Source organism: Microcoleus sp. B13-B6, assembly GCF_036705405.1.
In the GTDB taxonomy this organism is placed as follows: Bacteria; Cyanobacteriota; Cyanobacteriia; order Cyanobacteriales; family Microcoleaceae; genus Microcoleus.
This window is the reverse complement of record NZ_JAUBUJ010000045.1, coordinates 1-57,671: the sequence shown is the minus strand read 5'-3', so window position 1 is coordinate 57,671 and position 57,671 is coordinate 1. Positions and strand designations below refer to the sequence as shown.

The following is a 57,671-nucleotide window of genomic DNA, read 5'->3' as shown; positions in this document are numbered from 1 at the left end:
AAGGAGTTTTGGGAACTCATAGACGATGATTCGAGGGAAAGAGAAGCTCTGAACAGAGATCCTTTATCTGCCTCTCCCATGTACGAGAGAGATACTGAGTCACTAATCAGCCAGGTACTCAAGGGCAAAGACTCCAAATTTCGCTCTCATGTCATTCAGACAGCTTACCGATACGGTCTCAATAAAAATGACCCGCTTTTTATCGTATTGCTGGCTACAGGTCAACTCGAACTGCTGTTAGAAAAAAAACCACAAGAGATTGACCAGTTTTTCAAGAATTGGCAATCTCAATGGCAAGGTGATTTGAAAGATTCTCAAGCTGTTATTTCTCAAGAACTGGAACAAGTTCGGCAGCTTACTGAAAATTGGGAAAAAGAAAGCAGGGAGTTTTTAGAACGGCAGGGAAAAGCGGCTGTTAAGGTGCAACATCGCCACATTTCTAACTCAGTTTACACCCTAGTGCGACAAGCAGCTTTAGAGAAAGTTGCTCACGATATTTGGTCGGTGATTTTTGGGAGCGGGGTGGTGTTAGGGGCAATGGCGATCGGCGCTTTTATCGGGTTAGCTGTGCCCCGGTTCATTCCACCGCCTGAACTCGACCCAAAAGGGCCGCGCCAGCTCACTTTAGAACAAGCTGTAGCTCTCGAATGGGGGCTGAGCAAAGAGGGTCAGTTTGCTCGCAAGAACGCGGATACAATTCAGTGGGCAACAAGCAATGAAGGGAAATATGCTCGCCAACTTATGAGCTGGAATCAAGCTTTGTTGAGCGAGAAAGGTGGCAAAAAATTGTGTGAAACTGAGATAAATCGATTGGGGGTGACGCTGACAGTAGAGGGTAAACCTGCACAAAAAGGATTTTGTACTTTGTGGATTCGCTCCCCTCAAGAACGAGAGTTTGTTCCTTGATGGCAAATACTAAAGTCTTGAATGGGATGTAAATAAGTTAGCTTAACAGGAGAAATCTATGATTGCCAATTTGAACAATCAGCCGTTACCTGACCAAAATCAGAAGCAAGTGCAGTCGCAAATATCGGGTGTTTTAGTTGCACTAGACGACCCATTCGATAACATGGTTTGGGATTACTGTTTGAGTCAAACATACCCAATATCGGAACAGATTAAGATTGTACTGAGTGCTTTCTGGGGGCCGTTTGCTGCTAAAAATGCTAGCAAGTCTCCTGAGCGAGTGCGAGCGATCGCTTGTTATTCACTGCGACAATTAGCAGCTCAACAAAAATTGATTGGCTCAGTGTTTGAACTGTCAAGTGAATCAAATAAAATTTCCGAAGTTATTGCTGTTCTCAAAAGGGAAAATAGTTGTGAGGCACTCAATCAAGCTTGTGTGTGTTCTCAATATGTTCTAAATACTGCAATTCGGTGGGAGTAAGAACCGTTGCTCTTTCTAACAAGTTGAGGATTTCTATCTCAAAAGGATCTAGATTTCCTAATTGGTGAAGTCGGCCAGTGCGATCGCAAATTTCTTGAAGTCCGGGTTGATTTTCGAGCGGTACAGCAGTAAGAGCCGAGTGTTTGAAGGTATGCAAATTCATGGCAAGAGTAGGGATGTGCCGCATCCACACGGTAGCCGTTTTCTCGCCCACTGACTGAATGCGCCCCAACCGACCGTTAACGTCCTGGCGATCGGGCGCGTACACTTCCACCAAGGAACCAATTTTGAGCGTCAGGTGGTGGGCGATCTTAGGTTCGCCTTCAGGTTTTACTTTTTTGTCGCGCCCCTGTAAAGTTTTGGCAACCTGAGCCGGATTGCTGCGAGTGTCGTTTGCCAAAGCGATGACCTGCTTCTTGGTCAGCCCAGCAGAGCGATTCAGTATTTTCCACTTCACTTCGTCCCCTCCAATAAAACTGAGAGCATCCACAGCTCGAGTAAATTGGGCATCCCGGTAAATCGTTCTGGGGGAAGCTTTGAACCGTTCTCCTAACTCTCGTGCTGTTTTGTCTGTCAAGCTGCCATTTTGACAGCTTGCTCCTTCTGGCATTGTTTTGTCTGTCAAGTGGTCATTTTGACAGCTTGCCTCATCTGGCATTGTTTTGTCTGTCAAGCTGCCATTTTGACAGCTTGCTCTATCTGGCGATACTTTGTCTGTCAAACTGTCAAAATGACAGTTTGCCGAACGCTTGCCCCCGTGAGATTCCTTGGTCAGCTCGTACCAGGTGCCGCGCAGGTAGCTAACGGATTCTGGCGTCAAGCTGCGCCGTCCCAGTTGGTTGGCGATCGTCCAGACCTTGACTGCATTCCGACTGTCAAAAGACATCTCTACAATTTTGTATGGTATGCCGTGCGCGGTACAGATGGCGAACCTGTTGTGGCCGTCGATGAGAAGCTTTTCCTCGGCCCAGACTACTAACGGATCGCGGCATCCTTCCTCCAGAATGCTCGCTTGCAGGGCGGCTTTTTCGTCTTTACTCAGGGGAGGAATGAGAGATTGAAATTCGGGGTCGATTCGCAGTTGTTTCGCAGCACAAGAGGTACACCCTCCAATACCCCCCGGCAAAACAATTAACGCTTGCGGCTCCCGATCGTCTGCTTCTGATTGCATTTGACGCATTCCTGGCGAGTTTGTTGAATGCAAGGCTCGCCCGCGCTCGACCGCAACCGGAGTAGGGGAGTCAGCGCGGGCAGGAATTTTCTTGAACTATTCAACACTAACATAGTTATCGTCGAGAAGCCTCCAGAAAATGCGAAAATAGTAAAAAAAAGGAAATGCTATCCACGCTATGTCACCTAGGAAAGGAATTCACCCCCATCCCAACTCACTAGCCAACCTCAACCGCTCTGGGGGACAACCCCGCTATGAAGAACCCAAGAAGCAAAGAAATATTCAGGTAACATCGGTAGGATGGGAAGGAATTCGCGCGATCGCCATTGAACGCGGATTGAGTCTCAACGAGTTGATAGAACAGATTGGCCGGGGTCTGATTCCCCTTGGCAATGGTGAAAAAAGTAACTAATTGCCAGATATGGAAAGAGAGGTTAGAGCAAAAAAACTTTCTATCAACTAGTTACGAGAAGTTTTATTAATAGTAACAACGGTGTTTTTATCGGTTAAAAAATGTTCTAACTTACGGTATTGTGCCCTGCCAATATATCAGGAAAAAATATAATGGTTCAATCACATCCAAAACTTATAACTGTTGATGAATTTATTACAAGCTACGGCGACAGCGATTGCTACGAACTGATTGATGGTGAATTAACCGAAATGGAACCAACAGGGCCGCACGAACAAATATCCGGTTTTCTGGGACGAAAACTGAATGTAGAAATTGACCGCCTGGATCTACCCTACCTTATCCCCCCTCGCTGTCTCATCAAACTATTAGGAACAGCAACAGCATTTCGCCCCGATGTGCTTGTATTAAACCAAACTCGACTAATTAATGAACCTTTGTGGCAACAAGAACCTGTAATTACATCAGGTTCCTCAATTAAACTGATTGCTGAAGTCGTTAGCACCAACTGGCAGAACGATTACGCCCGCAAAGTTGAAGATTACGCCATACTAGGAGTGCCTGAGTATTGGATTGTTGACTATCTGGGCATTGGCGGCAGAGAATATATTGGCAAACCCAAACAGCCGACAGTTACAATTTGTACGCTGCGAGAAGACGAGTATCAAAAACAGTTGTTTCAAAATGACGATCTGCTTATTTCCTCAATCTTTCCCGGCTTGCAATTAACAGCGCAACAAATCTTCGCGGCAGGCAGATATGCTGCTATCTAGCTTATATCCAGGTAACGTCGGTAGGATGGAGAGAATTCGTGCGGTCGCAATGGAACGGGGATTGAGTCTCAACGAGTTGAGCAAACAAATGGGCAAGGGTCTGATTCCCCTTGGCGCTGAAGAAAGTAACTAATAGCTTGGTCAGGAAAAGGAGGGTGCCTTCAAAAAAACTTTCTATCAAATCGTTCCCATAAGTTGTTTTGAAATAAAAGACTAATTGGCTTGTTGATTCCCCGAGCGTGCTAACTAACTTTCAAAATTTGCTCAATTAGGGAGACAAATTGCTGCGGTCGATGCTTAAAATGCTTCTTGATTTGAAATTTTAACGAATCTGCTGGCACATCTTTTTTGTTGAGTTTCAGGCGAATATGCTCACTTCGTGGGAGAGTGGCATTGAGCGCTCGAATAACGGTGCGGCATTGTCGAAGAGTCAGGCTATCGACTTGAATGAAAGGTAGATTTAATGTGTCGGTATCGAGTTGAATATTAGAAGCAAATTCGGCTTTAAATTGTAGCGAAGAGGTGAGGCGCTGTTCTTCTGTGGGTTCTGGAGTTGCTGCACATTCGGTAACAGCAGGAAAGGAAGCAATTTCATTGAGAAGAGGCACAAAATCTGGGGCAAGTTCTGCTGAGAGTTTTTCAGAAGGATTCATTCGCTTCGATGCTAACAGCGTAGCGATATAGTGAACAATTAAGCCACCGTAACCAAAAATTACCACAGTTTCAATTGTGAGGGTGAGAAAATGCTGAATATGTTCGTACATGATTATAATTTATTTGCAAGTGGAACATCTCTCAAACGCGCTCGCGTTTAATATCAAAACCTTACTAAATCCTTCTGAGAATGCGATCACAAATATCGCAAAGGGAACTGGTGTGGTGGGTGGGCGGGCAAAACAAATCCTGCTCCAAGCAGGATTTTACCCCCTTTATTGGGGGTCGTCATTGATTACTTGATAAAATCATCAATCTCTTCATTATCGTCAGTTGCCTTTTTCTTATGAGAAGCTTTGACTGCCGAGTCGATATAACGGAAGTGCAAGTCAATCACTGCTTGCTCAGATGAAAGCCAGTAAACGTTGCTCAAGATTTCTTCAAGCATCTCGTCAGCCGAGTAGCCTTCATATTGCTTGTTAAACCAAGTATTGAACGCTTCCCAGTCAAGAGCTTTACCTTTCTGCAACTGTCGTTGTTTGGCACGTCCAGTTAACTCGCGGGCAACGTGCAAAAACATCTCGAAGCGCTGTTCTTCAAGAGTTTCTGCAAATTGCTTTTGCATCGGAGTTGGAGCGGATTTGCGATTAGCCATGATTAACCCTCAAGCGTGTTTTTTTTCACAACTAAAGCGACGGCAGTCTGCTAATTACAATTAATTCAAAAAAATTAGTGGTGGGTGGGTGGGTAAATTAAATTCACAACCAAGGTCAAAATTTCCTTGATTGTGAATTTGTTGGGTCTGCTTCCCAGAGCGTCCTGATTCGGACGGTGGCGACAATCATTACCCTGAAATGAAGGAGAAGGGGAAGGGGAAGGGGAAGGATAATTTTTTTAGTAATAACGGGATTTTACTAAAGTTTTTCTACCCTTGTCCCAAGTTTTTCTACCCTTTCCGTTCCTTCCCCTTCCCCTTCCCCCTCCCCTTATTAAATGAATCGCGATTCGTGGAAAAGGCCTCGATAGAGGCAAAAAAATGCTCTGCTTTTTCAGCAGAGCTTTCTAATCAAACTTTAGCAATTATTCGTCGTCTTCCTCAAATTCTTCGTCTTCGTCTAAACTAAAATCATCCTCCTCATCGTCATCATCCTCATCCTCGTCCTCATCGCTTTCCTCGTCTTCGTCATCCTCATCAATTTCATCGAGTATGTCATCAATTTCATCATCTTCATCATCGAGTTCGTCGTCCTCATCGAGTTCTTCAGTATCTTCTTCTGAGGATTTAGCTAACTCGTTGCGACGCTTTAAGCTTTGAGCATTGAACTCCATTAAATCGGCAATGGCAGCTTGCGGGTTGTCAGCAATTGTATCGTAAAGTTGGCTCATCGCTAAGGCAACAACTTCGACACCATACTTGAGTTCCTCGGGTCGGCCAACTAGCTTGGGAAACACAGTATTGTTCCACTCTTGCCAGTCGAACTTTTTACCATTGCCATTACCGTTGCGCTTATTCAACTGAGCTTGAATATCCAATCCCAGTTTTTCGCGAATTGCGTGGCCCACCTTTGTCGAAATACGGCTATCGCGACGCTGAATTGTCACGCCGTACTTCTTATGAATTGTATTGCGAATCTGTTTGACTAGCTCGCCAGCAAGTTGCTCGGAGCTGAGGTTAGGTTGAGGTTTTGATTTGGCTCCATTGTTACTGCCGACAGTTTGACTGTTCTGTTTTTCAGGTGGCTTAGATTTAGCAGGCACTGGTGACTGAGAGCGAGTGGGAGTGGCGGCGGTTTGCTTTTTACTTGTGACCATGATTGACAATTTAACTTGCATAACATCAATTTATTAGTGCCGTTAGGCACAATTACCCCCTCCAATTGAGGGGGAAAAGTTCGCTCATTAGCAGGACGCTAAATTTTAATTATGTTAGTTAAAATTTTATGTTAAACATCCTCTATTTAGATGTATAAATTCATGAAATATTTCACGATTTTGTCTAATTTAAGAGTCCCTCCAACTCCAATATTTGCCCTAGAATATTACAGTGCAGATCGCCAAAAAATCTTGTCATCATTTCATCAGTACGCCAGTGAGTGTTGTTTACCTGTTTATTATTGGAATCCTGGCTATGCAACTCTTCAACAGGTGCGGTGTTTGGATAAAAATCTCCCAATTTTAGGTTGTCATTCAGATATGACAAGCGTTTCAGATATTTCGGAGATGTATAATAGTGAATGCGTCTTATGTAAAACTGAGCTATCTGTCGGGAGTGATGTGCTGCAATTTCTGCTGGAAAATGACTGTCCCGGTATCTTTTTGTTAGAAGATATTTTGGAATCAGACAGTACCGAACAGCCTCTTGTCCGCCGTTATTCTCAATTGGCTAACGCATTCTTTGAGCTGAAAGGGCGTTGGGCCAACCAATATTGGGTACTGCTGGGTGAGTACATCCAACTGCCATCAAAGCTAAGTCCATTAATTCCTCTACTCAAATGTCCGTTACCCGATCGTTTTGAAGTCGAAGTTCTTGTAGATAATTTTTGCGATCGCAATTGTTCCCTTGATTTTGGTTCAGATGCGGTAGCTGCTAAAAAACGGCTGGCTGTTTCTAGTCTAGGGCTGCCAACTGCTGAAATTGAATTGGTGTTAGATCGATCGCTCTCTGTGACCGCTTCAGTTGTCCAAATCGCACAGTTGGTATTGGAGCATAAAATATCGCAACTTCGAGACCAGGGGTTAGAGTTCATTGCTTCTCCAGACGTGCCTCATGCTGGCGGTTTAGATTTATTAGACGCTTATTTGAGCGAAGTCGTAAAGCTGTCAGAAGCTGATGCCAAGAAATATCACCTCAGACCTCCCAAAGGAATGCTGCTGTGGGGGCCGCCGGGGACGGGCAAAAGTTTGAGTGCGAAGCTAGCTGCTAAGAAGCTAGGTTATGCGCTTTTAGCAGCAAGTTGGGGCAATATTCTAGGTTCCTCTAATCCCGACCGCGCTCTCAACAAAATGCTGGATACAGCCGATAATTTGGGCGGCTGCGTGCTGTTCTTTGACGATTTTGACAAGGGTTTTTCTGGCTGGGAATCAAATGCTGATGGCGGTGTAGCTAGACGGCTGTCGCAGAAATTGCTCACCTGGATGCAGGAACATGAGAGCCCCGTGTTAATGTTAGCTACTGTTAACCGCTTAGAAATGCTGCCGGCTGAACTTATCCGCAGATTTGACGACGGCGGAATCTGGTTTGTGGATTTGCCACACAGCGGCGCTCGCTATGAGATTTTCAATTTGCACTTAGCTAAGTATTTCCCAGAGCAGTTTGGGGAAGGAAAAGAGAATCTTTGGAGCGACAGACAGTGGTATTCGCTACTATCTGATTATGCCGGAGCAACGAGTGCTGAAATTGCGATCGCAGTTAAACGCTGTGCTGAGCGAGCTTATTGTGAAGGGCGACCTGGTAAAATTGAATTGGCCGATCTGCGTTATCAGAGAACTCAGTTTGTGCTATCGTCTGAGCGTTCTTCTGAAGATATCCAGGGGATTCGCAACAAAGCGTCCTTTGCTCGGCCTGCTTCTGGGAGGGATGGGTCTAAATTTGCGGCGGGAGAGCAAGAATTATTCGAGTATCGGCCACCTGCTTACGAGAAAACTTGAGTGCAACTGACTGAATTTTCCTAAACATTGCGCTACACCAAAAGTAACACAATTGAAACTTTATTGTTGGTCTCGCGCTCTCAGTAATGTTTCTGCCCACTGGCTGTCTGCCTCGAACAGCACCTGATCTAGATGCTATAATTCGGGTTATATGTGAATACATACACCGGGGGCTAAGTGTGGAAGAAAGCGAAATTACCCGCCTGGAGCAACAATTATCCGTCGCCGAAGAAACAGGCGATCGCGCTGAAGAGTGCAATGCTTTAAGAAATTTAGTAGTTTGCTTAAATCAGTTCGGGCAATTCCGCGAAGCTGTGGGATATCGCCAGAAATGGTTGAGTGTAGCGCGAGAAATTCAGAATTCTTGGCAAGAAGCGGTAGCCCAATGGTATCTGGGCTACAGCTACAAAGCCCTCGAAATGCAGCCAGAGGCTATTGAAGCTTTGAGTCAGGCTTATCGGTTGTTTAGAAAAATGGGCAACCAGGAAAATTTTGAGCAAGCTTGGACGACGCTTAACCAGTTGGGTGATAGCTATTTGTCTGAAAAGCAGTATGGTAAAGCGCAACAATTATATCAGAATCAAAGAGAAATTTTACAGGAATTTAACGATCAAAAAGTGCTAGGCTGCGTACTGCAAAATCTCGGCAAAGCACAATTCTACCAAGGCAACTATCAAAGCGCGATTGAGCCCCACACCCTGATGCTGGAAATAGCTCGATATCTGGAAGATAAGGAAATGGAAAGTTTGGCGCTAGCGTGGTTGGGGTGCGATCGCTGGCAAGCGGGTCAACTCGATTTTGCCCTACACTACTTTAAACAACGATTAGCCCTCACAAAAACCCTCAATGATACCGCTGCCCAACGGGAAACATTAGGCTGGTTGGTAAATCTTTGTAAAAAGCTGGGTGGTGACGGGGTACTTCCATGTTTTTACATGGCGGAACAAATAGAATTATTTCGGCAATTAGACGACAAAGATAGCGAACGTAGTACCCTTTATGAGTTGGGTAATTGGAATTTCGATCTGAAGCAATATCCAGAAGCTATTAAGAGTTTTTTGTCTGCTATTGCTGTCGCAGAAGACAAGCATATCGAGAAAGCAAATGCTCATTATATGCTTGCTCACTGTCATAGGAATTTAGAACAGGTAGAGGCAATTGAGCATTATCAGACAGCAATAGAACTGTACTTTGAGCAAAATAGCCATAAGGAATGGGCAGCCAAAGCGCTAGACTATTTGAGCGCTATTTACCGAGGTTTGAACGATTATGAGAAGGCTATAGATCAACAGCAGAAGCGGTTAGAGTTAGTGGCAGAATTGGGCGATCGCCTCTCTGAAATAAATGCTCTCTGGACGCTTGGCTGCTTATTCCATGACGATATTCAGCAATATACCGAAGCTATTGACTGTTTTTTTTCATACTTAACACTGGCTAATCATTTGGAACAAGAAGGGGATCGAAAACATCGAGTTGCCAGCTCTCACTATATGCTTGGTTCCAGCTATGAAAAATTAGATCAAATAGACGAAGCAATTAACCACTATCATCAGGCAACAATTCTTTACGCCGAAAATGGCAATGAAGAGTGGACAGAGAATAGTCGCCTTCTGTTACAAAAATTAGAGCAGAAAAAACAGGAAGAACAGCAGAGTTGGAAGAGCTGGGGCGATACGCTTTATGACTTAGGGCGCTATGAAGAGGCGATCGCTACTTACGAAAAACTGCCACAACCACATCTAGAACCTAATTATGTCCTGGCTTGGCAAGCATTAGGCGCTCACCAACTCAATACTGGCGACTACAACGCAGCCTTGACTTCTTTCAAGCGAGTTACTGAACTTGACTGTACACACTCCAGTGTTTGGATTAACCAAGGAATTACACTACATAAGCTAAACAGAGATGAAGAAGCAATTAGCTGTTTTGATTTTGCTATTGAACTCGACTCTAACAATCATAATGCCTGGTGTAATCGGGCTACAGCGTTAATGAATTTAGCTCGATACCCAGAAGCACTTGATTCATCTAAAAAAGCTTTAAACCTCAATTCTAATTGTCCTAAAGGTTGGAATACTCACGGAGCGATATTGGCAAATGGATTTAAACTTTATAGAGAAGCAATGGATGCTTTTAATCGTGTTTTATCTATCAATCCTTCTGATGAAACGGCTTTGAAGAATCGCAATATAGTATTATCTAATCTGGGGTTTAGTCAAGAAGAACTCAATGAAACTGATAATTCTCTTAACTTGGACTTTAACAACCTCCACGATTGGAAAAATCTGGGAAGCCTTCGCAGAAGTCAAGGGCGGGATGCGGATGCACTGATTGCCTATGAACAAGCATTAGTTTTGGATGCTAATGATGCTGAGTTGTGGAGAGAGAAGGGAAGTATATTATGGGATTTAGAACGTTGCCAAGATGCTTTTGAATCTTGGAATAAAGCAATTGAAGAAAATCCTAGTGATTCTCAAACGTATTTGACTTTTGGTAATGCGTTGCTGACTAAAGAATTAAATGAAAATGCAATTTATTATTTCAATCAAGCTCTTTTTTGTTATCAAAATAGTTTGGCTTGGCTAGGTATGTGTAAGGCACTTTCAAATTTAGGATATTACGAGGCAGCAATACAAAACTACAGTGAAGCGAAACAAAATCTTACACTCAAGTATCTTAAAGCAGTTGTTGTTACGGAGCAATATAACAAGGAGTATGGAATTCTAGATTATGGAGAGGGTCTAGCTCACGCTACAGAAGCACGAAAACAAGAAATTCCGATTGATTATTGGCAAAAATCTCATACTTGTTTTCAGGAAGCTTTAGAAAGATTTAACGAGTCGAACTTGCAAGAATGGTATCTGCGGGTTCTACAAGAGTTGCTCTCCGTATGTCGGGAGCTAGGTAAAACAAAAGAGGCGAAATACCGACTATATGAAGGAGTCGATCTATTGGAGCAATTAGTCGAAGAAGCTTCATGCAAGCAGAAAAAAGACCTGTTATCCAAAGAATTTTATAGACTAAAACAATGGGATACAGATGAATTTATTGAGTACAGAACCTTATTTACAGAATTGCTAGATGGAGTAGATGAAGGCTGGGAGCAGCCACAGGTGTTGGAGCATTTGGGCGAACACATAAACGATTCTTACTTCATCCGATGGCTGAATGAGTTTGGCAGGCAACAGCTACAGGGGTGGAGTACTCCTGATTTTGACCAAGGATATCTTATGATTCAACTGGAAGAAATCGGCTGCCGAGAGTTAGGAGAAGTTGCTAAAAAGTATGGTCGGCAAATTATAGAATCAACAATTAAAGAAGCTGAAGAGAGAATAGATCAAACTTATCAAAAATATCAAATATACAACTACAAAGAGGCTCTCGATGAATATTACTATTCTAATAATAAGTGGAGCTTTGATTACAGAATCGTTGAGTCTTGTCGTAAGCCTTATCAGGAAAAGCTACAACATCTTGAAGAAGGGCTGGTATCGCGCTACGCAGATACTCCAGCTCAAGCCGATGACTATCTCGGTTGGTTTAATCTGGGTGAAGAACTTAGAAAGTTAGAATACGACAAAGCAGCTATTATTGCCTTTCATCGCACTCTGCGTCTAACTAAAGGACAGTTCTGGGAAGCATGGGCTAGTTGGGGGTATATTGCTCTAAAAACAGGAGTTGCTGGTGGCGATCCCTCTAGAATTGCTGATATCGGGTTGAAATTTCTTCGGCGCAATGCACCTTTCTATCAAGATGCTAGCGGAATTCTTCAAGAGATAAAAGGTGATTACTACCAAGAAGGTCGGGGGATTTTATATGAAATTAAAGGAGATGACTGCTATCGGTATGAACATATAAAAGGCCCTTCTAGGGGCATAATTCCTTTAATTAATATTGGCTCCCTTCCTCACTATGAATTGTGGCGTGGGTGGTGGGAGGGGGCCTATAAGGCTTATCGAAAAGCTCTGGATTGCTTCACCACGCCTCGACTGCGAGAACGACGGCTTGGCGTACTACAGAAACTTGTTAAAATCTGTCGCTGCCTTGGCAAAAAAGATGAAGTGCAACACTTTGAGCAAGAAGGTTCTGACTTACTAGGATGCTTACTGCAAGAAATGCCATTAGAGACAACCAGGTTAGCTAGAAAGTTTGCCGCTTTTGACCAATATCGGGTAGATTCTTTAGCTGAATCAGAAAAAGTGTGGCAAGCTTTAAAGTTTGCAGAATGGCGAAAAAATATTTGCCTCCACTGGTTAGCTTCTAATCAATGGAGCAACGATAAACCTGATTTAGATGAGCCGGCGATTGTAGATTTTTCAACCAAAGTCGCATCATTATTAGATTCCCAGACCGCGATAATTTACTGGCATATTAGCCCAGCAGCTATTACCATATTTGTACTCAAATACAAGAACATACCAAAAGTTTATGTTCTTAAGAACAAAGAAATCTATGAAGCTTTTACAAATCCTAAGCCTACACAGTTGCCTTGGGGAAGTGAGATAGTAACTTTTCCCACGCCAACAGTTACCGAAGAAGATTTTATTAAAGGGACTTCCGGTGTTTATGACAATCAGTTGGTTAGATTTGAATACTGGATGGAAGAATGGAAAAAAACTTACCGAGACTATCGCTCTGGCAAAAAAAAGGAGCCTGACGAAACTTTATTGGAAGCACAAGATAAAAATCCCACCCCAGCAAGTCATCCCTGGCGAGAAAAAATGCTAGAAGAACTGGATAAACTTGCAGAAATTTTCCATATTAAGGAAATAACAGATGAATATCTAACTGATGTGAAAAGGCTGATTTTAATACCTCACCGAGATTTGCACCTGCTACCTCTAGAATACCTATTTCGAGACAAAGGATTCACGATCTCCCGCCTTCCCAGCATCGATTTAGGACTAAACTTAGAACGGTTACGAGTCACTCCCACATTACCTCCACTTAGCATTGAGCATCCTGATGTCGGCAGTACATTGCGTTTTGCCAAAATAGAATCAATCTTCTTAGCGCACCTATATCAAATTCCCCAGGAAAATCGCATTGCGGATAAAGAGGCAACCAAAAAACGTATTCTGGAAGTCATACGAGTTGCGGCTGATATCCTGCACTTCACTGGTCACGGCGAACACGATACTGACTGCCCCGCTGAATCAGCATTAATTCTTGCAAATGGAGACAAATTAACTCTACGCGATCTCCTAAATTTACCGTTACCAGAGTATTACTTAGTTTGCCTGTCTGCTTGCGAAACTGGACTGACCAGCACAAGCAACCTCATCGATGAATTCGTGGGTTTGGTTAGCGGCTTCCTTGCTGGAAAAACTGCCTACGTCCTCAGTACGCTTTGGAGAGTTGACGAACTTTCTACGGCCTTGCTCGTCATCGACTTTTACCGACGCTTTCAAGCAGGTGTACACCCAGCCCAAGCTTTGGGAGAAGCACAGCAATGGCTTTGTACACTGACTTATCCCAAACTAGCTGAGGAATATGCTACACTAGCCCATCAGATCGACGGATGTTCACCGACTTTTGCTGAATATTTAGAATCTGAAGCGTATGACATCCAGGAAAATACAGATAAAATGGAATTAAGCCAGCCTCCGTTTGCCGATCCTTACTATTGGGCTGGTTTCACAATTACAGGTTTGGTGAAATAATGACTGCTATGCAAGAAGAAGATGCTATTACCCTCCACGCTTTTTCAGAAGCTTTGAGGAAATTCGATTCCTATTTACCAGAGGAAGTAATTATAGAAATTAATCAAGTGGGTCAACAGTTAGCAGCAAACACATCTAACGTAGATCAATTTGCCGGTCTCTACAGGCTCATAGCCACAATAAAGAAAAATCCAGAATATGCTCGCTTCTATAAGCTTTATCGAGACGAGCGCCGCTGCCTGCAACAACCATATAATACTCAGGAACGCGGAAAGGCAATTCAAAATACAAGTTCGCTCCTTCCTTTTGCTCCTTTAGAAAATGTTGCGGGTGATATTAGTTATCTAAACACCTATAAACCTTCTGCTTCACCCGAACGAGCAAATACTAACACGAATAATGCAACTGGGATGAGTGAAACAGAAGTAATAGGACGCGGTATGTGATGAATAAAGTTTTTTACCCTACACTGGATTTATTTGTTTATCAACTCGGAGAAGGGTTGGGGGCTGATAAGCAAAACGTCCAGGGCAATCAAGGGGCTTTTCTGAATAACTTTCCCAGTCCTGAAATCAAGAAAAAAGTTGAGCAGGCGCTTAATAGAAGTGACTTACCCAAGTCAGCCAGGTTTACTTTTTTACTCACAGATCCCAATCATTGCGAAATTCCTAACCAATTTATTAATGACTACTCAGTAGAGCAATTTTATCAGCCTGTAATTTCTAGCGATACTTATGGATTGCTGTTTGACAGCTCAATTATTCCACCTGAACAATGTCAACCAATTGAATCATTTCAAACTCTAAAAAGTTTAGTATCTCATACTCAAGGCAACTTAGGTAAAACCTGGCTACTTTCAGGTTATTATCCCGAAGGAAGCGAACCCAAAAATTTAGCTAAAGAAATATTTAAAATAATCCGCTGCGATTTAACCACTCCTCAAGGGCTTAGCTGGGAATGGGATCAACATTCTACAGGTGACTTTTTAGGAGGAAAATTTTATTGGATACGCTCTCTTTATCCAACAAAAGACAGTTTAACAGAGCGAGCATTTTTAATCATTCTCTATCCCGAAACACAACTAGATAAAAAAATTCCGCATCCCGAAACACAACTAGATGAAGAATTTCAGCAGGTGGCCGGAAATTTTAATCAATATTGGTTAGAATTATTTGGATATCAAAACAAAATTTTTTGGGCACAGGAACAGGCATTATCTTTAAAAAGAGAGTTAGAAACAGGATTTCTCAAAATTCGTAACATTCTCGCCGAAATTAAACTCCTAGCAAACCACAAAAACAAAAATGAAGACGGTCAAATTCAGCAAGTAGAGGACATAGAAGTAGAAAATGTGATAGCTATCAAAGAAATTAAAGCGATTATCAAAAATAGTGCTGGGACGATCGCCGACTATGCAATTAATCTCAGCTATCTAAAAATTCAGTTGACTACGATTGAAACTCAATTGCAAAATCATCGGCTTTTAATTGACCATATTGAAACACAAGGTCAGCCTTTTGGCAAAACAAATTTAGATGGTATAAGAGAATTTAATAAAGTGGTTGAGAACCGTCATATTAAACAGGTAGAACAAGATTACGCGAGTCTCAGACCAGGGTTAGAGGCATTAGAAAACCTGCTTCATCCGATTCAAAGCCTTGTAGACTTAGAGGAAGGAGAGCGCGATCGGCGTCTAGAAAATTGGATTGCGGTTATCGGCATCGGTATGGGAACAGCATCAATAGCCGCTTCTGCTATTGCTAACTTTGTTGAAAAAATCAGACAGCCTCAAACGATTGAAACAATACCTCCTTCAAAATCACCAACCCCTTCAACACCACAGACACTTCCCCTCTCTCCTTGGTCAAATTTTTGGTTTGCCTTCCTCATTAGTATTGCAATAGGATCGGCATTTAGCTTGTTAACTTTGATAAGTTTGCCAATAGTGCGTTCTTGGAGTTCTCTGGGAAAAAAGTTGCAACCTTCAAAAAAAAGCAATATTCAGAAATAATAAAAATAACACGCTATTAAACTTGTGACCCACATTCCACAGTCGGGTTGCGAAAGTCTGAGGTATTTTATGTAGTTGCTTAGACCTAAAAATTAACTTAGCCGAGCGCCTTAGCTATGTTCATTGGTTTAAGAAAATCGTCGTCGTTCAATAAATTAAATAATAACCAGTGCATCTGGTTAATAACAGATGCACTGGTTAGCGATGACTGTGGTGCGGTTTCTCTCTACTTCCCATTTCCCACTCTTTTCCCGTTAATCTTTTACCCTCCCCAACTTTCCATCACCTTAATTTCTACCTCGCAAGGAATCGGAGAGAGAAACTTATTCCCAGCTCTCACCATACATTTTTTAAGAAAGGCTTTAACTGGCCTCACTTTTTCAAGAGGACACTCTATTAAAATTTCATCGTGAACCACACAAATCAGTTTAGCATCCGTGCAGCTTATAGGTGAAAAAATGAGAGCAAGAGCGAGTTTAGTAATGTCAGCGCTCATCCCTTGAATTGGGTTATTTAGCATTTCGTTAAGCAGCGGTTTAGTAGCTTTTGACCATAATCTCCTTCTGCCTAAAACGGTGCGACTTTCTCGAATACCTCGGCTCCATGCGCTCCGAACTTTGGCGTGAAATTGTTTGATACCTGTATAGGATTCAAAGAACTTCTTACGAAAGTACGAAGCTTGTTCCAGCGTTAAAATGACTCCATGCTCTGCTTGAGCCATAAGCTTAAATTTCCTAACTCCCATGCCATAAATTAAACCGAAGTTAATAATTTTGCCGAGTTGTCTATCTTCGATAGTAATTTCAGCTAAAAGTTTTCCCAACACCAAGGAAGCTGTCAAAGAATGCAAATCTTCTCCTTGAGAGTAAGCTTTCACCATCCTAATATCCCCTGACACTTTCGCCATAATTCGCAGTTCAATCTGGCTGTAATCAGCTTTAAGTAAGACGTAACCGGGTGCAGCTTTAAAACACTGCCTGGTTTCTTTATCTCTGGGGATATTTGTTAAATTAGGCTTTCGACAACTAAACCGCCCTGACCTAGCACCAATCTGAAACCAATTAGAATGAATGCGCCCTGTAATTGGGTGAATATGTTCTGGTAAACCCAGAGAAAAAGTGTTGATGCGAGCAAATAAACTGCGATATTCTAAGAGTGCTTGAATAACGGGATACTCGCCCTGCAAAGGAATTAAGTGTTGAGAATTAGTGGAAGTAACAGGAATGCCTTTCTCTTGCAAAGCCGCTAATACTTGTTTCGGAGAACAAGGATTAATTGTATCTGTAAATTCTGGCAGTAGAGAGATTTGTTTATGAGGGTTAGGTCGATGGAGTTGTGAATTAATTTGTCTTAAAAGGGAATCGCGCTTAGTCGCAAGTTTCTTTCCTAAAACACTCCACAGTTCTCTATCTAAAAGCATCCCATTAAGTTCCATAGAAGCCACCGCAGGTAAACAGGCAAATTCTAGTTTCGCAGTCTGCCAAAGTTCTGCTGAATAAAGCTGGCGGTGAAGTACCTCACATAGCGGTAGTAAAATTGCAGCATCAGTAGCAGCATATTGCAGTTGAGTTGGACTCAATTCTCCTGACCAGTCGCTAACCTGCTGTGCTTTATCTAGCTTAACTTTCAGCAATTTATCAGCAACAGCTTCCAGAGACGAAGTGCGCTTGAGTCCGGCTGTCAGCACCCGGTAAGCCAGATAAGTATCAAAAAAAGGCTTGGATGGTGAAAGCCCAGCCCTAGTCAGCATCAGCCAGTCAAACTTGAGGTTATGTCCAACTTTGAGGGCATTTCCGGCTAAGAGGGAGCGCAGGGGGCTGAGATCGGTGGGCGCGATCGCAAAGAGATCGACGATCGCTACTGGCATACCGGGAATAGCAAGCTGTACGAGGCGAACTTTAGCTCGGTATGGGTCAATTCCAAAAGCGGTTTCGCAGTCGAGTCCAAAGCATGAAGCCTGTTGAAATGGTTTAAGAGCTAATTCTAATTCTGAACCACTATTTAACAGTTGATAAGGAGTTTGAACTAGGTTAAGTTTCATTTGAGGGGGAAGGGGAAGGGGAAGGTTAAGAGAAAGGGAGGGAGAAGGGGAGAGGGGGAAAGAGGGAGAGAGGGAGAGGGGGAGAGAGGGAGAGGGGGAGGAAAAACAAGTTATTTAGGGAAGGGAAAATCCAGGTTTTTGTTAGCTTTTATTGAATAAAGAAAAGCGAAAATTTATCCTTCCTTCCCCTTATTTTTTAGCAATTACTAACCACGATTCGACAGTAACAGGTCTTAATGTTCCCCAAAAAGCTTCTAGGGGCAGTTCAATTAGGAAGCGCTGACAACTGAAATCAATCGCCCACCGGGTGCGAGAAATAGATCGAAAGCTCGTCTAATAATTGTTAAGTCCACTCCTCTTTCTAAGGGACTAAATGAAAAAGGAGGATTGGCTACTAATAGTGGATAGAGACGCTGGGGTTCAGCTTTCATAAATTTTTCCAAAATGGCAACCCATCCCCTTTAGGGGTGGGAGGAATTTTCGCGGCTGTCTTCCGCCGTGACTCTTGGCTGGAAAAGAGTAGCTATAGCCATCTTTTCTTTGAACAATCTGGCAATATTTGTGACTAATACCTTGCACCAATTCTGATGCAGAAATATTGAATGAACCTGATGTTCTCACCGCAACACGACCCGCGTATTTGCCAACTTTCTTCCCATCAGTAACAATTGCTTTTACAATATCGCCCGTCTGGAAACCTTTGACAAACTTATTCCGGGGAACGTGCCGAGACGGAAAGCCAAATTTATCAGTTCGGCACATTTGGCGAGTACCGTGTCCAGTCGCTTTAATCAGCAATGGTTGACTTGTTAGAACTTCCAAAGATTCAACTTTTCCAGTACAGGCCGCATCAAGCCAATGAGATTTAGCTAGTCCCAGTCGGGTTCGATTGAACTTAGTCAATCCACCAGACCCAGTTGAAACAGGCAATCCCGTTTCTTTTAGCCGATTAAACAAAGCCCATCGAGTCGAATTGACCGCCGCCGCATCTTTCAGAGGACGCTTTGCTTGCGATAAAACTCGCTTTAAAACATCTGGTTTTTTAGCTAAAAACTTCTCAATGTTCTGAGTACCTTTCTTGAGATTGCACTTCTCACAAGCAAGGCAAAGATTAGAGACGCGGTTAGTGCCGCCTTTAGCTTTGGGGTGAATGTGTTCAACCTGTAAAGGCACATTTTCAGCATCACAATATGCACACTTTCTATCCCATTTCTCCAGTAAATACTCTCGGACTTCATAGCCACATAAAGTACCTTGCTGGTACTCAATTCCAGAAATCTCCGGGTTTTCTATTTGCTGCAAGTCAAAACGTACAAGCTCTTGAACAATTGATCCAATAGGGGCAAATTTGATCAACTTGTTCACCCAAGTCATTATCGTTTCAACTCTGTGTTGGAGACTAGGAACTAACCAACCCTTTGGTCGGGTGCGATTTAGAAACCTGGCTTGACGATAACGAGTATGGCGATTTCTACGTGAGCGCCGTAGTGAGCGGCGAGATTCAAGGCTGGCTTTGATTGCTTGACCCCGATGGGTTAATTCAGCGCCCCACATAACTTTTTCTCCTTGTACCAATGCGATACCAGTTGTTTTACTACCAGGATCTAACTTGAGAGTTAATGGCTCTGGTTTGGTATCCACAACTTTCTTGAGGATTATTGCCATCGGGTAGCGACGAAATATTGCGGCTTTGCCATCAGTTAACAACCGCCTTGCTACCGAGGGATGACAAGGACTTAAAGGTTCTTTGTTGGCATCAATAACTAATACGTAATTTGACATTTCTGCCTCTCCATTTCTGGGTAAAGTTAGCTTCGCCAATGTTTTAAGAGCTTTTTATACTTGCAACACTACTTCAGTGACCTTGAAGTTTTTTAATTGCAAATGACAGAGCAGGGAACTAGCTTCGCATTCACCCGGTGTCTTGACTCTAAAAACGTAGTCAGTTAAGACTTAGGCTGGTCAGCATGGCTTGTTTTGACTCTTGTCTTGTCTTACAAGCCCATCCCCTAAAGGGGTGGGTTACTGACAAAATCTGAGCCAACCAAATTAAATCCTTGCTGAAATAAAATTTGTTGCAGCAAAGGATTAATTTCAATGACATCGACAACGGCTCCAGCAGATTGCAATTTTCTAGCAACAGCGCCTTCTCCGGCTGTCGGATCTAACGCTACAATGCCAGGAGTGACTTGAGCATATTTTAACATTTCTTCTAAAACAAATTCTGATGATGGAAACCACGAATAAGGTGGATTAGTTAATAGTTTCTCGTACAGGTTTTGAGGATGGATAGGTAAAGAATTCATAATGCCAGGATTAGTTAATAGTTTGTTTGCAACCGCAATCGGTAGCAAGCTATTGCTAAAGAAGATTGTTGTTTATAGTTAAACCTATCCCCCTCCATTAGGATCGATCCAGTTGAGCTATCAAATATTGTCGATTGTGGTGATGGCATTCGTTTTATCGTTAACTTAGGCTAGAAGTGTTTTCTAGTTTCATGTATTGTTATGAACCCTCATTACCCAGACGAATCCACATCAAGCTATAACACTTCTGGCTACCAGTCAGAGGGCTATCAATCAGCCGGCTATTCACTACCTCAGAAATCTCAACAAGGTAACTTTGAAGACGGCTATCAAGAAAATGTGTACGACGAGTCTAATCTAGCAGATTGTGCTTGGACGGACACAGCATCTCATCCCAATCCACAGTTAGAACTGGAAATTTAATAGTTGGGAGTGGGAAGGGCAGCTTTATGACACTCATAACATAGGCAACCCAACCTTCCCACTTATAGCAGTTTTCAATTGGGTAGGTACTACTTTTAATTAGCAATTAGCAATTAGCAACTACCCTGTTATCAGGCAACTGAAAACCGCTCTACTTATTGGAATTGCCAATGCTATGAAAGTGCTAAATAATGTTCGCTTTGACCTGAATAAGTTAATTTGGCTCTTAATAAGAGCTACAGCAATTGGGTTAATTTCTGTTGCACTAGCACTGGAATTCCCAGGGATTGCTAATGCTTCTGAGTTAAATTCCTTACCAGTTCGGATCTGGGAAATTCCTGGTAATGACCAACAAAAGTCTGCTACAAGAGTTTTATTGCCTGACTGGAGCCAAATTACTTTTAGCAACTTACCACCAGTTTCTAATTCATCTAGTTGGGGAGGCCGGAGTTGGTCACAAGGCAACACTCCTGACCAAATCTTGCAACTCGGAGACCTCAGCGAAGCTCTCAAACCAGAAATTCTTTCTCTTGAAAGCATTGAACAGTTAGCAACAGGAGGAACAAACCTAGAAAATATCTCTCTAGCAGCATTTCCACTCTTGGGCAGACAAAAGGTAGAGAAGCTCATACAAATTGTGCCGAATTTAAGCTCTTTCAAATTGAAAGAAGTTGCCCCTCTTGCATCTTTAGCTTCTCAAACTTCGCTCATCAATGCGTCTAATGCTGGCGAACTCCCGCTCAGTCAACTTATGTCTAAATTTCCCCAGTTCGCTGAAGCTTCTCTCAACCAAATAGACCTTTCTGGGTTTTATTTAATGGACATTCCCTCTTTGTCAAGTGTCAATTTAGAACAGTTTGAGGGATGGATATCAGAGCGGATTGCTGACATTCCCTTACTCAATCAAGTGCCTTTGAGCAGTTTTCCAATTCCTGTGGTAGAACTGGGTTTAACTGCGATGCGAATTGACATGATCTATGGCACGGCTGAAAGTAAGCGCTCTAATACAATCTCAGGTTCTAACGTAGAAGGATTTGCGGTAGCGTGCGAGAAAGATTGCGCTTACATTGAACTTGATGATTTAGAAAACAGCGGTCGCAAGCTTGCATCAAAACTGGAAGGGAAGCAGTGGATTAGCGGTAAATATCAGGAAGTGCAAGGCGGTTCTGGCTGTTTGGCTGGTTGGGAACCAACGGGTCGGCATCCCTTTGGAGATGCGTTTAAAGTAGTGGTAATGGAGCCATCAGAAACCAGCGATACTGTTGACACGGCTCTGTACTTCAGGTTTAGTTTGCCTTGCGGCAAATCGCCTTACATTATTGGCCCATTTCCGTTCTTGTCCTACCAAACAAATTCCCCTATCTTTGTTGGCAAAGTGGAGGGGGGTGCTTCTAACAGTATTTCTCGCCCTACTGATGCTGTATCCTCACCTAAACTTTCCCAACCAAAAGGCTCAAATCAACAGCCGTCTCAGCTTAAACAAAACCGTCTGCCCACAAAGAAGGCCATTCCCGAATCAAAGGGAGATTGCGTCCAACCTGCCACCTACATTAACAATGTTGATGTGGCTGCTTTATCCGAGGCGATCGCCAATTTGGAAAGTGCAGGTAGTGGTGACTACGAAGCAATCGGTACTGCTACCTGTGCAGATGGCGATCGCAACTGCGGGCGGGCACTAGGTCGCTATCAATTTATGAGCTACCGGGAAGATGTGCAGGAGGCGATCGCTTCTGTACCTGGGGGTGCGGAGTTCCTCAAAAAAGTTAATAGTGGCACTCAGCCTACTTCAGAGGAGCTTTTTCAATACTTTCCCCCAGCGGTTCAAGATCGGGTTTTGCAAAATTCTCTGGCTGAGAGTGTAGTTGGCACGCAGCAGGAAATTGACCCGAAAAGTACGCAGTTATTCAGTGGCGATCGCTTAATTGAACGAGTGGCACAAAAGCACTTTGGCGGTTCTAGCAGTAAGGTGGATGCCAGCTACTCGGATATTTTAGGAGGCTACTCGCTTAAGCAGTACGGAGAAAAAGTCAAAACGCTTTACAACTATAACCGCAACAATAGCAGTTGCATTTCGAGTTCGATCAGCAACCACTCTGGCGGTGAGACATGGACTTGGCGTACTCGTTGGTTGCCAATAGCCGCGACTATCAGCATGGTTTTAGGATCAATAAAGTTCTTTAGGGGAGAATTTTCAGTACGCCCGAAACAATCATTCCTACTACAAGTCATCTTGGGTTTAGCAGTAGCAATAGCGGCAACTACACTCACTCATTGAATTTATTAGTGCCTGAATAGAGGAAAATATGCAAGAGTTGAATGAACAAGTAGTCAAATGCAGTAAACCCCCAGCTTGGTTGAATCGGGCTGGCTATTGGTTTCGCATTGGTTTAACAATTTTTATTGGTTTAGCCATGCTATTGGGAACCGCAGCTTGTAGTGCAAGTAGCGAGACAACTTTTTCTCAATTATCCTGGGAGAAAGCTAGTGGAATTGCTCCCCCAGAAACCTTGATCGAGATTGTACAATCTCATGGCAGTATTTTGGAGCCAAAAGAAGCGATCGCCACTATGCGTGTCCAACAAGTGACGGGTAAGAAAGGTCAACTGAATTTGTACGACTTTAACAATTCCAAGCTGTGTGGCAAGATGGGCTGTCTTTACGTTGGCTACTTAATCCCTAATGATAAAAGTCAGGTTCAACGTGAAGTTTTCACAGCTTACCTTAACCCCAATATTGCACCAAAAACAGCTTTATTTGAAGTTGAAAGAGGCGCACAAGGTGACGTGGAATTGCCCTGTTTACTGGTCAACCAACTCGTGAAAAAAAGCCAACGCAGGCTGAAGTTTTGCTATAATGGGCTTGTCTATCAATTGACATAGAAAAGGGGAATGCGGAGTGCAGAGTATCGCACAGTTTTTGATTACCAACGACGACAGGATAAGAGTTTGAGAAAAATTACCACCAAGAGCCAATTAACCCTTGTAGTCATTTTCCCCAAACTTTCCGAAGTATTGATTGAAGAAAGGAAAGCTAAAATTATCTTTCCTTCCCCTTCCCTCTGTTCTTCAAAACTTAATCAAGGTCAGTTTCTCCATCCACCTCAATTTGAACCTCTGTCGGTTCTTCAAAGTCATCCAATTCCTCTAGTTCTGTATCAAATTCTGACTCAACTTGTGCTATTTTACGAGGTAGCTTGGATTGACTTTTCGCTTGACCTTTACGGTGGTCTGAATTTTTACTTAAAGCAGGCAACACCTGAACTTTAAGGGAGGCTGAACGTTCTGGTTGGTTATCAGTATCAGCCGCTAAAGCTGGTAATTGAGCTTCTCCAGCTTCAAGAAAGCCACCAATGCTATTGTGTAAATTCCAAACCTCTTTTTTCTGCTTCGGCTTACCGAGATATAGTTTAGGCAAATTCGCCTGAGTTGGCTTAGTAATGCTGTAAGTTTTGCAGCAGAACGATTTATTTTTGCCTTCCCCTTCTTTGATAGCTCGGAAGTGAACATTCAAAACTCCTAATGAGCGCCATCTGTCATTTTTGCCACTGTATTCTACCTCAAAGTAATCAGCAAATGCCCTTTCTAAGTTGCGGTAAAACTCTTCTCTAGCACTCTTAAAGCTCCAAAGAGATACATTTTTGAACCGCACTACTATGGGGGATTTGTGCAATGGTAAATTCTGGGAATTTAAGAAAATGAGAGCGTGTTCTGAACAGACCTCCTGCATCTTTTTGTTGAAACTATGGCGGTATTCGTCATACAATCCAACAAATGCACCAGCTAATTCACCATTTTCTTCAATATCCTTGTATCGAATGTACTCTGGCATAAAAGCTAATACCAAAATTTTCACTTTTTGGAGCAGCAATCCAGTCACTTCTTCAGTTAACTCAACTGTTGTTAAGTCTGATTCAGACGGGATGGAGTACCACTCAGCTTTGATGAGTTGGTCAGTAGGAATTAAGATGCCAGCAGGGTTGTCATTGATGACAATACCGTAGGGTAAAGACGGTTTGCGTGCTTGATTGTATCCACTGCCGAATAGTTCTGGGTCAACTTGATATGCTTCAGAAGTTGTGTTTTCTTGAGTAGCTTCCTTTGCACTTTTAGGTGTTGATATTTTAGCCTTTGTTTGGGGTGTGGCGTTATTAGTTCTGACCATTATTTACTTATTTGAGTCGTTATCAACCCTTCATAGGCGATAGCCGTTCTTTTAATGTAGAAGGGGAAGGGGAAGGAAGGAGACAGCAGATTGCAGGTTTGTAGATGACAGCTTAGTAGCAATAAAAGCAATAATAACCTGTTTTTCCGTTCGGTATCTCACGGCCCAGCCTTCCTCTTCCCCTTCCCCCTCCCTCAATAATCTAGTTTTTCCTTCCCCTTCCCCCAATAACTTAGTTTTTCCTTCCCCTTCCCCTTCCCCTTCCCCTTCCCCTTCCCCTTCCTATGAAAAATCTTCAATTGTTTTCTCAAAACCACCCAAAATTAGTGCTTCAAGTACAAACCCAGCCGGCAACTAAACGCCCGCTTATTGGCATAGACTTTAAGGGTTTGATTGGTCAATTTATCAATCCAGAAGGACTTTCAATGCTAGGCTTATTACTAGCTTTATTTGTCTTCTCAAAGATAATTGGAAGTGGCAAAGGAAAAGTTACTTCAGGTCGGTTGTGCGGTACGGCTGAAAAGATGGCAGCGACAGGTCTGGCCCTCAAACAAATGAAAGAAAAAAAACGGCAACCCGTTACTTTATGGAGCGGCACGCCGACTTATTGGTTCAAGAATATAAAGGGATTGAGCGCTCAGTTACAAACGCTATTAGGCGCAAATCCTACTGTTTGGTTTCCTCATGCTGAACGCGGTACTTTAGTAATTGGTGCTCCGGGTTCTGGCAAAACCTTTAGTGTGATTGATCGGATGGTTGAGAGTGCATTTCAGCAAGGTTTTCCTGTGATTATTTACGATAAAAAAGGAGACCAGATGAAGCTGCACGCGCCCCTGGCAGTGCGCTACGGCTATGACGTGCAAGTGTTTGCGCCGGGGGAAGCTTACAGTGGTACTATCAATCCTCTGGATTTTATGAGAGATGCACAAGATGCAGTAATGGCAGCAGAAATTGGGCAAGTTATTGCTCGCAATGCAAGTCCGGGAGAGAGTAAAGGTAATGAGTTTTTTGAGAAAGCAGGGGAGTTAATGGCGAAGGGTTTAGTGCAGTTAGCAAAAGGCAGTCCTTACCCGGATTTGGCTTTTGTTTATGCGATTATTCAGCTTCCCGATTTAGTTAGTCGCATTCACCATGCTGTCCACCGCCCGGAGGGTCATCCTCTCAAAATGGACAGGTGGATTGCCTCTAGTTTTTCACAGTTATTAAGTTCAAAAGATGCTGAAAAAACAGTGGCGGGTATTAAGGCAAGCGCAGAGGCAACTTATTCAAGTTTTATTCAAAAAGATTTGCTGCGGGCATTTATTGGTCACAGTACAATTCCCATTGTTTTGTCGGGCAAAAAGTGCATTATTTTTAAATTAGACGACCAAAGGCGCACTGTAGTGGGGCCGCTATTAGCTGCTGCTATTCACTTATGTGTAGTGTCTAATTTGAGTCGAGTACGTTCTGACCCATTTGTGTACTGTCTCGATGAGTTTCCGTCTCTCAAGTTCGATAGAATGGATCAGTGGGCTAACGAATATCGTTCGGCTGGTGGCGTGCCGATTGTTGGCATTCAATCCCTCAATCAACTCTATAATCTCTATGGGGATAAAAAAGGGGCGGCGATCGCAAGTGCTTTGTCAACTCATGTGTTGTTCAACCCCGGTGATTTTGATACAGCGGAGAAGTATTCTAAGCGGTATGGGGAAGTGGAAGTGCTGGTAAAAAATCGCTCTACAGGTAGCTCGACGGGGCAACAAACAAGCCGTTCTGTCAATTGGAGCGAGCAGTTGCAAAAGAAACCGCTTTTGAGTGCCGATGAGATTCTGAGGTTTCCGCAAGGGAAGTGCGTTATCACTTCACCGGCTTACAGTTCGGATTCAGAAGCTCTGTTTCCCTATTCCTTGAAAATCCCGGTTCGACAACGAGACTTAAAGCAAGCTAAAGAGTCAGAAGCTCTCTGGGACAGTCATATCTGTCCGCAGTTGTCTCAAAGAGCAGCCTTGCTGTCTGTTAACCGATTGACAGGACAATTAATTAATATCGATCAGGAATTGGAAAATCGGATTCGAGCTGCTGAAAAAATGCTGCCTCATCCCAATGACCCCGATGAACCAGTGACAACTGGAGAGGTGGAGGTTAGGAATGTTGCCAATTCTTCTAAATCTCTGGCTGCGGAAGCATTAATTTTTAGCAGTCTTAGGAAGAAACTGCTAAATGCTGAGATTGGGAAAGAAGGGGAGGGGGAAGGGGAGGGGGAAGGGTAGAAAAAGCTGATTATTTGGGGATAATGTACCAATTGCGTAAATCCTGCTTTTATTGAATAAAGAAAAGCGAAAATTTATCCTTCCTTCTCCTTTCCCCTCGCCTTCTCAAAAGTACAAAGAAGTGAGTAGGAAGTAAACCTCTAATCCCCTCCCTTCCCTTTCTCCCCCCTTCCCCTTCCCCTTCCCCCTCCCCCTCTTAAATTATGCAAATAAAAGCTGATATTTTGATTGTAGATGACAGCCGTGACAACATTCACTTACTGTCTAAAGTGCTGGTTGAAAGTGGCTACAAAGTCAGGAAGGTCATTAGTGGAGAGCGAGCGTTAAAAGCAGTGAGCCTCCAGCCTCCCGACTTGATTTTGTTGGACGTAAAAATGCCAGGGATGGATGGCTATGAAGTCTGCCGTCACTTAAAAGCACAAGAGAATACGGCAGAAATTCCGATTATTTTTATTAGTGCTTTGGATGATATTTTTGACAAAGTAAAAGGGTTTGAAACAGGTGGCGCTGACTACATTATTAAACCCTTTGAGCCGATGGAAGTGCTGGTACGAGTGGAAGCTCAGCTAAAAATGAGCCAATTGCAGCAGCAACTTCTTTGTGCTAACAAACAACTGGTTACACAAAATAGCCAACTCGCTCAGGAAATTCAGGAAAGACAACAGGCTGAAATGGGTTTGAAAGTTTTTATGCACGCTGTTTCCCACGACTTGCGAAATCCCATTACAGGAATGTCAATTATTTTGCAATGTTTCCTCAAAGAGCAGTCAGTTGAACCGAAGAAAGTGGTAGGAGAAAATGAAGTTGTTATTGATAAGTCAAGTTTAGAAAGTATCCTGCAAAGCTGTTCGCGCCAAATCAAACTGATTAATTCTCTGATTGAAATGCAGCAGGGTGATATTGTAGGTGTCCCTTTGGAGTTACAGCCAATGGATCTCTACAGTTTGACACGCAGCATTCTCTTAGAGTGGGAATTAATGTTGGCAAAACGCCAAGTTGTCCTCAATTATCAATTTACTCCTGATTTACCTTTAGTTAATGCCGATTCCGCTCAGCTCAGGCGAGTCTTTGAAAATTTGATTGGCAATGCTCTCAAATACAATCCAGTTGGATTTACGTTAACATTAGGTGCATCGCTGGAGCGAGAGGCCTCTTATCTACGCTGCACGGTGAGAGATAATGGGGTGGGAATAAAATCAGAGCATTGTGCTTCATTGTTTGAACTGTACGTGCGAGGTAGTGGTGTTAAGCGTACTGCTGGGGTTGGCTTAGGGCTTTACATCTCGAAGCAAATAGTCGAGGCGCATGGTGGAGAAATTGGTGTAGAGAGTGAGCTAGGTAAGGGTACTACTTTTTGGTTCACTTTGCCAGTGTTTAAACCAGACCACTACGCAGGGCAATAACCGCAGCTTGTACGCGATCGTTAGTCTCCATTTTGTTGAAAATCGCTTTAATGTAACCTTTGATAGTATTAGGGCTTAAGTGCAGTTGATAACCGATATCTTTATTGCTTTTGCCCTCTGCCATTAGTTTTAATACCGTCAATTCTCGCGCGGTAAACAGGGATTCTTCGCAGTTAGTTGTGGGTTTTCTGAGATTTTGAATGACACAAGTGGCAATTTTAGCGTCTAGGTAGGTGCTACCTTCTCGGACAGCATTGATGGCTGTTAATAGCTGTTCTGTGCTAGTGCCTTTAATGCAATAACCCTCTGTTCCACAAGATAAGGAAGCCAATACTTCTGTATCACTGGTGTGTGAAGTTAGCATGAGGATGCGGGTATGGGGTAGCAATGTTTTTATTTGACTGGCAACAGCAATGCCGTCGATATCAGGTAAGCCAATATCCATGAGGATAATATCTGGTTTTAGCTTGGAAGCTACATCTATTGCTGAATTGCCATCTTCTACCTGCCCGACAATAGTAAATTGAGGTTCTGTTGCTAGGAGCCGTGATAGTCCCAATTGCATCATGGGATCGTCTTCGACAATTAGGATGGTTGATGGTTTGGTTGCTTTTACTCCAGCGATCATTTTTTTCTCCAGATTAAAGGTAGGAGGCGAACTTTCTGCCGAAATTTGACAGAAAGCTTTAGCTCGTTCCTAAATTGTTGAACTTGTAAGCTAGTATTGTCCTCATCTGTTGGGAAGATTTTTAATACTGCTAGTCTGTCTTTGGTTTGAGAGTCGTAGGGAGGAGGTACATTAACTATAGTTGAGCTAGTCTCCCTTGAAGTCCACCCTACCCTAATACGGTTCAGTTAATGTTTTTTGGTCATTGCGAGCCAAGCGAAGCGCAGTTGCGAGGGTACGAAGCAAGCCCGAAGCAATCGCACTATCTGTTTTTAACAGGGTTGGGTCTCCATGAGTGTCTTATCTGAATCGTATTGCACCATACCCATCAATAATCGAACTTTGCGATCGCTCTTGCGTGAGTCGATATTGAAGCCAGAAGAAAGCCAGTTGGTGCAGAAGTGCAGGGAAATGGTTAACGGATCGCTCTTTCATTTCCCTATAAATAAAAGAGTGAGAAAAATCAACGACTCCACCTTCAATTGAACTTACCAGTTATACCCTGGTGGAACGTCGTTGGGCGGATTAGGATTAGAAACTGGTGGCACAGAAGTTGGTGGCACAGAAGTTGGTGGTACAGAAATTGGTGGTACAGAAATTGGTGGAGTAGGAGTTGGCGCTACAGGAGTTGGTGCATTTCCTCCCAACCAAGGAGGAGTGCTATAATTTCTCGGTTGACAATTACCACCATTACAATCTGCTAATACTGGCAATTTGGGAATAGCAGCATTAACACCAATTTGACTGCAACCATACTTAATTTTCATGTAACCATTTTCGCCCCAATCATTACCCCAAGAATTGCGAACAATCCAATAGCCACCTGCATCATCCCAACCAATAATATTAATGGCATGATTAGGTTTGCCGTTACTGCAAGCATTAAAAACTCCCGTACCTTTGTAAGCGTGGAATGCTTCATCTGAATGAACACCAGCCCAGACGACTCCAAAGGCATAGATAGCCTGTTTAATTTTAGTGATATTTGCTGGAGAACCTGAATCGTCATTTAGATCTATGAACTGAAAAGCCTTGATATCAAAAAGATTGCCAGAACCCGGTCTACTAAAGTTTCTACAAGTTGATTCTCGCTTTTCATAGGGATAAGCTTGTTCGCCAACCAAGCCTGATTCATAGCGATAGTCGGAATCTTTATCGCTGATAAATCCGCCACTGCAACTAAAGTTATTACGATTGCAAGAAAGAAGTTGTTGTTCGCTCAAATCAAGGCTGCTGCTAGGCTGTTTATAAAGCGAACTGTAAGCAATTTCTTGAGCGCTGACTGCTGCAAAAGCCCAACAACTACCACAGTTTCCTTGAGTTCTAATTGCAGGAACTACACCCCATTCGCGGGCATCAAAACGATTGGGTAATTGATTTGGATTGGGAATAGGTCGAGGTGGTACGGGTTGAGGCGGTACGGGGGTGGGATTATTTCGGGATGCGTCTTGAATGAGACGAGTTAATATGTCCAGAATATTAATCACATTGGGTCTAAAGTTGGCGGGAATGCGTGTTCCGTTGAGCAGTTCGAGTAATATTCTGAAGGCTTGGCTGTCTCCAACTTCAAAAGTCCAACCTTCCCGTTTTCCCCGTTCTCGCAGTGCGGCTAATTCTGCTGCTACTTGTTGGTCAGATTTGCGGAAGGCTCGTTTTTGTTCGATGGTTTGGGGAGTAACGGGTTGTGGTGGCTGAGGATTTTTTCGCGTTAAAGTAAAAGGCACTTTTGTTCTTCCGTAGCAGAACACATCACCAGTAATTTGATTACCGTCACTACTAATGAGACCGTACAATTGAAAAACTTCCGTGTTACCGTCAGATACTTTAACACTAAATTGGTTGCCAGATATAGTACCAGCTATTCTAGGATTTGGGTTATTATTTGCAACTATTCCTCCCTGTATGTTAATCTGATTTCCCTGTTGCACTATGTTCATCGAACCTTTACCACTACCAAGTTCAAGTGCTGGTCTGCAATTTTCTCCAAAATAATATGTTTCGTATATCCAATCACCGCTAAGATTGACTTGTCCAGCTTGGCTAAGGTTATTTGGGTTAAAATTCGCTTTTTGCTGATCAGATGTATCAACTTTCGAGACAAAGGAATCACGGGGATTTGGTAAAATATTCATGCTTTGAGCAGGGCTTTTGACAGATAAACCTTGTTGCACCTCTCCTGCTGATGTTACTAAATCAGGGCGGATAATATTAGAATTTGAGTCTTGAGAAGACGGGGGTGTTTGTCCATTGCCAGGAATAGGCTGCGTAATTGCAACTACAACAAAACTAGCGATTCCCCAAGTAATAAATCCAATCCGACGCATAATTTACCTCAACTACTTTCAAATTTGTTTGTGCAAGTTAATAAAATATCTCACTCAATATCAAAATAGACTATGTATCAATTACCCACAAATTCAACTAATACAAAACAACTAAGTTAGTAAGAGCGATCGCCTTCAATTGAACTTACCAGACATATCCCGATGGAACGTTGTTTGGCGTATTAGGATTAGGAGCAGGTTGTACAGCTCCTGTAGACCGTTTCATAGTAAAAGGCAAAGTTCCTCTCCCAGTACCTCCTCCCGACATTTGACAAGTAACATTTCCTTGGATAGAATTACCATCACTACTGACAGTACCAATCCAATTAAATACCTCAGATTGAGACTCAAAGCGATCGCCTGACAATCTGCCGTTTCCAATATTTGCTGGTGAAGTTCCTCTCCCCTCAATAACTGTTCCACCATTGGCTGTAAATTGATTACCATTTTGGGTAAATGTAACCGGAAATTTTTTAATATCCTTGCTAACAAAACACTCAGGGCCAAAAGTTCCAGTCTCAAGTTCCCACTGACCGGTCAAATTGTATTGTGCCTGAGAAATTATAACAGGTGTTCTAGGAGAGCGTTCAGCTAATGCGTAAGGACGCATTGAGAAAATAGCTGTTAAAGTGAATGGAACAATTGCCAAAATTTGAATCAGATTCATAATTTACCTCAACTTTTTCCAAATTTGTTTGTGCAAGCCAATTAAAAATTAATTCTGTTTGAAACATTACCCATTCACCAACTCCAATTAGATGAGCTCGGTGGGTTGTTTGTAGTCAAACGGCGCATTATGAAAGGCAAACTAACTTTTTGATCGCAAGTTATGCTTCCAGTAATTTCATTACCATCGTTGCTAATACTGCCGAGCCATTGCAGACGGTATGTTCGGTCTTCAGCCTGAAATTTATTTTCCGATATTATCCCGTTTCCCAACCCTAAAGCTAGAGTCCTAAAAAATCTGAAAATAGAACCACTACCATTGGCTGTAAACTGATTGCCGTTCTGGGTGATATCAACAGTAGATTTTTCAACTTTATTAGAACCAATCAGACATACGACATCAGCAGTAAACCAGCCTGCTTCTAGTTCCCACTGACCGGTCAAATTGTATTGTGCCTGAGAAAGTATAACAGGCATTCTAGGAAATGTTTCAGCTAATGCGTAAGGGCAAATTGAGCAAATAGCTGTGAAAGTGAATGGAACAATTGCCAAATTTTGAATCTGATTCATAATTTACCTCAATTCTTTGCAAATTTGTTTGTGCAAGCTAATTAAATAAGAGCGAAAATCTAGTTATCCGAAGTCTCTAATATTAGGCTAAACCTAATATTTACCTGGCTGGATCTGGTTCTCGTCCAAACCATACTGCTGCATACCCTCTATAGATGCCGACACCCATTGCATTCCATGATTCCCGCCACATACCCTGGTTTAAAATCACTGCATTATGAGCCGAACTACTCTGCCAGAAACCAAGAGCTAGTTCAGGTGATATAGTTCCAGATGAACTACCACTAAGAATCTCGTAACCATTACCAGGATAGGGTGTACCTAGTCGGCGGGGAGCTTCCCACATACAGGGCAGGGTTTCTCGATTATTGGCATCATAGGCACAGTTACTCCAGCCATGAGCACAGTGGAGACCACCGCAGTTATCAGGATTAAAGTTGTACAAGTCACGCACGTGGCTTTGCGCTACATAACTTAGCGATCGCGATAGTGGAATTGGTGGCAATCCATACTGAGCACGATATTGATTTACCAAGTTATATAAACTCATCTCTTGCCTCTCTAAACTGCCACCATTACGTGCAGTAACGGGTTGTCGTGGCTGAGGCGGATTAGAAGGTTGACTTCTGGGCGTGCGATCGGGTGAATTCCTGGTAGCTACTTGACCCGAATTACATTCGGGAGCAGAGCGTAAACTTTCAAGACTACCATCAGAATTTTCTTTATAGAGAAAGGGTACGATACAAACGCCACGCCCATCTACAAGATAGACAAATTTAATGCCATTATTATAATGGCTCGGATCTTTCTTAAGCCAATATTGACGACCACAAGCAGCAGAGTTAATACTCTCTTTACCTCTCCTAAAATCTGTCCATACTTGATAGGGCGATCCATCGTGGCTGGTAGTGACAGTAGTTGGTGAAGTAACAGTCCTTGAGTTGCATAAATCTGCTTGTGCTGTTACCCATCCGTCGCTGAGATTGATTTGTCCAGGTTGGCTGATATTATTAGAATCTGAGTCTTGAGAAGACGGGGGTGTTTGTCCATTGCCAGCAAAAGACTGCGTAATTGCAGCTACAACAAAACTAGCAATTCCCCAAGCAATAAATCCAATTCGACGCATAATTTACCTCACTTCAGGATTTAAACTTAAACTAATGGTTCACGATTCAGTTTCTTCTAGGGAGGCGATCGCACTCCATTACCTTTAGGTATTGCTGTTTTTCCGAGAGAGTAGGTCAGCGCGATCGCCTTTGTAAAAAACTTGATTTTCTTCATATTTGACATATCTAAAAAATTGCTGATTTGCAAATTAACCAAAGAAAACACAAATAATTTGCGCCTTTTATTCATTTACCAATTCCATCCCGGCTGAGGTTCGCTTGGACGCGGCGGCGGGTTGGAAGGATAGACAGATTCAGGAGTTCTCGTATTTCTTGGTTGAGGACTATTGTTAACATGAGACGACAATAATCTCACCCAACTATTGAACTTTTGAGCATATTCATCTCCACATCTAACCGCCCTTGATTTTGGCAAAATATTTCGCTGAACCAAGTAAGAATATTTCCCAGGATTTTTGCCATAAATTGAGCAGATTAAATTAAAAAATCTCTGTTTATCTAAAGAATGCTCGTCCCAGAAAGGGATGTCTTCCGCTTTCATTCTTTGATCTCCTTCTAAAGCGAAAGAAATTGCTGCATTTAAAACAGCGCTTTCAGACGTTTCGTTTTTCATTTCTAGCAAGATAACTGTAGCAAGATCGTCAACAGCATCTTCTTCTTTTCCTGTTATGGGTAGATTTAATAAATGAACTAAAGCGTGTCCCGTCTCATGTAACATTACAAATAACGTAACTTGTCCAACCTGCTTAAAAATTGTTTCTCTCGGTGTATTGGGTTTATTTTCATAGAAGAGTTTAACAAAATTAACCGTCAAATCCATACAAATTTCTATTTCCCGTTTAGCAGGCTTATAATAAGCATTTGCTTGACCGCATTCGGAAAAAATAATCGGTACATTAACAGGAAGAGACAAATTGAAACTATTTAAGAATTCTGCAAAATGCTCTGCCCCTCCTGAATTTTTAAGTCCGACTTGAAAATCTCGGTAAAATTCACTTCTTACGGGGCCATAAGCGATGTAAAATTTTCCCACACTTTGCTGCGCGATCGCATTTGGGGGAGGTTGAGCGGCTGTAGCGCGATCGCTATTAACCCAGTGGCAAGTTAGAGAATTAACGCTGAGAGTACCGCAAAGTAAAAATGCGATCGCAATGCGCCAAAATGAACTCAACGTAACTATTAGAAAGCTGAGTATCGCACAGAATATAAATCGAAATAGACGCTGCATAAGTTACCCACAAAGTAAAATAATAAGGGAAACAAAGTTAGTTAGTAAGATCGATCGCCTTCAATTTAATTCACCAGCTATATCCCGGCGTAGAGTTGTTTTGCGGATTAGAATTGGGAGCAGGTGAGATAGGCGTAGGAGAGGAATTATTCGGGACTAATTCAGAAGAACAGGGTTGACTTCCGGCTCCATCTACTTGAACTTCTGCTGTTCGCTGCAACCTCATGTTTCTATTAGAATTTCGACCAGTCTTATCTTTCTCTGTTAAATCAATGATATTTCCATCTGTGCTAAAAGTTCCTATGTATGAGTAATGGAAATCAGTGCTACTGCCTGGATTATTAAATTTACATTCAAACTGAAATTGATTGCCTGACAGAGTAGCTTGCTGTGTATAGTCACCCGTAGGATAAGATAAAAGAAGATTTAACACATTACCATTTTGAACGATCTCCATCCTTTGGCTACCACGTTTTTGTCCTAACTCTAGCCAGTGACCTGTTAAGGATAATTGAGCCAGAGTTGTTACTGATAAACTTTGTTGCAACAAGGTGGTTGCTGTTATTGCGATCGGGATAGCGATCGCGCTTAAGAAACACTTTTGATTTTTCATGGTTTACCTCTGAATAGAATAACTAATTGACAGATTTGGAAAGGCGATCGCCTGTTTTTTGACAAAGCCTGTAGGGGCGGGTTTATCGAGATTATTCGTGGGTATCAAATATTTCGGCGAACCCGCCCCTACATTGATTCAAATGATAAAAACGATTCGCCAAAACTTAATTCGATTCATAAATTACCTCACCAATACACATCACTAACTACTGAACCACCGTGACTAAAGTCCCTACCTTTATCTGAGAAAATAATTCCTCAACATCCTGGTTGTGCATCCGCAAGCAACCGTGAGTAACAGCTTTCCCGACAGATTCAGGCTCATTTGTCCCGTGAAAACCGAACCAAATCCAACCCTGAGTCCAAAATCCAATCCAATAATGCCCTAGTGGATTTTCTGGATCGCCGGGAATAATCACATCATCAGTTATCGGATTTATCCAGGTTGGGTTCTCCACCTTTTGAGTGACGCGAAAAGTTCCTGTTGGCGTTTCCCATCCAGGTTTACCAATGGCAACTTGATAAGTTTTTACCTCAGTTAATCTCCGATATACTGTCGCTTGGCGGCGGCTGAGGCTAACTTCTAAACGAATTTCCTCAGCATTGATATTATCACGGAGAATAGTCGGCTGACTTTCTATTTCTGCTGACAAGCTTGGCGGACACATGAGAAACAAGCTGCCAAGAATTCCTCCTAAAGCTAGCCCTTTTGAAAGTTTGCAAAAAAGTTGAGACATTATGTGCATTCCCCTACCAACCTCCTCGAATTCCTGGCACTGAGGTATCTACTTCGTCTGGTGGTAGAGTGGAAATAATCCTAGAAACAGGAGTATTAGCTGGGACACCAGGTTGTAAATTCAGGATAAATTCGCCATCTACTGAGCTTGTATTTGCAGATTTACCGAAGACATACCAAACTCCTCTGGCTGTAAATTTTCCCTGAATTTGATTGCCTTGTTTGATTAATGTTCCCTGACTTTGAACCCCTGCTTTTATGCCACCAGTTGTTAATCGTGAATATTGACTGCCATAAATTTTCTTCGTAGTTGGATCGTACCCCCTCGATTGTGTTCCCGTAACGGTAAAGGGAATCGGAGTACCATCTGTCAAAGGTGCATTTAGAGATATTTCTACTTGTCTGGCTTCAATTTCTAGCAGGATTTTACCAGTAGAAGGATTGTAAGCGCCGCTGACTTGACTGACGCTGGTTCCAACGGGAACAACTGCTGGATATTGACTATTTGTAATTCTGCCTGAACCCCTGGTAATGGAAATGTTATTTGGATTTACGGCATTACCGCTGTCTGGAATTGAGGTATTAGGATTGTTGAAAATATCGTTCTCCGGTGAGACTGGTACTGCATTATTAGGGAAATTTTCAATATTTTGAGCAAGAGTTGTTACTGATAAACTTTGTTGCAACAAGGCTGCTGCTGTTATCGCGATTGGGATAGCGATCGCGCTTAAAAAACACTTTTGATTTTTCATGGTTTACCTCAGAATAGAATAGCTAATTGACAGATTGGGAAAGGCGATCGCCTGTTTTTTAGGAAAGCCTGTAGGGGCGGGTTCGCGATAATATTTGACACCCATCGACAAATTATCTAAACCCGCCCCTACCCATCGACAAATAAACAACTAATTGAATTTATTGGTGAAACAGGGATAGTTGTTTGGGGATTATTCGCTGGGTGGGGGCGGGTTATCTAGATTATTCGCGCGTGTCAAATATTTCGGCGAACCCGCCCCTACAGAATATAAATGTGAGGAAAATATCAGGCGATCGCTCTTTGTTAAAGTCAATTTTGAGAAGCGATCGCCATCGCTCCTATTCACGAAAACCACAGAGGGGATTTACGATCCCTGTCCCCCGATAATTCTTCGTGAAACACTCGCAAGATCGCCAGTATAATTGGTCAACAATGCAACGTTTAAGTCAAAAGAAGAACCGCCATTAGTGCTGACAAAAACTCCTATACTATTGCTAGTATTACGAGAAACTAAAACACGAGACCCTTCCAGATCGCCCGACAGTTCAATGAAATCAGAAGCAGGATCGAAGTCGGGGATAATAGCTAATCCATCGCTAACAAAGGAAAAAGTATCGCTTCCTGAACCACCTACAAACGTATCAATGCCATCAGTCCCGATAAAATAATCATCGCCTTTACCACCGATCAGTATGTCATTGCCGAAACCATCGACCAATATGTCATTGCCACTACCGCCGTAAGCGTAGATGACGCTACCATCATTGCTCTCGCTGCCAAGAAGTACGTCATCGCCTTTGCCAGCATACAAAGTATAAGTACCACTACCTCCCCGCAAGGTATCGCTGCCAGCAGTTCCGAAAAGAGTCTTACCATCACTTCCAGTATTTGAAGGTGGTGCAATAGGAACGGGTGGAGGTGTTGGAGTTGGTACAGGAGTTGTGGGTGGAGCAGATGCTTCTTTGTATTGATCCGCAAAATCAATGACCGCCATTGTTCCATACTGAGCGTGGGGACCAACACTTACTCCAGCGAATCGGTAAGAAGGTTTCAGGATGTTTTCTCTGTGTCCCCGACTCGAAACGCCATCATCAACTAGGAGATCGATTACAATTTCTCGACCGCTACTGGCTCCAAAATCGATATTTTCACCTGCGTAACCTTGTCCGTAGCGATCAACTCTTTGAGTTGGATCGCTACCATCAGTACCTGTATGAGTCACAAGACCTTTAGGTCCTATATCATTGACGTGATCTTTGGCAGCCAAAGACATTCCTCTGGATGGATTTAAAGCAGGTAAAGGAGAGGTCGATCGCAAAACGCGGATCGCTTCATCCAGAGCGGCGACACCTTCATTTGTAAGCCGAGTAACCTGCCCAGGCAATTTAATCGTATTTCCTTGATAATATTGCCTTCTTTGCGCCAATATATCTGCATAGGCGTTAGGATTTGTCCGTGCCAGATTGATTTCATCAACGACACTTTGTTCTACCGAAGATAGATAATTTACTGCCATATTTAACCTCTATTTTTCTCAATGAATCGACTTTTTCCAACAAAGCTTAGAAGAATCATCACCCTATTCAACCACCAAAACATTAGAAAACCCTAGAAGCAGATGCCAAATCTGCAACCAAGACCTCTCACCCGATCGATTGTATTTAAGGTGTTATTGATGTTATCAATCGTATCCCGCTTATCAGGTTTTTCCGACGGAACATAAGCAGCACTTAGCTGAGTAGCAGGGGTATTTTCCACCTGCAAACTCAAATAAACTCCCGCCTGCGGAGCCCCAGTCAAAAAGGTATTAATTGGAATTCCTAAGTTATAACCAGGCAGCCTGAATAAGCTAAGTATTTGCCCTGCTGATTCCTGCGGAACTCCTATCTTTGCTAACTGCTTTCCTAGCTTATCTGGATTTTCTGAGTCTCCTAAACCGTGAATTCCAATTACTCGCCCCGCTGCATCCAATACTGGGCCGCCACTCATGCCACCTCTAGTAATACTGCTGTAAACCATCGAGTAACCTTGTGCGATAGGTGTATCTAAACGCGATGTAATTGCACCTGGAACAAACAGGCGAATTCGTTCCCGAACTTGAGCCGCTGGTGCTGGCCATCCAGATACAAAAACTTGCCCTCCTTCTTTTGCTAAGTCTGAATTAGCGAGCTTAGCTACTGAATAATTTTCATCAGCAGTGAACTGTACAACTGCTAAATCGACTCCGGACAAAACTTTGATTGTCTGATAATCAATTTTGTGGGATTTCTTATCAGCGGTTACTAGCCGATATTCACTCTCAACATCAACGACATGATGGGCTGTGAGGACGGAGTAATTTTTTCCATTTTTAGAAATTATAAACCCGGAACCGTGTACGCCTTCTGTTTTGGTATCGACTATCAAAACGGTGATTTCACGGGAGATGTCACTGATTTCTTCGCCTGTTAATGCCATTGCTGATGATGGTAATGTGATGACGATCGCGGTGGCGATCGCAGTCCCAGCCAGCACAGCCGATAATCCTTCGCAATACTTCATGTTTTTACCTCGAAATAAAGTGAATTAAAACTGAAAAACAGGGAATTGAATCGGGGCGATTGCGGAGGGCTGGGCGGACACGGGGGTACAGCCCCTACGAATCGCTCTTTTTACCACAACCATCCCGGAGGAATTTGTGGTTTAGTAGGGGCAAACCCCCCGTGGTTGCCCTTCTCCTCTCTGCGATCGCCCAAAGTTTCCCTATTGCTCAAAGTGGGAGAATAGCTACGAACATTCCCTGTGGGTTTATTGCCTAATTGCACAAAAGTTTCAATCGGAATTGCCCAACTAGATTGCACCATTAAATCCCGTGGTAAATCTGGCTTAGAACCATCCTTAAATACATAAGGATCGCCCCACAAAGGATAAGCGTGCATTCCATTAATCCCCACAACTTCACCCCTGCTATTTAGCAACGGGCCGCCGCTCATTCCCTTAGAAACTGGATTGCTATAGCCAATTTGATACCCTCCAGCTAATGCTTTCGGACACAAAAAGGAAATGCTCCCAGACAGAAATTCAAACGCTCTTTTCTCAGCAGCATCTTGACCGGGAAACCCGGCAGCAAAGACTTCATCTCCAACAACAACTGACGATGAAGCTAACCGCGCTACTGCATATTCACTGGCACTTTTGAACTGCAATAAAACGAGATCGTTGCCTTCAAAAGACTGATTTCTGAGCAATTCACCCTGATAGATTTTTCCGTCGGGAGTTTGAATGCGGTGGCTTTCGCCAACGGCTAAAACATGGTTGTTAGTCAGGATTGTGTAGGTCTGACCTTGCTTTTTAACCAAGATTCCTGAACCTGCACCGTATCCAGATATCACCTTCACCGCGATCGCCCGTGCCTCATTTTTGACTTGGGCTACAGTCAGCTTTTGACCGCTTTCTCTACTCCCATTTACCTCTAATACTCGCGTTTTGCTGACAGGTAAGGACTGTACAGGCTGTTGAATATACCAACAGCCAATACAGGCGATTAACAAATAGCCAAAACGGAGTTTAAACTCCAGGCTTGACCACTTCATGCTGCACGTCCTCAGTGATTTTTACCAAGCATTACCGCCACCACCGTTGCTGGGCTGAACATTAGGCTGACGGGCAGCAGGAATGTTAGCTGGTTGAGAATTGGGAGCAGAATTAGGAGCAGAACCAGAGGCTTGAACAACAGATGCTTGTTGGAGAAACTGATTAAAATCGACGGTAGCAGAACTACCAGATGAACTGCGATGATCGCGAGTGCTTTCATAAAGAGGAGCACCAGAAGCACCAGAACGGATGTCAAATAACTGCTGGAGTCTCGCAGCAGCATTAGCACCCGGTTTAAGAGTAAATAGCAATTTTTCTGAAGTGCATGGAGGATTACCGTCTCCTACACAAATAGCTGGCTGACCGTTAAGATATCCAGCAGTGAGGGAGTTCAGTTGGCCTCTGTTCTTGAACGATTGGAAGCGACTCGATACTTCTTGGCAGCGCCGTTCTGGACTGTATCCAGCATCGGTAAAATGTTCAGAAGTCCACTTCACGACTTGAACCGTTCCTCGTGGCGTGTTGGCAAAGGTTGTTGGTACGCCGTCGCTACTCATGCCACAAAAGAATGTGGTGCTTTGAGCGTAGCTGGGTTGATTGAAGGTGGCGGCTGTGCCGATCGCGATCGCGCCTATTCCCACAACCGCCATCAGTGATTGCAATTTATTCATGTGGAATTAACCTCTCTGACAAAATTAATTGAGTTGCAACTTTGAGTTATCTTGAGTAATAAGGGCGATCGCACCACTTCCACCAACAGTTTGGCTAACTCATCTGGTGGAAATCAGCCCGATGCCCAACGTAGGCTGTGCCAATAACTTTTCAACTCCTCACAGCAGCGATGCACCTGATAAATCTGCTCTAAAATTATTGGCTCTGAGCTTCTCATCCTTTTTACAATGCCGCTCTAAGATGAGTCACGATCATCTCAGACGGATTAAAACTGATCTTGACTTTTATCCCGAACTGTGTATGAGCCAGCCAACTCTCAGAGCCTCCGAGCAAGGACACCGACAAATTCAGCAAGCTAGGAACGCCAATCAAAAGAAATGGGTAGCAAAAGAAGATAACCTCACTCCTTTAATCGAAGCGAGTCAATGGCTCATTAACCAATATGCCGAGGAAAAAGGTTGGAAGCCCAATGACCCAGGATGGGTGACAAATTTCGAGCAGTTTTTGCGAGTCGAGAAATATCAAGATATCAATGAAATTAAGACAATAATTACACAGTCGCAGCAAGGTTCACTGTTTGAAAGAATTACCCAACTTATAGACGAAGGTACAGCCTTTGCTCGCGGCATTTCTTACCGTACTTGGAGCAATTTTGCCTCTCCTACAAAGTGTGTGGGGATTAACGAGCAAGCTTTTAAAGCCTATTGTCATATTTTAGGCTTAAATTGGCAAAAAATTGCTGAACAACCGCAAAAAAAATCTGCCATTTTTTCCGATATCCGCCAAAACTTACCTGGTAAAAATGGTAGTTTTATCGGTAGAGAACAAGAAATTGAACGGTTGCTAGCCTTTCTCTCTTTTGATAGCGATCACAGCCGAATTAGTATTGAAGGTTGTGGTGGCGTAGGGAAAACATCTCTAGCATTAGAAGCTGCTTATCGCTGCCTAAATGCTAACCCGGAAAATGCCAATGTTCCTACTTTTGAAGCAATTATCTTTACCTCAGCGAAAGCACAGTATTTAACAAAAAAAGGTATCGAAAAACGTCTCTGTCGCGAGCGTACACTAACAGATATCTTCCAAGCAATCGCTCGTACTCTAAACAGTTTTAATATTATTCGTGCCGACTTTAACGAACAGCAAAAACTCATTCGCCACCGTTTAAGTCAGCATCAAACTCTGTTAATTATAGATAATTTGGAAACTCTTGATGAGCAACAAATTGTACTAGATTTTTTGCAGGATTTACCGATCGCAGTAAAAGCGGTGATTACTACCCGCATTCAAACTGATTTTCCTCGGATATTGCTTGATAGTTTACCTTTTAATGAAGGGTTACATCTCATTCAACAACAAGCTGAAGCAAAAGCTCTAACTTTATCAGAAACAGCAGCCTCTGAAATTTACCGCAAAACAAGTGGCATCCCCGCAGCGATCGTTTATGTAGTCGGTCAATTAGCAGCAAACTACAAGCTGGAAATTGTTTTAAATCGATTGCTTTCACCCACAGGTAAAGTCGCTATTTTTTGTTTTGAAGGTTCAATTCAACCGCTTAGAGGAAAATTAGCTTACCAATTATTAATGACGGTGGCATTATTCCCTCATCCCGCTTTAGAAGAGGCAATTATACAAACTGCTATCCCAAACGATCGCGATGGAGAAGCCATTGATGAAGCTCTAGCCAAATTACAGCAACTTTCTTTGATTAAATACCAGGAAAACCGCTATCAAATGATTTCCTTAACTCGCGAATACGTCTTGAATGAATTAAAAATAAACAGTGACTTTGAAGCAGCAGCGCGGGAACGCTGGCTTTCCTGGTATCTAAAATATTCCCAAAAACACGGTGGTCAAGATGGGAAAGAGTGGAACAATTACAATGAACTGAGTGCTGAATGGGAAAATATTCAAGCAGTGATTGATTGGTGTATTAGTCAAGAAAAATACAGTGAGTTCTTAGAATTTTGGCATCAGATAAACGCTTATTCTTACGCTCAGAGTTATAACCGCGATCGCTTAACTTATTGGAGTTACCGCTTAGATTGGACAGAATGGTTAATCGAAGCAGCGAAGAGCCGAGAAGACTGGAAAACTGCTGCCGAAGCAATGTGCGATCGCGCTTGGACTCTCACGATCGTGGGACAGGCAAAACATTTAGAATTAGCAGAAAGTTTACTCAAAGAAACGTGGCAACTTCGCCATTATCAAAGTCACACTTTTCAGGTTGATTTAATAATTAATATTGCCGTTCTCCGAATAGGACAAAAACAGTTTGAAAAAGCGCTTTTATGGCTAAAAAAAGCTTTGGCTTTGGTAAAAATTAATAAGCCACAAGACGAAAAATCAAAACGCCACCACATTCATATTTCTTATTACCAAGGAAAAATCTACTTCCTAAAAGGAGATTATGAACAAGCTAAAATCTACTATCAAGAAACCCTCAAAAAAGCTCAAGATACAGGCTGGCAGCGTAGTATCGCCTTAGCAAAAAATTGGCTAGGAGATATTGCTGTCGAGCAGGAAAATTTTGATGAAGCTAGACTTTTATTAGAGGAAAGCTTGGAAATTGCCCAAGTCAAACAAGATCGGAGTCGGGAAGCTTACTGTAAAGAATCGTTCGCTTTTCTCGTAAAGAAACAGAAGGATTTAACAGCAGCAAACCACTGGGCAAATTTAGCGATTGAAGACTTTACTGCCTTGGGAATGCTGCCGGAAGTTGAAAGAATGACAGTTTTTATTCAAGGTTTATCAGTCAGTAGAGAGCCAATTTGAATTACCCTCTTTCAAAAAAAGCTGGTAAAATCTTGAACAAAATCTGTAGGAGCGTGTTCGCAAGGATATTTGACATCTCACAAATAATCTCAATAAACCCACCCCTACAAGATACGTGACAATGGTAAAAAATGTTAACTCAAAGGTTTAGGAAAAACAGCCAAGACTTCGGCTTTAATATCAACAGTTGGGCGATTTCTCCCTTTCTTCTTGGAATCGGAAGTTTTCAGATTTTCACAACGAGAACCTTTATTTTTTTTCTCCTCAGCTTTCAGCCAGATTTTAGATCGATCTAGTTTGTCACTAGGAGCGATGCCAAAATGCTGCTTGAAAATAGTTTGAGTGTCAGCAAAAGCTGCCTGCCAATTTTGCTCATCCGCCTCACCCCGCAGACTAAAATAAGGGAAATGGTGAACGTAGCGGCCAAATAAAAGTTCACAGTCTTGGTGATACTTGGTGGTATCCAAAATGTGATTGTGCCAAACTGCATCTATTTCCTGTGTGGGGACGAACTGCTGATTGGGATATAGGTAAATGAGTCCCAAAAATGCCATGTAACGCGCGATCGCCCTTACTGTTTTTGCTTTTGTCCAACCCCGACCTTTTTCTGGGTGCATTAGCTTATACGCAATTGGCCCCAAATCTAATGTTCTTAGTTTGTTAAGAAAAACTTGAACTTCTGCACGCACAACTTTCTGCTCAACTGACATAAGTCGAACTCCTCTTCTTACTTTGAACTAAAGGTTGAAGAAGCTCGTTGGCCAACTGCTTCTATAATATGTACTGGATAAGCTCAAAAAATTATTGCAAAATTGCCAAAAATTTTATCGACAGTCATCTCAGAGACAGCAAAAGCCCCAGATGTCTTTACACCAGAACCCTTATGCTGCATACTGAAGAGAACATTTCAGTTTCTGACTTTGTATGACTGAACGGGACGAACAGTTGCGGCGACTCATCCAAGGAGTCCTTGGCCCTGGCGGGGAACGTTCTCAAGACATGGAGCGCTTGTTAGCTAGGATTCCTACAGTGCCAAGAATTATGAAAAGCCCTCATCCAGATTATCTGGAGGCGCTTAACAAGACTTTGGAGTATGTTAGAGTTAATATCAAAGTCTTTATCATTAAGTTTAAAGTCGATATCGATCGCGAACATCCTGAGAACCTCAGAACAAAATTTGTAATTTGGTTTAATGGCTATTTGAGATATCGAATTTTAGACTTATATCGCGCTCAACCTTTGCCACTAAGTCTGGATGCTCCAGGGTTTTCTGAAAAGGTTTCATTCTTAGAGACTCTGCCCGATGTCGGTTTTAATGCACCTTTGCTGGATGGCATAGAATCTTTGATTGAGAAGTCTCAGACTGATCGTACTCAAAGAAAAGCCTTAATATTGGAACTTTACATCGAACAGGATTACTTACAGAAATTAAGTGGCTGTCACCCAAGAAATTGCTTAGCCTGTAACTGCCAAATGCTGTTAAAGGCTATGTACTTAACTAGCCCCGGAAATCTGGTTAGCCTAAAGGAAGGGAAAATTGCTGCTGAAAAAAAGATTAGTGTGCGCTCTTTAGCGAAAAGTTTTGACATTAAGGAACAAACTATTCACACTCATTGGAGGAATAGATGCCGTCCGCTACTCCATGAAATTTTGGCAGATATCGAAAATAATTTAGTAGAATATGAAAGAAAGTTTTTAGGAGAAAAGCTATGACTTCCAGCACTATTTTGCCACCATTCGCAGTATCTTTAGAATTGACAGCGCATCGTTGGGCAGAGCATTTAGCTGCACAGCAGACTTCGCCAGCAAAAGGCAAGCGGGTTTATCTAAATTCCCTGGCTGTTTTTGCTGTCAGCCGTTTTTTAGAATCAATGGGAATTGAGACGGATTTGCAGGCGGGAGATAGTGCAAATCTAGCGCTTTGCGGTTTATTAAATGCTACCGATCTAGTCTTGCCAGGAATGGGTAATATAGAATGCCTACCTGTGTTGCCTGGAGAGCAATTTTTAAATTTAACGGGGGAATTTAGGGAAGATTTAATCGGGTATGTAGCGGTTCAGTTTGCCGAGCGTTTAGACGCAGTGCAATTATTAGGATTTATCAAAAATAATCAGGCAGAAGAATTGTTAGAACAGGTGGCGATCGCAGACCTTTTACCGCTTGATTATTTAATAGAACAATTGAATGAGTTAGAATTTAAAAAGGCAATTGAACAACCGTCAATCTTAAAAGAATTTCCTTTACAAGGCACAATACTAGAGGAATTGAGCCAGAGGTTGCGGAATTTTTGGGAAGAAATGGCTCAAGCAGGGTGGCAAACTGTGGAAGCTATAGAATCGCTGTGGACAGCAGCATCACCAACAAGATTAGGTTTTCGTTCACAAGGTGGCGATCGCCCTCAAAGTAGCGACTCTGAAGCAGCAATTTCCGCATTAATTTTCTTGTTGCAAACTAATTCCGAGGAACTCATCCTTCGCCATACTGTTAACTTATTAGGGGAAATAGGTACTGGCAATTCAGAAGTTATTGCTGCTTTAACTAAATTATTGCACAGTACGGGCGATCCAGAAACTCGTTGGCAAACCGCGATCGCCTTGGGAAAAATTGCTCCCAATCACCCGGAAGCGGCTGTCAGAAAAGCCAAGTTGATTGATTTAGGAATGCAATTAGGAACTGCATCAGTCAGCTTAATTGTAGGATTAATGCCAAAATCTGAGAATGAAGTTGAGGTGTTTATACAAGTGCAGCCAACTGGCGATCGACAAGTTTTACCACCTCACCTTAAACTTACTATCCTCTCCTCAGAAGGAGATACTTTCCTAGAAGTTGAAGCTAGAACAAATTCTCAAGGTATAGGTATCGATGACTGTATCCAGTTGCGCCATAGTTTCCCTATTGGTAGTCGCTTTCGCATCAGGATATCTCTGGAAAATACTAGCGTGACCGAAGATTTTGCGATCTAATTAAGGAAAATATTATTCTGGAAAGGTAGCAATGAGCCGAGTAGCCGTTTTAAAAATAGGAGTGGGAGATTTTAGGAAAGGATTTGATGTTTCGCTGCAATTTTGGTCAGACAATGCGCCTCCCACTGAAGACATTTGTGGCCGATTACCAGAAAAATTAAAAGTTCGGGCTTTTTATGAACTTTGGCACTCAGCTTACCTCACTTTAAAGCCTCTTGTCCCTAATTTAATGCGCTCTAAAAACGATAATTCAGTTTCTGAAATCGGACAAACAACAAACCGCGCTAGTAGTGAGGGAGTGTCAGCTTGTCGTCGATTAGCTCGCAGTTTAGAAGCTGAGATGAAACATTGGCTGAAGTCAGGAGGTACTTGGCAGCCAATTAGGGAAGGACTGCTGAAGGAGTTAAGTAATAAAAAAGGTGAAATTCGGATAATTATCCAAATTAATAATCCCGATCCTGTGCTTTGGAAATTGCCTTGGCACGTTTGGGATTTATTGCAGGATGATGATGGTAGTGATGTGGAAATAGCTTTGAGTTCCTCTGAGTTTAAACGCCCTAAAGTGCTGAATAAACCAGTTATCCGCAAAGGTAAGGTCCGCATTTTAGGGGTTCTTGGCGATAGTACAGGTATTAATGTCCAGACTGATAGAGCAGAGGTTGAGCGTTTGTCTTCTGCTGATGCTACATTTCTCGATCGACCTCAGCCTCAAGATTTCTTGAAGCAGCTTAGAAGCCAAATAGGTTGGGATCTATTTCTCTTTTCTGGGCATAGTGAAATGGTGGCAGAAAGCGCTAGAATTTATATTAATCAAAATAATAGTTTAGAAGTCTTAGATTTCAGAAATTCTCTACGAGAAGCTATTGGTCAAGGATTGAAAATAGCTATTTTTAACTCTTGCGATAGTATGGGGTTAGTACGGGATTTAGCGCAAGCGGGTTTGTATATTCCAGTTGTGATAGTGATGCGGGAAGAAGTGCCTGATGCGATCGCACAAGCTTTTTTGAAGGAGTTTCTTACTGAATATGCTAGCGGTCAGTCATTGCAGACATCTGTGAGGCGATCGCGCCAGCGTCTCGAAGATTGGGAGCAAATTTGGCCTGGGGTGACTTGGCTGCCAGTAATTTGCCAGAATCCGGCAGAAATTCCTCCAACTTGGCAGCAACTAGGGAATGCGAAGAAGGGCGATCGCCTTATTAAGTCGAACTGGGTTAAACTTCGTATTGCATTACTAGCTAGTTTGGCAGCAACTAGCTTTGTAATCGGATTGCGAGAAATAGGGTGGTTAGAGATAGTAGAATTGAAGGCTTTTGACACAATAATGAGGCTGCGACCCCATGAAGGAGAAGACCCGCGACTGGTGTTAATTGAAGCTAATACTGAAGATATTAAGAAATATGGCTTTCCACTACCAGATGGGATTATCGCTCAAGTGTTGAAGAAGATAGAAGCATACCAGCCTCTTGTTATTGGTCTGGATATCTATCGCGATCGCCCCATAGCAAGTGGTAATTCTGAATTAGTAAAACAGTTACAAAACGACCGCCTGATCGTCGTCTGTAAAGTTAAGGATGATAAAGACCCTGGAGTTTTGCCCCCGCCTTCGGTTTCTAATATAGATCGTCAGGGCTTTAGCGATCTAGTCCCTGACTCTGACAATGTTATTCGCCGACACTTATTGCGTTTAAGCCCAGACGTTAATTCTCCTTGTCGCACTAATGATTCTTTTAGTTTGCGAGTGGCACTTGATTACTTACAAGAGCGCTATGGAATTGAGCCTACAGATACTCAATATCCCAAATTAGGTAAGGTTGTATTCAAACCTTTGCAAACCAATCTCGATCGACCTTCTCGTGTAGGTGGCTATCGAACAAGAAATTTGAGGGATTACCAAATTTTGCTGAATTATCGATCCACTTCCATTTTAACATCGCGAATTAGCATTATAGAGGTTTTAAATAATAAATTTGATCCTAATTCTATCAGAGACCGAATCGTTCTTATTGGTGTTACCGACCCAACTAATTCTGAACCTGATATTCACCTTACACCTTACGATAAAATGCCTGGAGTAGTTATTCAAGCGCAAATGGTGAGCCAAATTATTAGTGCAGTTGTGGACGATCGTCACTTGTTAAGTGTTTGGCCACAATGGGGTGAATTTCTCTGGATTTGGGGTTGGTCATTGGTGGGAAGCGTACTAATTTGGAGCCGACGCAAACTTTTGGAGGGGAGCGTGGCACTAACAGTTGCTACGATTACTTTATCGGGAATTTGCTTTATACTTTTATTAATCCAAGGCAGTTGGATACCACTTATTCCCTCGGTATTGGCTTTGATCGTAAGTGGATGGATTATCAGAGTTTACAGAGCATTAATAAGTAGGGAGTTATGACCTCGATAACAAAGAGAATACAACTAGGGCTTTCTTTGGTAATCCTTAGTTTGACTAGCATCTATCCAGAATTAGTGGCACAGTCTGCCACAGGCGAATTATTTAACAATACTTCTATTGCTCAAAATAGAAGAAGAAAACGAGTACGTTTTGTTACGCCTATCATAAAAGCGTCTGGTTCCCGAAGAAGTGGGGCTAGTCGCGGGGATTGTCCAATGGTGGAAAAACCACTCACAGCTTTGATTCCAGACACAAATATAGGGTTAACTATTTCAGAGCGTCCGACTCTTTGGTTTTATATTCCCTATACTGCTGTAAAAAATCGCTCAGCAGAGCTTGTGCTGCTGAATGAAAAGAATAAATTAGTTTATAGCACTGCTTTGCCATTGGCGAAGACATCTGGAATTACCAGAGTTACTATAGCTAAAACATTAGAGATTGGTAAAAAATACAAATGGGTCTTTTCAGTAATTTGTAATCCAGCTAACAGGACTGCGGATAAGTTTGTCAAAGGAGAGGTGAGGCGAGAGTTGCTAAGTTCGGCAGTTCAGAATCAGTTAAAAGAGGTGACTGAGGAACACGATCGCGCCATAATTTACGCTGAAAATGGTTTGTGGTTTGATGCTTTGACAACTCTCGCCAAACTTCGCCTTAAAGCTCCCCAAGATCAAAATTTCATTGAGGAGTGGGCTGATTTACTAGGAGAAATTGGATTAGCTGATATTGCATCAGAAGATTTGGTTTTGTAATCTATATAGGAAAATGAACAGCAATGCGTATAGGGGGAATTTTTATAATTTCACTTGCTACTTTTTCAATAACAATTTTAGGGGTTTTATATTGGTTTTTACCGGAAGCATTTTCCGAATCTCAGATGTTAGTTCAAACATCAAGAGAAGCCAGAAAAGCTGAAGCAGATTTACTGTTTCAGCAAGGTACAAAACAGTTTCGTATTGCTCAATTTGAAGCTGCTTTAAATTTTTTTCAACAAGCCTTAAAAATTTATCAGGAAATTGGCGATCGCTTTGGAGAGGCGCAAGCTCTAGGTAATAGTGCGATTACCTACAAGAAACTCGGCAAATATGCCCGCTCTCTTGAGGATCTGGGAAAAGTTTTAGAAATCATGCGAAGCATTCCCAACCGTGAAGGTGAAGCAATGGCACTGCGCCAATTAGGATTGCTTCACCGTGCTTTAGGCAATTATGAACAATCCCTTAATTTGCTAGAGCAGCAGTTAGAACTTGTGCGTTCGCTTGGGAATCAAAAGTTAGTGTGGGAAGCTTTAAATGATTTAGGATTAGTGTATTTTGATCTCAGTCAGTATGAGAAAGCTGCTGAAGCTTGGGAGGAACAGTTAAGGATTACAAAAAGTCTTGGTAATGACGAAGGTACTCAGTTTGCTTTGAGCAATTTAGGAATGCTTGAAGCCACTCGCCGAAATTATCAAAAAGCTATCGAATACTACGAGCAAGCTTCAGAGATAAGTGTGGCTCGCGGTGGACTAAAGGGTTCAATTGACCCTGGTTTAGGACTTGTTTATCTGGAGATGGGCAATTATGAAAAAGCCATTAAAGCGATGCGACAATATGTAGCGAGCACACAAGCATCTGGCGTTCCTTCGGAGCAGGCAGTAGCTCTTAATAATCTAGGAGCAGCTTTGATGGCAACAGGTAAATTAGTGGAAGCTTCAGAAGTATTACTTTCATCGATAAAACTTCAGGAATCTCTGCGAATAGGATTAGATGATACTAACAAAGTATCTCTTTTTGAAACCCAAGGAAATCCTTACCGCAATTTACAACAAGTTCTGGTTACTTTAAATAAAAGTGATGCAGCTTTGGAAATTGCTGAACGCGGTCGCGCTCGTGCTTTTATTGAGTTATTAGCCAAGAATTTCTATTTACAACCTGGGGTAGAAAATAATATTAACTTTCTGAACATTTACGAGTTAAAACAAATCGCTAAAGAACAAAAAGCTTTTGTCGTTGAATATTCTATTATACCTGAAGATAAAAAACTTTTTATTTGGGTCGTTAAGCCCACAGGGGAGGCAGTCTTTCGCAAAAGTGACCTTAAATCTTTGGTGCAAAACACCACTCTACAAGACTTTATTAAAAACTCCCTTGAACATATTGTTAAAGATATAATTAGTTCAGAATTGCAACAACTTCACCAGCTACTGATTGAACCCATTGCTGACTTACTACCAAATGACCCAGAATCTCATGTGATTTTTGTCCCGCAAGGCCCACTATTTCTCGTTCCCTTCCCCGCTTTGCAAGACTCTGCTGGCAAATACTTAATCGAGAAACACACCATCCGTACCGCACCCTCAATTCAGGTACTCGATCTAACCCGTAAGCAGCGCCAACAATTATCAGGCTCAGCGAAGGACGCGCTAGTGGTTGGTAATCCTCAACCAATGCCGAAGGTTCCCCTATTACTGGGAGGCCCCGCTGAAGAGTTACCCGATCTCCCTGATGCTGGACGAGAAGCGAGTGAAATCGCTAGCTTGTTGAATGCAAAACCTCTAACCGGTGCTAGTGCGACAAAAACAGCCGTCATGTCGCAATTGGGACAAGCCAGAATCATTCATCTGGCAACTCATGGGTTACTAGATGATCTGCGGGGGTTGGGAAGCGCGATCGCACTTGCCCCTTCCGGTAGTGATAGTGGACTGCTCACGGCCGCAGAAATTCTTGACCTAGAGCGAACCCAAGGAAAGTCTCTGAGCGCTGAACTGGTTGTTCTTAGTGCCTGCAATACTGGTTCGGGGCGCATCACTGGCGACGGCGTGATTGGGCTGTCGCGCTCTTTGATTTCAGCAGGTACCCCCAGCATTATTGTCTCCTTGTGGTCAGTCCCCGATGCGCCTACAGGCTTCTTGATGGCAGAGTTCTACCGCCAGTGGAAAAAAAATCCTGCCGATAAAGCCAAGGCGCTACGCTCTGCGATGCTCGTTGCGAAGCAGACACATCCCCTACCAAAAGACTGGGCGGCTTTCACGCTGATTGGTGAGGCAGAATAACGATCAATTCGAGAGAGGTGATCGCGGCTCAGCATTTCATACTATTATCCCTACCGCCATTCACCTTGCAGGATAAAAGGTGCCCAGTAATAAGGCTCTTTCCCCTCTTGCATCATGGACAATTGCGCCTCTCTCAACGCCCGCGCCGCTGGCAAACCATCTTTGAGCATTTTCTCGTAAAATCGGCTCATTAGCTCTAGTGTTCCTTCTTCATCACTCACAGTCCACAAACTCATCATCACCCTTTTTGCACCAGCATACATGAATCCCCTTGTCAACCCCACAATTCCTTCCCCTTTTACATTTTCTCCCTTTCCGGTTTCACAGCCACTCAACACAATTAATTCAGCAGGTAAATTCAAGTTGAAAATAGTCGGTGTGAGCAGATAGCCATTCTGTGATGCACCTCGCTGGTTTACAAGAGATAAAACAATCCCTGAAATCTGACGGTTCTTCCTATTGAAGAAGCCGTGAGTAGCGAAATGCACAATCCGATAGTTACTTAACACAGAATCGGCGAGTTTGTCGAGGTTAGCGTCAAAATCAAATGCCTGCATTTCCTCTGAATCCGCCACCAGAGATAAAATTCTTTCCGCTTCTTTGCGAGTCCCGGTAAGTCGAGTCCAAGTTTCACGTTCACTTTCAGTAACCCTGGTGAGATTGGGGGTTAAAAGAGGCAATGTCGGAGGATTGGAAGATGCCTTGACTCGCTCATCTTGAGCATCAAACACCGGATCGGCGAGCACTGCAACAGCTTTGGGGGCGAGTGCCCGATTTGCTGTAGACTCCCTGATAATAGACAGGGTAGAGGCAGAAGGCAAGCTGACGATTTCGTGTTCTGCGATTAAGAGTTTGGGGCTGGCTGTCGTTGACGACTTCGGCACTGGCAAGGCACTGAATGGAGTATATTGCAGTTCGCCATCGCCTACTATCAGTAGGCGTTTCTGCTGTAATTGTTCAGCAATGGGCGCTAAGATTATTTGGCTCAAGGTAGTAGCTTTTTCCTCCGCATCGGCTGTATCGAACAGACTTGGTGTCGTCAAATAGTTGTAGAATTCCAGCGCTGCGGTTTCGATTTCGGCACGTTTGGGGAGTTCACGAACAGTAACAGATGTGGGGGTAACTGCCCACACATAGCTCCGTTCTTCACCGAGCCAGTAAGATAGGAGGATAGTATCAACATCTACTACCTGTTGAATTTCCTTGAAGTTAAGGCGTTGTGGTTGAGTTAATTCGGCATATTGGGGACTGGCAGTACGAATTTGCGCCTCCACTTGTTGCAGTTGTGTTTCTAGTTCAGAAATTTCTTTTCTAATAGTCTCTGCTTGTTCTTCTGTATGCTGATTTTTGAGTAGTTGGTCTTGATATTGTATTTTTGCAGTGAGTTTCTGTAGAATTTGACGTTCAAGGTCGCGCAGTGCGGGCTCTACGCCTTGCCGAATATCGGCACGCGCTTCATTCAGGAGTTCGATTAAAGAGCGAGCGCGGGCGCGTTCGGAGACTTCAAATGCTGCTATGTCGTGACCGGCGTTGGGGTTCTGTCGATGCAATGCCATTAGGATGTCAATGTTAAGTCCATAAGTAGCTTGCACTGAGGCAAAATAAGAAGTACGCAGATCCGAACTAACGATGTTAGTGCGTAGCTTTTCAATAATTGCGATCGCCGCTTCTATTTGAGTTAGAGCTTGGTTGAGATTACCAAGCGCTGCCTCAACATCTGCTATATTTTTGAGTGCAAAAGCTTCGCCAGGGCGATCGCTTGTTGCTCGTCTTAGAACAAGTGCCTGATTATAATATTCGAGTGCCTTCTGAGGCTCGCCTAAAGACCTGTAAACTGCACCAATATTATTGAGTGAGGAAGCTTCCCCGTAGCGAGCACCTATTGCTTTCCAGATTGAAAGAGCTTGGTTTTGGCGATCGAGCGCTTTCTGATATTCACCCAAATCATCGTAGGCCTTACCTATATTGGTAAGCGTAACAGCTTCCTGGTAACGATTTCCAACAGAGCGATGGAGTGGCAATGCCCTGTTATAGTATTCAATCGCTTTCTGCTGCTCACCTGAAATGTTGTAAATACTGCCAATATTGTTGAGAGTGATCGCTTCTCCTTCCTTATCGCCAACAGTTTCATGGAGAGATAAGGCTTGGTTATAGTAATCTAATGCCTTCTGCGTTTCACCCAAAATCCGGTAAATTTGACCTATATTACTAAGTGCTTTTGCTTCTAACCAACGGTTTTCAATATCACGGGATACCAGCAGCGCTTGAGTAAAAGCATCCAGCGCTTTCTGATACTCACCAATATTTGTATAAGTATTGCCGATATTATTAAGCGTCACACCTTCCCTAGCACGGTTTCCAATGGAGTTTAGTATTGCAAGTGATTGCTTGTAGACCTCAAGAGATTTTTGCATCTCGCCCATGTCTTGGTAGGTTAAAGCAATTTGATTGAGGGAGTAAGCTTCCTGATCTCGCTCTCCTATAGCCCGAAAAATTGAGATGGCTTGATTGTAATAGTTGAGTGCTTGCTCATACTCGCTCAAGTTTTTATAAACATTACCAATATTACCAAGAGCAAACGCTTCACCGCGACGGTCTTTCAACTCCTGCCAAATTTTAAGAGCTTGAGTCAAGCGTTCTAATGCCTTTTGTGTCTCTCGTAGATTAATATATACCACACCGATATTGATCAGCATCCGCCCTTCGCCAGCACGATTTCCTGTAGCTTGGTAAATTAATAATGCTTGATTGTAAAAGCCGATCACTTTTTGATATTCATTTAGCTCTAGGTAAATACTGGCCAGGTTCCCAACTGTATCAGCAATACCTGTAGTGTTTTCTATAGTTTTATAGATTGCAAGTCCTTGATTGAGGTAGTCAATAGCCTTCTGATATTCACCTGAGTTGTAATAGACCAAGCCAACTTTGTTGAGCGTTTTCGCCTCCTCTGCTCTATCCTTCACAGCTTGGTAGAGCGACAATGCTTGGTTATAGTAGTCTAGTGCTTTCTGCCTTTCGCCCAGGTTGCCATAAATCTCACCGATGTTATAAAGCGTTTGCGCTTCGTTTGTGCGCTCTCCAAGCGTTCTCCATAATGTTAGTGCTTGATTGTAATAGTCTAGGGCTTTCTGTTTGTCACCCAGGGAGCTGTAGATATTACCGATGTTATTGAGAGTCGCGCTTTCTTGGTAGCGATCGCCTATTTTTCTCCAGAGTCCTAAAGCCTCTTCATTCTTTTGAATTGCCTGTCGCAGAGATTCTGTTGTCCCTTGCTGGGATAGTTGTAGCGCTTCGTCAAAAGCCCTTTGAGCAGCAGCGCGATCGCTCTCTGATAGGGTGACTTGCTGTTGAGTCAACTTTGCCTGGTTGAAGTAATCTAGCGCCTTTTGCTTTTCACCCAATGATTGGTAGGCTTTACCAATATTGTCTAACGCGACGGCTTGCCAGTGTCGATCGCCCAAAGCTTGCCAAATCAGCAACTCCTGATTGAAGCAGTCCACGGCCTGCTTGTATTCGCCCAATAAGGAGTAAATTAAACCAATGCGACTGAGGGTAGAAGCTTCCCATTGGCGATCGCCCAACTTTTTCAAAAGCCCTAGTGCCTGTTCATACTTCTGAATCGCCTGTCGCAAAGATTCTGCTGTCCCTTCGTTGCGTAGTTCCTCTCCCTCCTGAAAAACTCGTTCAGCAGCAGCGCGATCGTTTTGTGACGGTGTAGCTTCCTGCTGCTGAGCCAGTTTCTCTAGTATGAACTGCGATCGCTCTACTGCAACATCGGCAGTGCCTTCCATTCTTGCAGGGGCGATGCGAGAACCGGCCGGTGCCACTGTTGCTAACAAAGCCAGAGCAATTGTTAACAGAGCTAACACTGGATATTTTATTCGGCAGCGCCGCAACATCTGCCTAGATTGTCTCCAATGCCAAGCCATATTGTTACCTCTGAAGAGAGCTAAAAAAATCATATCCCAACGCATACTCCAGTGCATAATCACTTAATTCTGTCCAGTTTGGCAAAAGAGCGATATTTCCAGCGATTCAGCGCTGAAAACCACTTGCACTATCTCAGGACTAGCTCTATTTCATTGATGGCAATGCGATCGCAGTGATTCAAGATTGTCTCAAAGCCCTACACGAGTGTCAAGGTTCGCCGTTATCGGTCAATCTCTAGTGGTACTTGACCCGAGTGTTATGCCTCTTTCCCCGCTGTTGGGACTTATCCAACACCAGGGTTAGCCTTAGCTTTAGCATAATTGTCAGTTTCCAATCATTGAACGAGTTAAAGCTTAACTTCATCGATTTCATCGAAATTAATAGCAGTTGCTATTGACTCTGGTTTTGCCCCTAAAGCATAACCGAAACTAATAAATTCACTGATTGTTTGAGAATGAATTTTGGTTTGCAACCAATTTTTGGTTTGTCGATGTTGCTTAGTATCCCAGACAAATTTAACTTTTTGTGCTCTTTGAGTTGGATGCAATGCCAAAACAATTAGTTGCAGCTTTTCAGGCTCTATCTTAAAGAATTGAGCAGCTACCCATAACTTTACCCGGTCTTCCCAAGTCATTACAGGATGCCGAATCGCCCACTCAAATAGCTTTGGTCGTCCTTTGACAAAACCAACATTTGCTGGAACTTGTATTACTTTAAATGAAGGGGAAGAGTGTTTTACTATTTCTCCCTGCTTTTTTAGGTGTAGTTTTGCTTGAATTGGAATGTCAACAAACAGTTTTCGCTGCGGTAAAAATAGCGTTGGCGATAATTTTTTAAGTTCGTTAACCCACTGCTGTAACTGCGGATAGTTATTGAGGATGGGTTCGACAGGTAATCCCATTAGAATTTGCTTGACAAGTAGTTGCAAATGTTGTTGGAGATAGTTGGGAACTAAAGATGGTTTTTGTAGTTGGTTAGGCTGGACAGTTTGATTGAGGTTGGACAGAGTAAGAAGATACATTGCGAGCGAGCATAAAAGGCTGAGCAATGGTGGCGATCGCCACAAAAAAAGTCCGAGAGCGCACAATAGGATTAAAAATTTATAGCCACATCTGCTTTACCACCATCAGGAACAGATTGGTCTAGATTTGCTGTGACCCTGCAGGAATTGTTTGACTACCGTCCCTCTGCAAAAGATCCAATTTGACGGCAGGCTGCTCGGTTTCTTCTAAAAACTGTGCCACAGATTTGATGACATCTGTTGCGGTTTTTGGTACGAGAACCAAATCTCCAGATGCCAGCATATCTAGTAGGGCACCGGGTTTTCCCTTGCCTCCGTACAAGTGACC

Annotated in this window: 47 protein-coding genes (1 of these 47 running past the window's edge); 20 read left to right on the top strand and 27 right to left on the bottom strand. The window is 42.8% G+C overall.

Annotated elements, in window-relative coordinates:
* Window positions 1-906, top strand: the 3' portion of a protein-coding gene (locus QUB35_RS20275; RefSeq protein WP_333143562.1) for a DUF6753 family protein. The gene continues 216 nt to the left of window position 1, outside the view; only the last 906 of its 1,122 coding nucleotides appear in the window; the start codon falls outside the window, past its left edge; its stop codon occupies window positions 904-906.
* A 58-nt stretch (window positions 907-964) separates the two neighbouring features.
* Window positions 965-1,387: a hypothetical protein gene (locus QUB35_RS20270; RefSeq protein ID WP_333143561.1), complete on the top strand. Its 423-nt coding sequence runs from the start codon at window positions 965-967 to the stop codon at window positions 1,385-1,387.
* Here QUB35_RS20270 and QUB35_RS20265 read toward each other — a convergent pair.
* Complete coding sequence (locus QUB35_RS20265) at window positions 1,329-2,558, bottom strand: hypothetical protein (RefSeq protein WP_333143560.1); 1,230 nt, start codon at window positions 2,556-2,558, stop codon at window positions 1,329-1,331. The two genes, QUB35_RS20270 and QUB35_RS20265, sit on opposite strands and share 59 nt — an antisense overlap.
* A 178-nt stretch (window positions 2,559-2,736) precedes the next feature.
* Here QUB35_RS20265 and QUB35_RS20260 point away from each other — a divergent pair, with 178 nt between their 5' ends.
* From QUB35_RS20260 to QUB35_RS20250, 3 genes are all read left to right on the top strand, one after another.
* The gene (locus tag QUB35_RS20260; protein ID WP_194012320.1) at window positions 2,737-2,970 is read left to right on the top strand and encodes a hypothetical protein; all 234 of its coding nucleotides are present in this window, start codon (window positions 2,737-2,739) and stop codon (window positions 2,968-2,970) included.
* A gap of 152 nt (window positions 2,971-3,122) precedes the next feature.
* A complete protein-coding gene (locus QUB35_RS20255) occupies window positions 3,123-3,743 on the top strand; it encodes a Uma2 family endonuclease (RefSeq protein WP_333143559.1) in 621 nt (206 codons plus the stop codon).
* Complete coding sequence (locus QUB35_RS20250; RefSeq protein WP_333143558.1) at window positions 3,730-3,876, top strand: hypothetical protein; 147 nt, start codon at window positions 3,730-3,732, stop codon at window positions 3,874-3,876. The genes QUB35_RS20255 and QUB35_RS20250 overlap by 14 nt, the downstream gene beginning before the upstream one ends.
* A gap of 109 nt (window positions 3,877-3,985) precedes the next feature.
* Here QUB35_RS20250 and QUB35_RS20245 read toward each other — a convergent pair whose 3' ends face one another.
* The 3 genes from QUB35_RS20245 to QUB35_RS20235 all read right to left on the bottom strand — a co-directional run bounded on the left by QUB35_RS20245 (window position 3,986) and on the right by QUB35_RS20235 (window position 6,230).
* Entirely contained in the window at window positions 3,986-4,507 is a 522-nt protein-coding gene (locus QUB35_RS20245) for a hypothetical protein (protein WP_333143557.1), read from the bottom strand.
* Between the two features lie 185 nt (window positions 4,508-4,692).
* Window positions 4,693-5,052: a hypothetical protein gene (locus QUB35_RS20240; RefSeq protein ID WP_333143556.1), complete on the bottom strand. Its 360-nt coding sequence runs from the start codon at window positions 5,050-5,052 to the stop codon at window positions 4,693-4,695.
* Between the two features lie 425 nt (window positions 5,053-5,477).
* Window positions 5,478-6,230 carry a hypothetical protein gene (locus tag QUB35_RS20235; RefSeq protein ID WP_333143555.1) on the bottom strand — a complete coding sequence of 251 codons (753 nt, stop codon included), beginning with the start codon at window positions 6,228-6,230 and terminating at the stop codon, window positions 5,478-5,480.
* A 141-nt stretch (window positions 6,231-6,371) separates the two neighbouring features.
* Between QUB35_RS20235 and QUB35_RS20230 the strand changes: the two genes are divergently transcribed.
* The 4 genes from QUB35_RS20230 to QUB35_RS20215 all read left to right on the top strand — a co-directional run bounded on the left by QUB35_RS20230 (window position 6,372) and on the right by QUB35_RS20215 (window position 15,719).
* On the top strand, window positions 6,372-8,045 hold the full coding sequence (locus QUB35_RS20230; RefSeq protein ID WP_333143554.1) for an AAA family ATPase: 1,674 nt from the start codon (window positions 6,372-6,374) through the stop codon (window positions 8,043-8,045).
* Window positions 8,046-8,224: 179 nt separating this feature from the next.
* Window positions 8,225-13,708, top strand: a complete 5,484-nt coding sequence (locus QUB35_RS20225; RefSeq protein ID WP_333143553.1) for a tetratricopeptide repeat protein — start codon at window positions 8,225-8,227, stop codon at window positions 13,706-13,708.
* Window positions 13,708-14,154 carry a hypothetical protein gene (locus QUB35_RS20220; protein ID WP_333143552.1) on the top strand — a complete coding sequence of 149 codons (447 nt, stop codon included), beginning with the start codon at window positions 13,708-13,710 and terminating at the stop codon, window positions 14,152-14,154. Before QUB35_RS20225 ends, QUB35_RS20220 begins: the two co-directional genes overlap by 1 nt.
* Window positions 14,154-15,719 carry a hypothetical protein gene (locus tag QUB35_RS20215; RefSeq protein ID WP_333143551.1) on the top strand — a complete coding sequence of 522 codons (1,566 nt, stop codon included), beginning with the start codon at window positions 14,154-14,156 and terminating at the stop codon, window positions 15,717-15,719. Before QUB35_RS20220 ends, QUB35_RS20215 begins: the two co-directional genes overlap by 1 nt.
* A 262-nt stretch (window positions 15,720-15,981) precedes the next feature.
* Here QUB35_RS20215 and QUB35_RS20210 read toward each other — a convergent pair whose 3' ends face one another.
* From QUB35_RS20210 to QUB35_RS20195, 4 genes are all read right to left on the bottom strand, one after another.
* Complete coding sequence (locus tag QUB35_RS20210; RefSeq protein WP_333143550.1) at window positions 15,982-17,760, bottom strand: bifunctional 3'-5' exonuclease/DNA polymerase; 1,779 nt, start codon at window positions 17,758-17,760, stop codon at window positions 15,982-15,984.
* A 269-nt stretch (window positions 17,761-18,029) separates the two neighbouring features.
* Window positions 18,030-18,191, bottom strand: a complete 162-nt coding sequence (locus QUB35_RS20205) for a hypothetical protein (RefSeq protein WP_333143549.1) — start codon at window positions 18,189-18,191, stop codon at window positions 18,030-18,032.
* A complete protein-coding gene (iscB, locus tag QUB35_RS20200) occupies window positions 18,181-19,542 on the bottom strand; it encodes an RNA-guided endonuclease IscB (RefSeq protein WP_333143548.1) in 1,362 nt (453 codons plus the stop codon). Before iscB ends, QUB35_RS20205 begins: the two co-directional genes overlap by 11 nt.
* Before the next feature lie 227 nt (window positions 19,543-19,769).
* Window positions 19,770-20,066 (bottom strand): hypothetical protein, encoded by a 297-nt coding sequence (locus tag QUB35_RS20195; protein WP_333143547.1) that lies wholly within the window; start codon window positions 20,064-20,066, stop codon window positions 19,770-19,772.
* Between the two features lie 201 nt (window positions 20,067-20,267).
* Between QUB35_RS20195 and QUB35_RS20190 the strand changes: the two genes are divergently transcribed.
* The 3 genes from QUB35_RS20190 (at window position 20,268) to QUB35_RS20180 (ending at window position 23,368) form a co-directional block, all read left to right on the top strand.
* Complete coding sequence (locus QUB35_RS20190) at window positions 20,268-20,489, top strand: hypothetical protein (protein WP_333057816.1); 222 nt, start codon at window positions 20,268-20,270, stop codon at window positions 20,487-20,489.
* Between the two features lie 175 nt (window positions 20,490-20,664).
* Window positions 20,665-22,764, top strand: coding sequence for a hypothetical protein (locus tag QUB35_RS20185; protein WP_333143546.1), 2,100 nt, complete (start codon window positions 20,665-20,667; stop codon window positions 22,762-22,764).
* A gap of 28 nt (window positions 22,765-22,792) precedes the next feature.
* Window positions 22,793-23,368 (top strand): hypothetical protein, encoded by a 576-nt coding sequence (locus QUB35_RS20180; protein WP_333143545.1) that lies wholly within the window; start codon window positions 22,793-22,795, stop codon window positions 23,366-23,368.
* A gap of 193 nt (window positions 23,369-23,561) precedes the next feature.
* Here the strand turns inward: QUB35_RS20180 and QUB35_RS20175 are convergent, their stop codons facing one another.
* Entirely contained in the window at window positions 23,562-24,650 is a 1,089-nt protein-coding gene (locus tag QUB35_RS20175) for a DUF5895 domain-containing protein (RefSeq protein WP_333143544.1), read from the bottom strand.
* A gap of 326 nt (window positions 24,651-24,976) precedes the next feature.
* On the opposite strand from QUB35_RS20175, the gene QUB35_RS20170 reads away from it, so the two are divergent.
* Window positions 24,977-26,899 carry a type IV secretion system DNA-binding domain-containing protein gene (locus QUB35_RS20170; RefSeq protein ID WP_333143543.1) on the top strand — a complete coding sequence of 641 codons (1,923 nt, stop codon included), beginning with the start codon at window positions 24,977-24,979 and terminating at the stop codon, window positions 26,897-26,899.
* Between the two features lie 203 nt (window positions 26,900-27,102).
* Window positions 27,103-28,302, top strand: coding sequence for a hybrid sensor histidine kinase/response regulator (locus QUB35_RS20165; protein WP_333143542.1), 1,200 nt, complete (start codon window positions 27,103-27,105; stop codon window positions 28,300-28,302).
* Here QUB35_RS20165 and QUB35_RS20160 read toward each other — a convergent pair.
* From QUB35_RS20160 to QUB35_RS20095, 14 genes are all read right to left on the bottom strand, one after another.
* The gene (locus QUB35_RS20160) at window positions 28,274-28,930 is read right to left on the bottom strand and encodes a response regulator transcription factor (protein ID WP_333057822.1); all 657 of its coding nucleotides are present in this window, start codon (window positions 28,928-28,930) and stop codon (window positions 28,274-28,276) included. The two genes, QUB35_RS20165 and QUB35_RS20160, sit on opposite strands and share 29 nt — an antisense overlap.
* A 527-nt stretch (window positions 28,931-29,457) precedes the next feature.
* Window positions 29,458-31,293 carry a C1 family peptidase gene (locus tag QUB35_RS20155; protein ID WP_333143541.1) on the bottom strand — a complete coding sequence of 612 codons (1,836 nt, stop codon included), beginning with the start codon at window positions 31,291-31,293 and terminating at the stop codon, window positions 29,458-29,460.
* 145 nt (window positions 31,294-31,438) lie between these two features.
* Entirely contained in the window at window positions 31,439-31,960 is a 522-nt protein-coding gene (locus QUB35_RS20150) for a hypothetical protein (protein WP_333143540.1), read from the bottom strand.
* A gap of 74 nt (window positions 31,961-32,034) precedes the next feature.
* Window positions 32,035-32,529, bottom strand: a complete 495-nt coding sequence (locus tag QUB35_RS20145) for a hypothetical protein (protein ID WP_333143539.1) — start codon at window positions 32,527-32,529, stop codon at window positions 32,035-32,037.
* A gap of 100 nt (window positions 32,530-32,629) precedes the next feature.
* The gene (locus tag QUB35_RS20140) at window positions 32,630-33,655 is read right to left on the bottom strand and encodes a CAP domain-containing protein (RefSeq protein ID WP_333143538.1); all 1,026 of its coding nucleotides are present in this window, start codon (window positions 33,653-33,655) and stop codon (window positions 32,630-32,632) included.
* Between the two features lie 56 nt (window positions 33,656-33,711).
* Window positions 33,712-33,885 carry a hypothetical protein gene (locus QUB35_RS20135; RefSeq protein WP_333143537.1) on the bottom strand — a complete coding sequence of 58 codons (174 nt, stop codon included), beginning with the start codon at window positions 33,883-33,885 and terminating at the stop codon, window positions 33,712-33,714.
* On the bottom strand, window positions 33,886-34,884 hold the full coding sequence (locus QUB35_RS20130) for a DUF4344 domain-containing metallopeptidase (RefSeq protein WP_333143536.1): 999 nt from the start codon (window positions 34,882-34,884) through the stop codon (window positions 33,886-33,888).
* A gap of 70 nt (window positions 34,885-34,954) precedes the next feature.
* Complete coding sequence (locus QUB35_RS20125; RefSeq protein ID WP_333143535.1) at window positions 34,955-35,497, bottom strand: hypothetical protein; 543 nt, start codon at window positions 35,495-35,497, stop codon at window positions 34,955-34,957.
* Window positions 35,498-35,705: 208 nt separating this feature from the next.
* A complete protein-coding gene (locus QUB35_RS20120; protein ID WP_333143534.1) occupies window positions 35,706-36,236 on the bottom strand; it encodes a L,D-transpeptidase in 531 nt (176 codons plus the stop codon).
* Window positions 36,237-36,249: 13 nt separating this feature from the next.
* Window positions 36,250-36,987, bottom strand: coding sequence for a hypothetical protein (locus tag QUB35_RS20115; protein WP_333143533.1), 738 nt, complete (start codon window positions 36,985-36,987; stop codon window positions 36,250-36,252).
* 366 nt (window positions 36,988-37,353) lie between these two features.
* On the bottom strand, window positions 37,354-38,505 hold the full coding sequence (locus QUB35_RS20110) for a CAP domain-containing protein (protein ID WP_333143532.1): 1,152 nt from the start codon (window positions 38,503-38,505) through the stop codon (window positions 37,354-37,356).
* A 92-nt stretch (window positions 38,506-38,597) separates the two neighbouring features.
* Complete coding sequence (locus QUB35_RS20105; protein WP_333143531.1) at window positions 38,598-39,530, bottom strand: serine protease; 933 nt, start codon at window positions 39,528-39,530, stop codon at window positions 38,598-38,600.
* A gap of 110 nt (window positions 39,531-39,640) precedes the next feature.
* Entirely contained in the window at window positions 39,641-40,561 is a 921-nt protein-coding gene (locus tag QUB35_RS20100) for a serine protease (protein WP_333143530.1), read from the bottom strand.
* A 21-nt stretch (window positions 40,562-40,582) separates the two neighbouring features.
* Window positions 40,583-41,233, bottom strand: a complete 651-nt coding sequence (locus tag QUB35_RS20095; RefSeq protein WP_333143529.1) for a COP23 domain-containing protein — start codon at window positions 41,231-41,233, stop codon at window positions 40,583-40,585.
* A gap of 301 nt (window positions 41,234-41,534) precedes the next feature.
* Between QUB35_RS20095 and QUB35_RS20090 the strand changes: the two genes are divergently transcribed.
* Window positions 41,535-44,006, top strand: coding sequence for a tetratricopeptide repeat protein (locus QUB35_RS20090; protein WP_333143528.1), 2,472 nt, complete (start codon window positions 41,535-41,537; stop codon window positions 44,004-44,006).
* Window positions 44,007-44,140: 134 nt separating this feature from the next.
* Here the strand turns inward: QUB35_RS20090 and QUB35_RS20085 are convergent, their stop codons facing one another.
* Window positions 44,141-44,716: a glycine-rich domain-containing protein-like gene (locus tag QUB35_RS20085; protein ID WP_333143527.1), complete on the bottom strand. Its 576-nt coding sequence runs from the start codon at window positions 44,714-44,716 to the stop codon at window positions 44,141-44,143.
* Window positions 44,717-44,930: 214 nt separating this feature from the next.
* Here QUB35_RS20085 and QUB35_RS20080 point away from each other — a divergent pair, with 214 nt between their 5' ends.
* From QUB35_RS20080 to QUB35_RS20060, 5 genes are read left to right on the top strand one after another with little or no spacing between them, the layout of a single operon-like run.
* Window positions 44,931-45,719 carry a hypothetical protein gene (locus QUB35_RS20080; RefSeq protein WP_333143526.1) on the top strand — a complete coding sequence of 263 codons (789 nt, stop codon included), beginning with the start codon at window positions 44,931-44,933 and terminating at the stop codon, window positions 45,717-45,719.
* Window positions 45,716-46,969, top strand: coding sequence for a DUF1822 family protein (locus QUB35_RS20075; RefSeq protein ID WP_333143525.1), 1,254 nt, complete (start codon window positions 45,716-45,718; stop codon window positions 46,967-46,969). The genes QUB35_RS20080 and QUB35_RS20075 overlap by 4 nt, the downstream gene beginning before the upstream one ends.
* A gap of 31 nt (window positions 46,970-47,000) precedes the next feature.
* Complete coding sequence (locus QUB35_RS20070; protein ID WP_333143524.1) at window positions 47,001-49,364, top strand: CHASE2 domain-containing protein; 2,364 nt, start codon at window positions 47,001-47,003, stop codon at window positions 49,362-49,364.
* Window positions 49,361-50,113: a DUF928 domain-containing protein gene (locus tag QUB35_RS20065; RefSeq protein ID WP_333143523.1), complete on the top strand. Its 753-nt coding sequence runs from the start codon at window positions 49,361-49,363 to the stop codon at window positions 50,111-50,113. Before QUB35_RS20070 ends, QUB35_RS20065 begins: the two co-directional genes overlap by 4 nt.
* Before the next feature lie 23 nt (window positions 50,114-50,136).
* Entirely contained in the window at window positions 50,137-52,392 is a 2,256-nt protein-coding gene (locus QUB35_RS20060) for a CHAT domain-containing tetratricopeptide repeat protein (protein WP_333143522.1), read from the top strand.
* A gap of 50 nt (window positions 52,393-52,442) precedes the next feature.
* On the opposite strand, the gene QUB35_RS20055 is transcribed toward QUB35_RS20060, so the two are convergent.
* From QUB35_RS20055 to QUB35_RS20045, 3 genes are all read right to left on the bottom strand, one after another.
* On the bottom strand, window positions 52,443-56,321 hold the full coding sequence (locus QUB35_RS20055; RefSeq protein ID WP_333143521.1) for a tetratricopeptide repeat protein: 3,879 nt from the start codon (window positions 56,319-56,321) through the stop codon (window positions 52,443-52,445).
* Window positions 56,322-56,668: 347 nt separating this feature from the next.
* Window positions 56,669-57,343 (bottom strand): hypothetical protein, encoded by a 675-nt coding sequence (locus QUB35_RS20050; RefSeq protein WP_333143520.1) that lies wholly within the window; start codon window positions 57,341-57,343, stop codon window positions 56,669-56,671.
* Window positions 57,344-57,464: 121 nt separating this feature from the next.
* The coding region (locus QUB35_RS20045; protein ID WP_333143519.1) for a hypothetical protein at window positions 57,465-57,671 on the bottom strand (207 nt) is incomplete at its 5' end.

What these genes read in the sequence shown, in the direction of transcription:
- QUB35_RS20250 (WP_333143558.1), top strand. Translation starts at nt 3,730, where the DNA reads ATGCTGCTATCTAGCTTATATCCAGGTAACGTCGGTAGGATGGAGAGA.
- QUB35_RS20060 (WP_333143522.1), top strand. Translation starts at nt 50,137, where the DNA reads ATGCGTATAGGGGGAATTTTTATAATTTCACTTGCTACTTTTTCAATA.
- QUB35_RS20065 (WP_333143523.1), top strand. Translation starts at nt 49,361, where the DNA reads ATGACCTCGATAACAAAGAGAATACAACTAGGGCTTTCTTTGGTAATC.
- QUB35_RS20105 (WP_333143531.1), bottom strand. Translation starts at nt 39,530, where the DNA reads ATGAAGTATTGCGAAGGATTATCGGCTGTGCTGGCTGGGACTGCGATC.
- QUB35_RS20095 (WP_333143529.1), bottom strand. Translation starts at nt 41,233, where the DNA reads ATGAATAAATTGCAATCACTGATGGCGGTTGTGGGAATAGGCGCGATC.
- QUB35_RS20245 (WP_333143557.1), bottom strand. Translation starts at nt 4,507, where the DNA reads ATGTACGAACATATTCAGCATTTTCTCACCCTCACAATTGAAACTGTG.
- QUB35_RS20260 (WP_194012320.1), top strand. Translation starts at nt 2,737, where the DNA reads ATGTCACCTAGGAAAGGAATTCACCCCCATCCCAACTCACTAGCCAAC.
- QUB35_RS20110 (WP_333143532.1), bottom strand. Translation starts at nt 38,505, where the DNA reads ATGGCAGTAAATTATCTATCTTCGGTAGAACAAAGTGTCGTTGATGAA.
- QUB35_RS20140 (WP_333143538.1), bottom strand. Translation starts at nt 33,655, where the DNA reads ATGCGTCGAATTGGATTTATTGCTTGGGGAATTGCTAGTTTTGTTGTA.
- QUB35_RS20270 (WP_333143561.1), top strand. Translation starts at nt 965, where the DNA reads ATGATTGCCAATTTGAACAATCAGCCGTTACCTGACCAAAATCAGAAG.
- QUB35_RS20050 (WP_333143520.1), bottom strand. Translation starts at nt 57,343, where the DNA reads ATGTATCTTCTTACTCTGTCCAACCTCAATCAAACTGTCCAGCCTAAC.
- QUB35_RS20090 (WP_333143528.1), top strand. Translation starts at nt 41,535, where the DNA reads ATGAGCCAGCCAACTCTCAGAGCCTCCGAGCAAGGACACCGACAAATT.
- QUB35_RS20125 (WP_333143535.1), bottom strand. Translation starts at nt 35,497, where the DNA reads ATGAAAAATCAAAAGTGTTTCTTAAGCGCGATCGCTATCCCGATCGCA.
- QUB35_RS20230 (WP_333143554.1), top strand. Translation starts at nt 6,372, where the DNA reads ATGAAATATTTCACGATTTTGTCTAATTTAAGAGTCCCTCCAACTCCA.
- QUB35_RS20075 (WP_333143525.1), top strand. Translation starts at nt 45,716, where the DNA reads ATGACTTCCAGCACTATTTTGCCACCATTCGCAGTATCTTTAGAATTG.
- QUB35_RS20235 (WP_333143555.1), bottom strand. Translation starts at nt 6,230, where the DNA reads ATGCAAGTTAAATTGTCAATCATGGTCACAAGTAAAAAGCAAACCGCC.
- QUB35_RS20135 (WP_333143537.1), bottom strand. Translation starts at nt 33,885, where the DNA reads ATGAATAAAAGGCGCAAATTATTTGTGTTTTCTTTGGTTAATTTGCAA.
- QUB35_RS20155 (WP_333143541.1), bottom strand. Translation starts at nt 31,293, where the DNA reads ATGCGTCGGATTGGATTTATTACTTGGGGAATCGCTAGTTTTGTTGTA.
- QUB35_RS20070 (WP_333143524.1), top strand. Translation starts at nt 47,001, where the DNA reads ATGAGCCGAGTAGCCGTTTTAAAAATAGGAGTGGGAGATTTTAGGAAA.
- QUB35_RS20145 (WP_333143539.1), bottom strand. Translation starts at nt 32,529, where the DNA reads ATGAATCAGATTCAAAATTTGGCAATTGTTCCATTCACTTTCACAGCT.
- QUB35_RS20115 (WP_333143533.1), bottom strand. Translation starts at nt 36,987, where the DNA reads ATGAAAAATCAAAAGTGTTTTTTAAGCGCGATCGCTATCCCAATCGCG.
- QUB35_RS20220 (WP_333143552.1), top strand. Translation starts at nt 13,708, where the DNA reads ATGACTGCTATGCAAGAAGAAGATGCTATTACCCTCCACGCTTTTTCA.
- QUB35_RS20265 (WP_333143560.1), bottom strand. Translation starts at nt 2,558, where the DNA reads ATGCAATCAGAAGCAGACGATCGGGAGCCGCAAGCGTTAATTGTTTTG.
- QUB35_RS20165 (WP_333143542.1), top strand. Translation starts at nt 27,103, where the DNA reads ATGCAAATAAAAGCTGATATTTTGATTGTAGATGACAGCCGTGACAAC.
- QUB35_RS20080 (WP_333143526.1), top strand. Translation starts at nt 44,931, where the DNA reads ATGACTGAACGGGACGAACAGTTGCGGCGACTCATCCAAGGAGTCCTT.
- QUB35_RS20180 (WP_333143545.1), top strand. Translation starts at nt 22,793, where the DNA reads ATGCAAGAGTTGAATGAACAAGTAGTCAAATGCAGTAAACCCCCAGCT.
- QUB35_RS20255 (WP_333143559.1), top strand. Translation starts at nt 3,123, where the DNA reads ATGGTTCAATCACATCCAAAACTTATAACTGTTGATGAATTTATTACA.
- QUB35_RS20185 (WP_333143546.1), top strand. Translation starts at nt 20,665, where the DNA reads ATGAAAGTGCTAAATAATGTTCGCTTTGACCTGAATAAGTTAATTTGG.
- QUB35_RS20190 (WP_333057816.1), top strand. Translation starts at nt 20,268, where the DNA reads ATGAACCCTCATTACCCAGACGAATCCACATCAAGCTATAACACTTCT.
- QUB35_RS20120 (WP_333143534.1), bottom strand. Translation starts at nt 36,236, where the DNA reads ATGTCTCAACTTTTTTGCAAACTTTCAAAAGGGCTAGCTTTAGGAGGA.
- QUB35_RS20150 (WP_333143540.1), bottom strand. Translation starts at nt 31,960, where the DNA reads ATGAATCTGATTCAAATTTTGGCAATTGTTCCATTCACTTTAACAGCT.
- QUB35_RS20205 (WP_333143549.1), bottom strand. Translation starts at nt 18,191, where the DNA reads ATGAAAGCTGAACCCCAGCGTCTCTATCCACTATTAGTAGCCAATCCT.
- QUB35_RS20160 (WP_333057822.1), bottom strand. Translation starts at nt 28,930, where the DNA reads ATGATCGCTGGAGTAAAAGCAACCAAACCATCAACCATCCTAATTGTC.
- iscB (WP_333143548.1), bottom strand. Translation starts at nt 19,542, where the DNA reads ATGTCAAATTACGTATTAGTTATTGATGCCAACAAAGAACCTTTAAGT.
- QUB35_RS20100 (WP_333143530.1), bottom strand. Translation starts at nt 40,561, where the DNA reads ATGAAGTGGTCAAGCCTGGAGTTTAAACTCCGTTTTGGCTATTTGTTA.
- QUB35_RS20195 (WP_333143547.1), bottom strand. Translation starts at nt 20,066, where the DNA reads ATGAATTCTTTACCTATCCATCCTCAAAACCTGTACGAGAAACTATTA.
- QUB35_RS20210 (WP_333143550.1), bottom strand. Translation starts at nt 17,760, where the DNA reads ATGAAACTTAACCTAGTTCAAACTCCTTATCAACTGTTAAATAGTGGT.
- QUB35_RS20240 (WP_333143556.1), bottom strand. Translation starts at nt 5,052, where the DNA reads ATGGCTAATCGCAAATCCGCTCCAACTCCGATGCAAAAGCAATTTGCA.
- QUB35_RS20055 (WP_333143521.1), bottom strand. Translation starts at nt 56,321, where the DNA reads ATGGCTTGGCATTGGAGACAATCTAGGCAGATGTTGCGGCGCTGCCGA.
- QUB35_RS20175 (WP_333143544.1), bottom strand. Translation starts at nt 24,650, where the DNA reads ATGGTCAGAACTAATAACGCCACACCCCAAACAAAGGCTAAAATATCA.
- QUB35_RS20130 (WP_333143536.1), bottom strand. Translation starts at nt 34,884, where the DNA reads ATGCAGCGTCTATTTCGATTTATATTCTGTGCGATACTCAGCTTTCTA.
- QUB35_RS20085 (WP_333143527.1), bottom strand. Translation starts at nt 44,716, where the DNA reads ATGTCAGTTGAGCAGAAAGTTGTGCGTGCAGAAGTTCAAGTTTTTCTT.
- QUB35_RS20215 (WP_333143551.1), top strand. Translation starts at nt 14,154, where the DNA reads ATGAATAAAGTTTTTTACCCTACACTGGATTTATTTGTTTATCAACTC.